Source organism: Defluviitalea phaphyphila (genome assembly GCF_001466305.1).
GTDB classification, from domain to species: Bacteria; Bacillota; Clostridia; order Lachnospirales; family Defluviitaleaceae; genus Defluviitalea_A; species Defluviitalea_A phaphyphila.
The window spans coordinates 71,344-129,014 of record NZ_JWID01000002.1; the positions used below are offsets into that span (position 1 = coordinate 71,344).

At 27.5% G+C, this 57,671-nt stretch carries 59 protein-coding genes (1 of these 59 running past the window's edge); 58 read left to right on the plus strand and 1 reads right to left on the minus strand.

Going from position 1 to position 57,671, the window contains the following annotated elements; genetic code table 11:
• The 45 genes from OM90_RS01430 to OM90_RS01650 all read left to right on the plus strand — a co-directional run.
• On the plus strand, nucleotides 1–500 hold a 500-nt coding region (locus tag OM90_RS01430; RefSeq protein ID WP_084757927.1), incomplete at its 5' end, for a GntR family transcriptional regulator.
• A gap of 30 nt (nucleotides 501–530) precedes the next feature.
• Nucleotides 531–1,364, plus strand: a complete 834-nt coding sequence (locus OM90_RS01435; RefSeq protein ID WP_058485102.1) for a sugar phosphate isomerase/epimerase family protein — start codon at nucleotides 531–533, stop codon at nucleotides 1,362–1,364.
• Between the two features lie 20 nt (nucleotides 1,365–1,384).
• The gene (locus OM90_RS01440) at nucleotides 1,385–2,212 is read left to right on the plus strand and encodes a transketolase (protein WP_058485103.1); all 828 of its coding nucleotides are present in this window, start codon (nucleotides 1,385–1,387) and stop codon (nucleotides 2,210–2,212) included.
• A complete protein-coding gene (locus tag OM90_RS01445; RefSeq protein ID WP_058485104.1) occupies nucleotides 2,212–3,153 on the plus strand; it encodes a transketolase family protein in 942 nt (313 codons plus the stop codon). Before OM90_RS01440 ends, OM90_RS01445 begins: the two co-directional genes overlap by 1 nt.
• A gap of 17 nt (nucleotides 3,154–3,170) precedes the next feature.
• On the plus strand, nucleotides 3,171–4,067 hold the full coding sequence (locus tag OM90_RS01450) for a sugar phosphate isomerase/epimerase family protein (RefSeq protein ID WP_058485105.1): 897 nt from the start codon (nucleotides 3,171–3,173) through the stop codon (nucleotides 4,065–4,067).
• Between the two features lie 47 nt (nucleotides 4,068–4,114).
• A complete protein-coding gene (locus tag OM90_RS01455) occupies nucleotides 4,115–5,074 on the plus strand; it encodes a D-2-hydroxyacid dehydrogenase (protein WP_058485106.1) in 960 nt (319 codons plus the stop codon).
• A gap of 37 nt (nucleotides 5,075–5,111) precedes the next feature.
• Nucleotides 5,112–6,254, plus strand: coding sequence for a glycerate kinase family protein (locus OM90_RS01460; protein ID WP_058485107.1), 1,143 nt, complete (start codon nucleotides 5,112–5,114; stop codon nucleotides 6,252–6,254).
• A gap of 48 nt (nucleotides 6,255–6,302) precedes the next feature.
• Nucleotides 6,303–6,752, plus strand: coding sequence for a tripartite tricarboxylate transporter TctB family protein (locus OM90_RS01465; RefSeq protein WP_058485108.1), 450 nt, complete (start codon nucleotides 6,303–6,305; stop codon nucleotides 6,750–6,752).
• Nucleotides 6,753–6,768: 16 nt separating this feature from the next.
• A complete protein-coding gene (locus OM90_RS01470) occupies nucleotides 6,769–8,277 on the plus strand; it encodes a tripartite tricarboxylate transporter permease (protein ID WP_058485109.1) in 1,509 nt (502 codons plus the stop codon).
• A gap of 64 nt (nucleotides 8,278–8,341) precedes the next feature.
• Entirely contained in the window at nucleotides 8,342–9,331 is a 990-nt protein-coding gene (locus OM90_RS01475; RefSeq protein WP_242860840.1) for a Bug family tripartite tricarboxylate transporter substrate binding protein, read from the plus strand.
• Between the two features lie 133 nt (nucleotides 9,332–9,464).
• Nucleotides 9,465–10,466 (plus strand): PdxA family dehydrogenase, encoded by a 1,002-nt coding sequence (locus OM90_RS01480; protein ID WP_058485110.1) that lies wholly within the window; start codon nucleotides 9,465–9,467, stop codon nucleotides 10,464–10,466.
• Between the two features lie 26 nt (nucleotides 10,467–10,492).
• Nucleotides 10,493–11,404 (plus strand): TIM barrel protein, encoded by a 912-nt coding sequence (locus OM90_RS01485; protein WP_058485111.1) that lies wholly within the window; start codon nucleotides 10,493–10,495, stop codon nucleotides 11,402–11,404.
• Between the two features lie 23 nt (nucleotides 11,405–11,427).
• On the plus strand, nucleotides 11,428–12,093 hold the full coding sequence (locus OM90_RS01490; RefSeq protein WP_058485112.1) for an aspartate/glutamate racemase family protein: 666 nt from the start codon (nucleotides 11,428–11,430) through the stop codon (nucleotides 12,091–12,093).
• 76 nt (nucleotides 12,094–12,169) lie between these two features.
• Entirely contained in the window at nucleotides 12,170–12,817 is a 648-nt protein-coding gene (gene fsa, locus OM90_RS01495; RefSeq protein ID WP_058485113.1) for a fructose-6-phosphate aldolase, read from the plus strand.
• A gap of 167 nt (nucleotides 12,818–12,984) precedes the next feature.
• Nucleotides 12,985–13,746, plus strand: a complete 762-nt coding sequence (locus tag OM90_RS01500) for a glycosyltransferase family 2 protein (RefSeq protein ID WP_058485114.1) — start codon at nucleotides 12,985–12,987, stop codon at nucleotides 13,744–13,746.
• Nucleotides 13,747–13,757: 11 nt separating this feature from the next.
• Complete coding sequence (locus OM90_RS01505) at nucleotides 13,758–14,120, plus strand: SMR family transporter (protein ID WP_058485115.1); 363 nt, start codon at nucleotides 13,758–13,760, stop codon at nucleotides 14,118–14,120.
• Complete coding sequence (locus OM90_RS01510; protein WP_058485116.1) at nucleotides 14,113–15,540, plus strand: ArnT family glycosyltransferase; 1,428 nt, start codon at nucleotides 14,113–14,115, stop codon at nucleotides 15,538–15,540. The genes OM90_RS01505 and OM90_RS01510 overlap by 8 nt, the downstream gene beginning before the upstream one ends.
• Nucleotides 15,541–15,662: 122 nt before the next feature.
• Entirely contained in the window at nucleotides 15,663–16,817 is a 1,155-nt protein-coding gene (locus OM90_RS01515; protein ID WP_058485117.1) for an RNA-binding domain-containing protein, read from the plus strand.
• 98 nt (nucleotides 16,818–16,915) lie between these two features.
• Nucleotides 16,916–17,287: a DRTGG domain-containing protein gene (locus OM90_RS01520; protein WP_058485118.1), complete on the plus strand. Its 372-nt coding sequence runs from the start codon at nucleotides 16,916–16,918 to the stop codon at nucleotides 17,285–17,287.
• Nucleotides 17,277–17,687 (plus strand): ATP-binding protein, encoded by a 411-nt coding sequence (locus tag OM90_RS01525; protein ID WP_058485119.1) that lies wholly within the window; start codon nucleotides 17,277–17,279, stop codon nucleotides 17,685–17,687. The genes OM90_RS01520 and OM90_RS01525 overlap by 11 nt, the downstream gene beginning before the upstream one ends.
• Nucleotides 17,688–17,704: 17 nt before the next feature.
• Nucleotides 17,705–19,018 carry a [Fe-Fe] hydrogenase large subunit C-terminal domain-containing protein gene (locus OM90_RS01530; RefSeq protein WP_058485120.1) on the plus strand — a complete coding sequence of 438 codons (1,314 nt, stop codon included), beginning with the start codon at nucleotides 17,705–17,707 and terminating at the stop codon, nucleotides 19,016–19,018.
• A gap of 14 nt (nucleotides 19,019–19,032) precedes the next feature.
• On the plus strand, nucleotides 19,033–19,368 hold the full coding sequence (locus OM90_RS01535) for a DRTGG domain-containing protein (RefSeq protein WP_058485121.1): 336 nt from the start codon (nucleotides 19,033–19,035) through the stop codon (nucleotides 19,366–19,368).
• A 10-nt stretch (nucleotides 19,369–19,378) separates the two neighbouring features.
• A complete protein-coding gene (locus tag OM90_RS01540) occupies nucleotides 19,379–20,077 on the plus strand; it encodes a PHP domain-containing protein (protein WP_058485122.1) in 699 nt (232 codons plus the stop codon).
• A gap of 164 nt (nucleotides 20,078–20,241) precedes the next feature.
• The gene (gene nuoE / locus OM90_RS01545) at nucleotides 20,242–20,733 is read left to right on the plus strand and encodes an NADH-quinone oxidoreductase subunit NuoE (RefSeq protein WP_058485123.1); all 492 of its coding nucleotides are present in this window, start codon (nucleotides 20,242–20,244) and stop codon (nucleotides 20,731–20,733) included.
• Between the two features lie 17 nt (nucleotides 20,734–20,750).
• Entirely contained in the window at nucleotides 20,751–21,149 is a 399-nt protein-coding gene (locus tag OM90_RS01550; protein ID WP_058485124.1) for a (2Fe-2S) ferredoxin domain-containing protein, read from the plus strand.
• A 21-nt stretch (nucleotides 21,150–21,170) separates the two neighbouring features.
• A complete protein-coding gene (gene nuoF / locus OM90_RS01555) occupies nucleotides 21,171–22,964 on the plus strand; it encodes an NADH-quinone oxidoreductase subunit NuoF (RefSeq protein WP_058485125.1) in 1,794 nt (597 codons plus the stop codon).
• A gap of 21 nt (nucleotides 22,965–22,985) precedes the next feature.
• Nucleotides 22,986–24,749: an NADH-dependent [FeFe] hydrogenase, group A6 gene (locus tag OM90_RS01560; RefSeq protein ID WP_058485126.1), complete on the plus strand. Its 1,764-nt coding sequence runs from the start codon at nucleotides 22,986–22,988 to the stop codon at nucleotides 24,747–24,749.
• A gap of 60 nt (nucleotides 24,750–24,809) precedes the next feature.
• Complete coding sequence (locus tag OM90_RS01565) at nucleotides 24,810–26,051, plus strand: DUF1015 domain-containing protein (protein ID WP_058485127.1); 1,242 nt, start codon at nucleotides 24,810–24,812, stop codon at nucleotides 26,049–26,051.
• 364 nt (nucleotides 26,052–26,415) lie between these two features.
• A complete protein-coding gene (locus tag OM90_RS01570) occupies nucleotides 26,416–27,345 on the plus strand; it encodes a sigma-E processing peptidase SpoIIGA (RefSeq protein WP_058485128.1) in 930 nt (309 codons plus the stop codon).
• Between the two features lie 24 nt (nucleotides 27,346–27,369).
• A complete protein-coding gene (gene sigE, locus OM90_RS01575; RefSeq protein ID WP_058485129.1) occupies nucleotides 27,370–28,107 on the plus strand; it encodes an RNA polymerase sporulation sigma factor SigE in 738 nt (245 codons plus the stop codon).
• Between the two features lie 73 nt (nucleotides 28,108–28,180).
• Entirely contained in the window at nucleotides 28,181–28,954 is a 774-nt protein-coding gene (sigG, locus tag OM90_RS01580; RefSeq protein WP_058485130.1) for an RNA polymerase sporulation sigma factor SigG, read from the plus strand.
• Between the two features lie 121 nt (nucleotides 28,955–29,075).
• Nucleotides 29,076–29,339 carry a YlmC/YmxH family sporulation protein gene (locus OM90_RS01585; RefSeq protein ID WP_058485131.1) on the plus strand — a complete coding sequence of 88 codons (264 nt, stop codon included), beginning with the start codon at nucleotides 29,076–29,078 and terminating at the stop codon, nucleotides 29,337–29,339.
• Between the two features lie 110 nt (nucleotides 29,340–29,449).
• Nucleotides 29,450–29,914, plus strand: a complete 465-nt coding sequence (gene nrdR, locus OM90_RS01590; protein ID WP_058485132.1) for a transcriptional regulator NrdR — start codon at nucleotides 29,450–29,452, stop codon at nucleotides 29,912–29,914.
• A 14-nt stretch (nucleotides 29,915–29,928) separates the two neighbouring features.
• Nucleotides 29,929–32,265: an anaerobic ribonucleoside triphosphate reductase gene (locus tag OM90_RS01595; RefSeq protein WP_058485133.1), complete on the plus strand. Its 2,337-nt coding sequence runs from the start codon at nucleotides 29,929–29,931 to the stop codon at nucleotides 32,263–32,265.
• A 259-nt stretch (nucleotides 32,266–32,524) separates the two neighbouring features.
• Nucleotides 32,525–33,256, plus strand: coding sequence for a CRISPR-associated endoribonuclease Cas6 (gene cas6, locus OM90_RS01600; RefSeq protein WP_058485134.1), 732 nt, complete (start codon nucleotides 32,525–32,527; stop codon nucleotides 33,254–33,256).
• Between the two features lie 471 nt (nucleotides 33,257–33,727).
• Nucleotides 33,728–35,512 carry a Cas10/Cmr2 second palm domain-containing protein gene (locus OM90_RS01605; RefSeq protein ID WP_058485135.1) on the plus strand — a complete coding sequence of 595 codons (1,785 nt, stop codon included), beginning with the start codon at nucleotides 33,728–33,730 and terminating at the stop codon, nucleotides 35,510–35,512.
• Nucleotides 35,509–36,045: an RAMP superfamily CRISPR-associated protein gene (locus OM90_RS01610; RefSeq protein WP_058485136.1), complete on the plus strand. Its 537-nt coding sequence runs from the start codon at nucleotides 35,509–35,511 to the stop codon at nucleotides 36,043–36,045. The genes OM90_RS01605 and OM90_RS01610 overlap by 4 nt, the downstream gene beginning before the upstream one ends.
• On the plus strand, nucleotides 36,042–37,217 hold the full coding sequence (locus OM90_RS01615) for an RAMP superfamily CRISPR-associated protein (protein ID WP_058485137.1): 1,176 nt from the start codon (nucleotides 36,042–36,044) through the stop codon (nucleotides 37,215–37,217). The genes OM90_RS01610 and OM90_RS01615 overlap by 4 nt, the downstream gene beginning before the upstream one ends.
• Nucleotides 37,210–37,572 (plus strand): hypothetical protein, encoded by a 363-nt coding sequence (locus OM90_RS01620; protein ID WP_242860841.1) that lies wholly within the window; start codon nucleotides 37,210–37,212, stop codon nucleotides 37,570–37,572. The genes OM90_RS01615 and OM90_RS01620 overlap by 8 nt, the downstream gene beginning before the upstream one ends.
• The gene (csx7, locus tag OM90_RS01625; RefSeq protein ID WP_058485138.1) at nucleotides 37,572–38,333 is read left to right on the plus strand and encodes a type III CRISPR-associated RAMP protein Csx7; all 762 of its coding nucleotides are present in this window, start codon (nucleotides 37,572–37,574) and stop codon (nucleotides 38,331–38,333) included. The genes OM90_RS01620 and csx7 (OM90_RS01625) overlap by 1 nt, the downstream gene beginning before the upstream one ends.
• Nucleotides 38,326–39,117 carry a type III CRISPR-associated RAMP protein Csx7 gene (gene csx7, locus OM90_RS01630; protein ID WP_058485139.1) on the plus strand — a complete coding sequence of 264 codons (792 nt, stop codon included), beginning with the start codon at nucleotides 38,326–38,328 and terminating at the stop codon, nucleotides 39,115–39,117. The genes csx7 (OM90_RS01625) and csx7 (OM90_RS01630) overlap by 8 nt, the downstream gene beginning before the upstream one ends.
• Nucleotides 39,101–39,958: an RAMP superfamily CRISPR-associated protein gene (locus tag OM90_RS01635; RefSeq protein ID WP_058485140.1), complete on the plus strand. Its 858-nt coding sequence runs from the start codon at nucleotides 39,101–39,103 to the stop codon at nucleotides 39,956–39,958. Before csx7 (OM90_RS01630) ends, OM90_RS01635 begins: the two co-directional genes overlap by 17 nt.
• A gap of 11 nt (nucleotides 39,959–39,969) precedes the next feature.
• Nucleotides 39,970–40,479 carry a hypothetical protein gene (locus OM90_RS01640; RefSeq protein WP_058485141.1) on the plus strand — a complete coding sequence of 170 codons (510 nt, stop codon included), beginning with the start codon at nucleotides 39,970–39,972 and terminating at the stop codon, nucleotides 40,477–40,479.
• A 27-nt stretch (nucleotides 40,480–40,506) separates the two neighbouring features.
• Complete coding sequence (gene csx2, locus OM90_RS01645) at nucleotides 40,507–41,661, plus strand: TIGR02221 family CRISPR-associated protein (protein WP_058485142.1); 1,155 nt, start codon at nucleotides 40,507–40,509, stop codon at nucleotides 41,659–41,661.
• 17 nt (nucleotides 41,662–41,678) lie between these two features.
• Nucleotides 41,679–43,178: a TIGR02710 family CRISPR-associated CARF protein gene (locus tag OM90_RS01650; protein ID WP_058485143.1), complete on the plus strand. Its 1,500-nt coding sequence runs from the start codon at nucleotides 41,679–41,681 to the stop codon at nucleotides 43,176–43,178.
• A gap of 248 nt (nucleotides 43,179–43,426) precedes the next feature.
• Here OM90_RS01650 and OM90_RS01655 read toward each other — a convergent pair whose 3' ends face one another.
• Complete coding sequence (locus OM90_RS01655) at nucleotides 43,427–44,956, minus strand: YifB family Mg chelatase-like AAA ATPase (RefSeq protein ID WP_058485144.1); 1,530 nt, start codon at nucleotides 44,954–44,956, stop codon at nucleotides 43,427–43,429.
• Nucleotides 44,957–45,213: 257 nt separating this feature from the next.
• Here OM90_RS01655 and dprA point away from each other — a divergent pair, with 257 nt between their 5' ends.
• From dprA to OM90_RS01720, 13 genes are all read left to right on the plus strand, one after another.
• A complete protein-coding gene (dprA, locus tag OM90_RS01660; RefSeq protein ID WP_058485145.1) occupies nucleotides 45,214–46,326 on the plus strand; it encodes a DNA-processing protein DprA in 1,113 nt (370 codons plus the stop codon).
• 15 nt (nucleotides 46,327–46,341) lie between these two features.
• Entirely contained in the window at nucleotides 46,342–48,405 is a 2,064-nt protein-coding gene (gene topA / locus OM90_RS01665; protein ID WP_058485146.1) for a type I DNA topoisomerase, read from the plus strand.
• Between the two features lie 287 nt (nucleotides 48,406–48,692).
• Nucleotides 48,693–49,469: a GTP-sensing pleiotropic transcriptional regulator CodY gene (gene codY / locus OM90_RS01670; RefSeq protein WP_058485147.1), complete on the plus strand. Its 777-nt coding sequence runs from the start codon at nucleotides 48,693–48,695 to the stop codon at nucleotides 49,467–49,469.
• A 406-nt stretch (nucleotides 49,470–49,875) separates the two neighbouring features.
• Nucleotides 49,876–50,250, plus strand: a complete 375-nt coding sequence (gene flgB / locus OM90_RS01675) for a flagellar basal body rod protein FlgB (protein ID WP_058485148.1) — start codon at nucleotides 49,876–49,878, stop codon at nucleotides 50,248–50,250.
• Between the two features lie 21 nt (nucleotides 50,251–50,271).
• On the plus strand, nucleotides 50,272–50,715 hold the full coding sequence (flgC, locus tag OM90_RS01680; RefSeq protein ID WP_058485149.1) for a flagellar basal body rod protein FlgC: 444 nt from the start codon (nucleotides 50,272–50,274) through the stop codon (nucleotides 50,713–50,715).
• A 13-nt stretch (nucleotides 50,716–50,728) separates the two neighbouring features.
• Nucleotides 50,729–51,031 (plus strand): flagellar hook-basal body complex protein FliE, encoded by a 303-nt coding sequence (gene fliE / locus OM90_RS01685; protein WP_058485150.1) that lies wholly within the window; start codon nucleotides 50,729–50,731, stop codon nucleotides 51,029–51,031.
• 42 nt (nucleotides 51,032–51,073) lie between these two features.
• Nucleotides 51,074–52,717, plus strand: a complete 1,644-nt coding sequence (gene fliF / locus OM90_RS01690) for a flagellar basal-body MS-ring/collar protein FliF (protein ID WP_058485151.1) — start codon at nucleotides 51,074–51,076, stop codon at nucleotides 52,715–52,717.
• 5 nt (nucleotides 52,718–52,722) lie between these two features.
• The gene (fliG, locus tag OM90_RS01695) at nucleotides 52,723–53,736 is read left to right on the plus strand and encodes a flagellar motor switch protein FliG (RefSeq protein WP_144428517.1); all 1,014 of its coding nucleotides are present in this window, start codon (nucleotides 52,723–52,725) and stop codon (nucleotides 53,734–53,736) included.
• Nucleotides 53,729–54,481: a FliH/SctL family protein gene (locus OM90_RS01700; RefSeq protein ID WP_058485153.1), complete on the plus strand. Its 753-nt coding sequence runs from the start codon at nucleotides 53,729–53,731 to the stop codon at nucleotides 54,479–54,481. Before fliG ends, OM90_RS01700 begins: the two co-directional genes overlap by 8 nt.
• A gap of 23 nt (nucleotides 54,482–54,504) precedes the next feature.
• Entirely contained in the window at nucleotides 54,505–55,818 is a 1,314-nt protein-coding gene (gene fliI / locus OM90_RS01705; RefSeq protein ID WP_058485154.1) for a flagellar protein export ATPase FliI, read from the plus strand.
• A gap of 23 nt (nucleotides 55,819–55,841) precedes the next feature.
• Nucleotides 55,842–56,318 carry a flagellar export protein FliJ gene (fliJ, locus tag OM90_RS01710; RefSeq protein ID WP_058485155.1) on the plus strand — a complete coding sequence of 159 codons (477 nt, stop codon included), beginning with the start codon at nucleotides 55,842–55,844 and terminating at the stop codon, nucleotides 56,316–56,318.
• On the plus strand, nucleotides 56,302–57,033 hold the full coding sequence (locus OM90_RS01715) for a MotE family protein (protein WP_058485156.1): 732 nt from the start codon (nucleotides 56,302–56,304) through the stop codon (nucleotides 57,031–57,033). Before fliJ ends, OM90_RS01715 begins: the two co-directional genes overlap by 17 nt.
• A gap of 22 nt (nucleotides 57,034–57,055) precedes the next feature.
• Nucleotides 57,056–57,671: the 5' portion of a flagellar hook-length control protein FliK gene (locus OM90_RS01720; protein WP_058485157.1), read on the plus strand. The gene runs 725 nt beyond the window's last position; 616 of the gene's 1,341 nt are visible here — the first part of the coding sequence; the start codon lies at nucleotides 57,056–57,058; its stop codon lies beyond the right edge, outside the window.

A 57,671-nucleotide genomic window follows, 5' to 3' on the forward strand; every position in this document is an offset into this window, starting at 1 on the left:
ATAGATTAATTGCAGAAGAATTTGTGGAAAATAGGCCGAGAAAAGGTATTTTTGCTGCAGAAATATCAAAAAAAGATCTTTATAAAATGTTAGATGTTAGAGTTGCATTAGAAACACTTGCAGTTACAGAGTGTTGTAAATTGATTACTGATGAACAAATGAATGAATTAAAACAATTATATAAAGACTATACAGAAAAATTAAATAGTGGAGAATATGCAAAAGCAAGTCAATTAGATAGTCAAATACATAAATATATAGCTATAGTTACAAATAATCAAAAATTAGTAACATACATAAGTGAAATAGAAGATATTTTTGCGTACACTAGGCCTTGCAATGTGAAATGGACAAAAACAAAGATTAATAGATCAATACGAGATCATAAAAATTTAATTGAAGCAATTTTTAATAGAGATGAAGAAAGAGCAATGGATTTAGTAAGAGAAGATATAGAAGCTATGAGAGATTTACTTAAACAAAATGAAAAAATATCTTGATAATAATTTTTAAAATGAGGAGATGAAGATATGAAATTATGTTATCAAGTTGCAACTCCAGATGTAGCAATTGCAGATTCGGTTACAGCTTATCAAGGACCTTTGGAAAAAAGTTTTTATGATTTAGCTTCCTTTGGATATGATGGAGTAGAGTTAATGACATTAAATCCATCAGAACTAAATTGGGATTTTGTAAGAAAAGAAGCAGAAAAAAATAAGTTAGATATTGTATTAGTATGTACTGGAGAAATATTTGGACAATTAGGATTAAGTTATACGAATCCAAAAGAAGAAGTAAGAAAAGAAGCAATAAGAAGAACAAAAGAAATAATAGATTTTGCTTCAGCCTTAAATGCAAATATTAATATTGGTAGAATTAGGGGTCAGTACTGTAGTGAACTTTCTAAAGAGCAAACAGAAAAATATGCAGTTGATGCATTTAAAGAAATCAGTGAATACAGTGGAAAGAAAAATGTAGAAATTGCTTTAGAAACTGTAACAATTATGCAAACTAATTTTATTAATACCTTAGAAGAAGCAGTCAATATAATTGAAGCAGTAGATAATCCATATTTTAAACTTATGATGGATGTGTTTCATTTAAATTTAGAAGAGAAAGATATTTGTGAGGCAATAAAACAATATAGTAAATACAATATACATGTTCATTTAGCAGATAATAATAGAAGATATCCAGGTCATTGTGGCCTAGATTTTGAAAAAATCATAACTACATTCAAAGAATGCGGTTATAATAGAAATTTTTGCACAGAAATTTTCCAAATTCCTAATCAAGAAGCAGCAGCTAAGGGAGCAATTAATCATCTTAGACCTATATTTGATAAAGTTTATGGGAAAAAATAAATAATAAAGGGGGAAGTATTATGACAAAAGAAAGGAAAGAAGAACTTAAAAATTTATGTTTTAAATTTAGAAATGATTTAATAGATCTTTTATATAGTATTCAAACAGGTCATCCTGGAGGGTCTTTATCTTCAACTGAAATTATTACAACATTATTTTTTGAAGAAATGAATATTGACCCTAAAAATCCTAATAAAGAAGGAAGAGATAGATTTATAATGTCAAAGGGTCATGGATGTCCCATGCTTTATTTAAATATGGCTGAAAAAGGGTATTTCCCTAAAGAAGATTTAAAAACTTTAAGACAAGTAGATAGTTATTTACAAGGTCATCCATGTGCGCATAAAACTCCAGGGATTGAGCTTTCTACAGGACCTTTAGGTATAGGACTTGGTGCAGGTCTTGGTATGGCATTAGGAGAAAAATTAAAAAATAGTACTGCTAATATTTATGTTTTATTAGGAGATGGAGAAATACAAGAAGGAGGAATTTGGGAAGCAGCAATGGCAGCTTCAAAATTTAAAGTCAATAACCTTATTGCTATATTAGATAATAATGGAGTGCAATTAGATGGTACATTAGAAGAAATTATGCCAATGGGGAATATTGGAAATAAATTTGAAGCTTTTGGGTGGAATGTTATACATTGTGATGGTCATGATGTTGAATCAATTTCAGATGCTATAAATCAAGCAAAAAAATCTAAAGATAAACCTACAATCATTATTGCAAAAACTGTAAAAGGAAAAGGAATATCCTTTATGGAAGGAAAAAATACATGGCATGGTAAGCCTATAGGTGAAGAAGAGTATAAATTGGCTAAAGCCGAACTAGAGGGGGTAGTTTAATGGTAGAAAAGATTGCAATTAGAGATGCCTATGGAAAAGCATTATTAAATTTAGGAAAGAAAAATGAAAAAGTTGTAGTTTTAGAATCAGATGTTGGAAATTCTACTAAGAGTATTTTATTTGGGAAAGAATTTCCTAAACGTTATTTTAATGTAGGAATTAGTGAATTTAATATGGTATCAATGTCTGCGGGTTTTGCTTGTGAAGGATTTATTCCTTTTATAAATACATTTGCAGTTTTTATGACTACAAGAGGAGCAGATCCTATGCAAAGTTTAATTGCATATGATAAATTGAATGTTAAAATTGCTGGTACATATGCAGGATTATCAGATTCTTATGATGGAGCAAGTCATCAAGCAATTACAGATATATCTTTTGTAAGGTCTATACCAAATATGACAGTAATATCAGTAAGTGACCCTATAGAAACAGAAAAAGCAGTTGAAGCGATTGCAGAATATGATGGTCCAGTTTACTTAAGATTAAGTCGTGCTGCTGCTCCAATTATATTTGATGAAAATTATGATTTTAAAATTGGAAAAGGCGTACAATTAAGAACTGGAAAAGATGTTGCAATTATTGCGACAGGAACAATTTTGCATAATGCATTAGAAGCTGCAGAATTATTAAAGGAGGTGGGAATTGAGGCAACAGTTATTAATATTCATACTATAAAACCTATTGATGAAGAAATAATTATAAATGCTGCAAAATTTACAGGAGCAGTTGTAACTGTAGAAGAACATAGTATACATGGAGGATTAGGTAGTGCTGTATCAGAAGTATTATCTAAATATTGCCCAACTCCAATGGAATTTGTTGGAGCTGTAGATTTTGCAGAATCAGGAGATTACAATCAGTTGTTAGAAAAATATGGCTATGGGCCAAAAGCAATAGTAGAAAAAGTAAAAATGGTTATTAATAAAAAAACTAATTAATTGAAAGGAATGATATTATGAAAGATTCAATACATAAATATTTTCAAATAGGAACAATTCAATGGATGAGTCATCCAACATATGATGTGCTTGACTCTATAAAAACAATTGCGTGTGATGATTTTTTTGATGCAATAGAAATATCAAAATTTAGCGATGATGAAACAAGAGAAAAAGCAAAAAAAATGTTAGAACAATCTCATTTAAAAGTATGTTATGGAGCACAACCTAGATTACTTGGTCCTAAATTGAATCCTAATGATATTGATGAAGAAGGAAGAAAGGCAGCAGAAGCTACTTTAATTGAGGCAATTGATGAAGCAGAATATTTAGGAGCAAAAGGAATTGCTTTTTTAGCAGGTAAATGGGAAGAAGAAACAAAAGATTTAGCATATGCTCAACTATTAAAGACAACAAGAAATGTATGTGATTATGCTGCAAAAAAAGGAATGACTGTTAACTTAGAAGTATTTGATTTTGATATGGATAAAGCGGCATTAATAGGCCCTGCACCTTATGCAGCAAAATTTGCAGCTGATATGAGAACTACTCATAATAATTTTGGACTTATGGTAGATTTATCTCATTTCCCAACAACTTATGAAACTTCTAAATTTGTTATTAGAACTTTAAGACCATATATCAATCATTTTCACATTGGAAATGCAGTTGTTAAAGAAGGTTGTGAAGCATACGGAGATCAACATCCAAGATTTGGTTTTCCAAATAGTGCAAATGACACACAAGAATTGTTAGATTTCTTTAAAGTATTAAAAGAAGAAGGTTTCTTTGATGCAGAAAATCCATATGTACTTTCTTTTGAAGTAAAACCATGGAAAGATGAGGACCCAGATATTATATTAGCTAATACCAAAAGAGTTATTAATAGAGCTTGGGCACTTTTAGAAGATTAAATTTAAAATATAAAATATAAAATTAAATTATAGAAAGGAAGATAAATATGAAAATAGTTATTTTAGATGGATATACTGAAAATCCTGGAGATTTATCTTGGGAAGGTTTTGAAAAATTAGGAGATTTAACTGTTTATGATAGAACTCCTAATGACAAGATAGTAGAAAGAATTGGAGATGCAGATATAGTATATACTAATAAAACACCAATAACAAAAGAAACTTTAGAGGCGTGTCCTAACATTAAATTTATTGGATTACTTGCTACAGGATATAATGTAGTAGATGTAAATGCTGCAAAAGAAAAAGGAATTCCTGTATCTAATATTCCAACTTATGGAACAGATGCAGTTGCCCAATTTGCTATAGCATTATTATTAGAATTATGTCATCATATTGGAGAACATTCAAATTGTGTAAAAAGGGGAGAGTGGAGTAATAATCCTGATTGGTGTTTTTGGAAATATCCTTTAGTAGAACTTGCAGGGAAAACTATGGGAATTATAGGATTTGGAAGAATTGGACAAGCTACTGCAAGAATTGCACAAGCTTTAGGAATGAAAGTGTTAGCATATGACTCATATAAAAATCCTGAGTTAGAATCAGAAACATGCAAATATGTAGAGTTAGATGAGTTGTTTGCTAATTCTGATGTAATTTCTCTACATTGTCCATTATTTCCTAATACAAAAGGCATTATTAATAAAGATACTATTTCAAAAATGAAAGATGGAGTTATGATTATAAATACTTCTAGAGGACCATTGATTGTGGAAGAAGATTTAAGGGATGCTTTAAATAGTGGAAAAGTTGGTGGGGCAGCAGTAGATGTAGTATCCGTTGAACCTATTAAAATGGATAATCCTTTATTAGAAGCAAAAAATATGATTATTACCCCACATATTGCTTGGGCTCCTAAAGAATCAAGACAAAGATTAATGGATATTGCTGTTGAGAATTTAAAAGCCTTTATTAATGGTTCACCAATTAATGTAGTTAATAAGTAATTTTTATACAAATGAGACCCATTAGGAAGTGACAATTATGAAAGTTGTAATAGCAATTGATTCACTAAAAGGAAGTTTATCATCTATAGAAGCAGGAAAAGCTATTAAAGAAGGAATTTTAAGAGCTATAAATGCAGAAGTAGTTATTAAGCCTCTAGCTGATGGAGGAGAAGGTACTACTGAAGCTTTTGTAGAAGGTTTTGGAGGAGAATATATATCTGTAGATGTAACAGGACCTTTAGGAAAACCGGTAAAGGCTACCTATGGATATCTTAAAGAAAGCAAGACAGCCATCATGGAGATGGCTGCTGCTTCAGGTATTACTTTAGTAGATCCTAGAGAAAAAAATCCAATGAAAGCAACAAGTTATGGTGTCGGGGAAATGATAAAAGACGCTATAAAAAAAGGATGCCGTCAATTTATATTAGGCATTGGAGGAAGTGCTACTAATGATGGTGGAATTGGAATGCTTGCAGCATTAGGATTTGAGTTTTTAGATTCAAAAGGTAAAGCGGTATCTTATGATGGAGAAGGCCTTGCTCATATTACATCTATTAAGACAGATAAAGTATTAAAAGAACTTAGAGAGTGTAAATTTAAAATAGCATGTGATGTGAATAATCCGTTATATGGCCCTAATGGAGCAACGTACGTTTTTGGCCCTCAAAAAGGGGTTACTAATGAGATGAAAGAAATTTTAGATAATGGCATGAAAAATTATGCAAAGGTTACTAAACTTTTTATGAAAAATGATTATGCTAAAGAGCCTGGAGCAGGAGCAGCTGGTGGACTTGGATTTGCTTGTATAAGTTATTTAAATGCTACTTTAGAACCAGGAATATCTCTTATATTAGATGCCATTAATTTAGAAAATGATCTAAAAGATGCTGATTATGTTATTACAGGAGAAGGAAGATTAGATTATCAGACATCCATGGGGAAGGCACCTATAGGGGTAGCTAAGCTTGCTAAAAAATATAATTGTAAAGTTATTGCTCTAGCAGGAAGTGTAACAAAAGATGCTATAAAGTGTAATGAAGAAGGAATAGATGCTTATTTTTCTATTTTAACTCAAGTTGTTTCATTAAAAGAAGCTATGGATAAAGAAATAGCTAGAAGTAATATAATTCAAACTACTGAGCAAATATTTAAATTGATTAAAACTATAAAAGAGAAATAATTATAGATTTTGAATTTAAGAAACGGGGAATATTAGGGGGGTGTAATAATGAGTAAAATTACAACAAAAAAAATAATACCACTTTTGTTTATAGCAGTAGGTCTAGTATTTGCAATTGTAGGTTTTACACACCTTGGCTTTTGGGATACAGTAGAAGGACCAATGCCCGGTTTTTTTCCATCAATTATGGCAATTGTTATGATTTTTTCAGGAATAATTGCATTTATTCAGTCTTTTAAAGAAGATGGGAATGTAGAATATAAAGCACCTGAATTTCTAGTAATTAGTGCGGGAATAGGAATTTTTGTTGCAACTTTTATTATTGGATTAATTCCAACTATTATAGTATATATAATTCTTTGGCTTAAATTATTTGAAAAAAGTAGTTGGAAAAATACTCTTATAATATTAGCTATAACGTTGTTTATCACAATAGGAGTTTTTGGAACGTGGTTAGGCATCCAATTCCCAAAGGGAATACTAGAAAATATATTATAGAGAGAAGGTGCAAAGAGTGGGAAATTTAGAATTATTATTAAAAGGTTTTGCAATTGTTTTAACACCTCAAAATATAGGAGCAGCACTTGTAGGTGCTATATTAGGACTTGGAGTTGGAGCAATGCCAGGAGTAGGAAGTTTAGCAGGAGTTGCATTATTACTTCCTTTGACTTATAAATTTAATCCAACGACGGCAATTATTATGTTAGGAGCTCTTTATTATTCCAATATGTATGGAGGAAGTTACAGTGCGATATTGCTTAATATCCCTGGAGATTCTCCAGCAGTTATGACTGCTTTAGATGGATATCCTATGGCCAAAAAGAGAAAAAGACCTGGACAAGCTTTACTTACTGCAAATATGAGTTCTTTTATTGGTGGTACAATTGGTATGATTATACTTACTTTTGCAGGACCAGGACTTGCAAATCTTGGATTAAAGTTCGGGCCATCTGAAATGACGGCTATATTATTAATCGCTATGACTTCTATAAGTTGGTTAGTTGGAGAAAATCCAATAAAAGGTATATTAATTACTATGGTAGGTATTTTGATGGCAAGTATAGGGATGGATACTTTATCAGGATCACCTAGATATGATTTTGGAAACATGTACTTATTAGGAGGAATTCCTTTTACTCCTTTTGTAATTGGTACAGTTGGATTCTCTCAAGTAATAAGTTTAATTAATGAAAGAAATAAAACTACTAAAAAAATGGATACAAAGTTGTCTATTCGTGGAAGTATGTTAACTAAAAGAGATTTTAAAAGATTAGTCCCTCCTGCTTTACGTTCTGGATTTTTAGGAACATTTGTAGGAGTACTTCCTGGAGCTGGAGCTACTACTGGTTCATTTATGGGATATGCAATTCAGAAAAAATTTAAAAATGAAGATGAGCTAGGGACAGGAGCAGTAGAGGGTATAGCAGCCTGTGAAGCAGCTAATAACGCAGCGGCAGCAGGAGCTTTTGCACCACTTTTAGCACTTGGTATACCTGGTTCAGGGACAGGAGCAGTACTTCTTGGTGGATTAATGATGTGGGGACTTAATCCTGGACCTTTATTATTTAAGAATGAACCTGATTTTGCATGGGGATTAATTTCTTCTCTATTTTTATCTAATATTTTAACACTTATTGTGGCTATTATGGTTATTCCATTTTTAACTAAAATATTATCAGTTCCTACAAAATACATGATACCAATTATTACAGTTGTTTGTGTGGTAGGTTCTTATAGTACTACTTATTCTATGTATGGTGTATTTATCATGTTAGCATCAGGAATATTAGGATACTTTCTACAAAAAAATGATTATCCTGTAGCACCAATGTTATTATCTTTTGTATTAGCACCATTATTAGAAACAAATATGAGAAAAGCATTTATTATTTCAGAAGGAAGCTTAAGTATCTTTTTTACAAGACCAATTACTCTTGTATTGATGATAATTTTTATTTCATTAATTACCGTACCTATTATAAGAGGTATATTAGGAAAAGTAAAAAAACAAAAAACAGCTTAAACTTATGTATATAATTTATTTAATTAAATTATATAAATATAAAAAAATTATAGGGGGTCTTAAAATGAATATTAAGAAAAAGTTAATTATCTTATTAGCAGTGTTAAGCATTTGTTCAACATCTTTAATAGGATGTCAAAACAAGGAAACTTCTAAAACATATGAACCATCTTCAACTATTAGCTGGATAGTAACAAGTAGTCCTGGAGGAGGTAGTGACATATTTACAAGAATGATTTCTGATATCATGACTACAGAAAATATAGTTGAAGGAACAATTGTAGTTACAAATAAGACAGATGGTGGCGGTGAAATTGGCCGTAATGAAGTAGCTCATTTAACAGGAGAAAAGGCTAATAATACTTTATTAACTTTTAATAGTGGAGATTTGATGCCAATGGTTCAAAATACTCAAAATCGTTCAAGCAATTTTAGAATTTTAGCTATTATGGCAGTAGATAAACAATTGATTTTTAAAAGTGAACATACAAAATATAATGATTTTAAAGAAGCAATTGAAGCAGCAAAAAATGGAGAAAGTGTTGTAATTGGCGGTTCAAAAGGAGATGATATTGCTACTTATGAAGCAATGATTGAAGAAATTGGTGTTTCTCAAGATAATATGAAATATATTACATATGATTCAACTGGGGATGCAATTACAGCGGCATTAGGAGGACATGTTGAATTTGTAATTTCTAAGCCAGCAGCAGCATCAGAATATGTAGAAGCAGGCCTTTTAATTCCTGTATTAGCACTTGCTAATGAAAGATATACTGGGAATTTAGCAGATGCTCCAACATTAAGTGAAATAGGAGATTATGAAAATGTTGAAATTCCTGTTTGGCGTGGTGTAGCAGCTCCTGCTGCTATGAGTGATGAAGCAGTAGCTTTTTGGTCAGAAGCATTAGGAAAAGTTGCAGAGACAGAACAATGGAAAAATGATTATATAGAGAAAAATAAATTAATTCCTGATTATAAAGATACAGTAGAAGCAACTGAATATGTAACACAATATGAAAAAGAATTTATGGAAGCTAATGGAATTGAATAATTTATTTAGTATCATATATTTTAACTATTAGTTTATAGTTAGTTTTTCAAGAAGTGCTATTAAAAACAATTTAAATAATAGCACTTCTTTTAAAAATTATTAATTTAATATATTTAAATTTAGGAGGTAAATAATGAATAATAAACCTATTTTAGGAATAATCATAGGAGATGCAGCAGGAGTAGGTCCTGAAATTGTAGCAAAATTAGCAGCAAATAATTTTTACTATGAATATTGCAGACCAATTGTCTTAGGGGATGCAAGAATTTTACAAATGGGAGCAAAGGCAGCAAAGGTAAATGTTCCTATGGAAATTATAGAGGATGTAGAAGATGCAAAATGGGAAAAAGGAATTCCAGTTCTTGACCAGAAAAACTTAGATCCTAATAATATTGTATATGGACAATTAAGTGTAGAAAGTGGCAAAGCTTGTGTTGATTTATTAAGGCTTGCAATTGAGTTATATAAAGAAGAAAAAATAGATGGATTTTGTTTTGCGCCTTTAAATAAATCTGCAATGATTTCAGCAGGATGTAAATTTGAGAGTGAACATCATTACATGGCACATTTATTCAATCATACAGAACCTTTTGGAGAAATAAATGTAGTTGAAAATCTATGGACAACAAGAACAACAAGTCATATTCCAATTAGTCAGGTAAGTGCTAATTTATCTGTTGAAGCTATTATGAGAGCTATTCGATTAGCAAATACTACATTAAAAAATGCGGGGATTGAAAAACCAAAACTTGGAATAGCAGCCCTTAATCCTCATTGTGGAGAAAATGGTAAATGTGGTAGAGAAGAAATAGATATTATTGCTCCAGCCATTAAAAAAGCTAATGAAATGGGAATAGATGCACAGGGCCCATTTCCTTCCGATATTCTATTTATAAAAGCGTTTAATGGTGATTTTGATGGAGTAGTAACTATGTATCACGACCAAGGACAAATAGCCTTAAAACTTAAAGGATTTGAACAAGGAATTACTATTGCAGGAGGGCTTCCAGCTCCTATTGTTACTTGTGCTCATGGTACTGCTTATGATATAGCAGGAAAAGGAATAGTAAAGACATCTGCTTTTGAAAATGCTGTAAAGATGGCTTCAAGAATGGCACAACATACTAAAAGATAGAAAGCAAGAGAAAGAAGGATAAAAACATGAATGTTTCTATGAGAAAATACATGAAAGTAGGAATTATTCTTCATATGGCATTTGATGGACTTGCTAAAGGAGAAGGACCTATACTAGAAAATCTAGAAAAAATAGTAAAAGATGATTATTTTGAAGTTGTAGAAGTAACTCAAATAAAAGATCCAATGGTTAGAAAAGCGGCAGCTGATATGATTAAATGTGGACATATGGAAGTTGCTTATGGTGGACAGCCAAGATTACTAACAACAGGAATGAATATTAATGATTTAGATGAAGAAAAAAGAAAAGCAGCTGTACAATCATTAAAAGAAGGTATAGATGAAGCATATGAGTTAAATGCAGTAGGATTTTCATATCTTGCAGGAAAATATGAAGAAGATAGGAAAGAAGAAGCTTTTCAAGCTTTAATAAAATCAAGCAAAGAATTATGTGAATATGCTAAATCAAAAGGAGATATGCCTGTTGTATTAGAAATTTTTGATTATGATATTGATAAAAAATCTTTAATAGGCCCTACGTATATGGCAAAAAGATTGGCAGAAATTATGACAGCTGAATATGATAACTTTGGTTTAATGGTTGATTCAAGCCATATTCCAATGCTTCATGAAACTTTAGAAGAAAGTTTATTTCCCATAAAAGATTATATAAAACATGCTCATATGGGTAATACGGTAATTAAAGATTCTAAATATCCAGCATATGGAGATACTCATCCTCGTTTTGGTTTTCCAAACAGTGAAAATGATGTAGAAGAATTAGCAGATTATTTAAGAATGTTAATAAAAATAGGATATCTTAGTGAAAATAAACGTTCTATTGTAAGTTTTGAAGTAAAACCTTTTGGTAATGAGGATAGTGAAATAGTAATTGCAAATGCAAAACGTACATTAAATTTAGCTTGGGAACTGGTATAAAAATAGAGATAGGTGTGATAGTTATGAAAAGTATTGCATTAATTCACACTGTAAAAAGTGTAGCAAATACCTTTGAAGATAAAATAAGGGAATATATTGATGAAGAAATAAAAGTGCATAATTTATTAGATGATTTTTTAGCAAATAACCCTAATGAAATTGGTGAATTTAGTATTATTAATTATAATCGTTTATTAAATGATGTAAAAAATGCAGAATTAACAGGAGCCGATATAATTGTAACAACTTGTTCAACATTGACTCCTATAATAGAAATGATACGACCGTTTATTAGTGTTCCTATAATTGCGATTGATGATGCCATGACTAAAAAAGCAATTACTTATGGAGAAAAATTAATGGTTTTGGCTACAGCCAATAGTACCATAGAACCTACAAAAAATAAATTATTTATGGAAGCAAATAAAGCTAGTGTTAGTATATCAGTTGATACAAAGGTTTGTAGTGCTGCATTTAAAGCTATGAAAGCATTAGATATGAAAACCCATGATAACTTGTTAAAAGAAGCGGCTTTAGATATAAAAGGATATGATTGTATAATTTTAGCACAGGCATCTATGGCTCATTTAGAGAATGATATTTCTAAAATATGTAATTGCCCTGTATTATCAAGTCCTAGATTATGTCTAGAACAGATAAAACAAACATTAAAAAATTTAAATAAATAAAATAAAGTTTTATATATCTATAACTAGATAAAGGTCGTAGATGCTAGTATTAGATGGACATTAAAGGAGTGTATATATGAAATTATTTATTGATACTGCTAACGTGGAAGAAATTCGCAAAGCAAATGATATGGGTATAATATGTGGAGTTACCACAAATCCTTCTTTAATTGCTAAAGAAGGACGAGATTTTGTAGAAGTTGTAAAAGAAATTACAAGTATAGTAGATGGTTCTATTAGTGCAGAAGTTATTAGTCTTGAGGCAGAAGGAATGATCAAAGAAGCAAGAGAATTAGCTAGAATTCATAAAAATATAGTTATAAAAATTCCTATGACTATAGAAGGATTAAAAGCTGTAAAAATACTTAATGCAGAAAATATTAAAACGAATGTTACCCTTATTTTTTCATCAGCTCAAGCTTTACTTGCTGCAAAAGCAGGAGCAACATATGTAAGCCCTTTCTTAGGAAGACTTGATGATATTGGAAATGAAGGAATGAATTTGATTAAAGAAATTGTTCAAATATTTAATGTACACAATATAAAAACAGAAATTATAGCAGCTAGTATTAGAAATCCTATTCATGTTATTCAAGCAGCTAAACTAGGAGCTAATATTGCAACTATTCCTTACAATGTTATTATTCAAATGACAAAACATCCTTTGACAAATAATGGAATAGAAAGATTTTTAAAAGATTGGGAAACTGTACCTAATAAATAATTTAAGATAAAAAAGCCATAAATTTTTAGTGTTTTGCTAAAAATTTATGGCTTTTTTTTTATGAAATAAATTAACTTTATTCTTTAGTTAAAAGTTTTCACTTTTTCATAAAAATAAAATTAAATGAACATAATATAATTAAAATATTAATTTAAAGAAGGGATAAAATGAATTCTAAAATAATTATAGGGTTGCCGGCTTATAATGAAGAAAAAGCTCTTCCACAATTATTAGAAAAAATTAAAAATGTCAAAAGGACTATTACTTATCCTTTAGAGATAATAATAATAAATGATGGAAGTACAGATAACACTAGAAAAATTTTAGAAGAGTATCAATCAAAATATAGTTATATTAAAGTTATTAATCATAATAAAAATAAAGGATTAGGAGCTGCTATAAAAACATTATTTTATACGGTTATTAAAAATTATAAAGATAGTGATTTTCTTGTTACTATGGATAGCGATAATACCCATAACCCATCTCATATAATAAAAATGATTAAAAGAATGGAAAATGAAAATTTAGACCTTATTATAGCTTCACGTTTTACAAAAGGAGGGAAAGAAATAGGGGTTCCCATTATAAGAAAACTTTATAGTAGAGGGGCAAAATATTTTTTTAAAATATTTTTTGGTATAAAAAATATAAATGATTATTCCTCAGGATTTAGAGTATATCGTATAGGATATATTCGTAAGTCTATAGATTTATATCAAGATAATTTAATCACTACTAATGGATTTGATTGTATGGCAGAAATATTAGCTCGTTTTAGTAAGATAGGAGTTAAAGCAGGGGAATATCCTCTTATGTTAGAGTATAACTTAAAAGAAGGGAAAAGCAAGATGGATATAGGAAAAACAATTTTAGGATATTTAGGATTGTTAAAAAGAGTGAAAAAGCCTGTTTTAAAAAATAGATAAAAGGTGAAGTTATGAAAAATCTAGGAATTATATTATTTTCAGTTATTTCAGGAGCAATAGGACAAATAATATTAAAAGTTGGAGCAAATAAATTAGGAGAATTGCCTTTTAATTTTAATACTATATATAAAGATATTATAAGAATTATTACGGTTCCAGAAATTATACTAGGGATAATATTTTTTTCTATAAGTTTTATTTTATGGATTAAAGTACTAACAAAAAACGAATTAAGTTATAGCTATCCTATGGTAAGTTTAAATTATGTGATAATAATTATTATGTCTTATTTTTTATTTAATGAGGAATTAAGTTTAAAAAAAATAATAGGTATAGGACTTATTGTTTTGGGGGTTTGTATTATTTATGTTTAAAATAAAAGAAAAGATAATTATTACTATTATATTCATATTTATTTTAGGTCTTAGGATACCTTATATTAATAATTCACCTTATGAAACTGGCGAAAGATGGAGACAATCAGATACGGAATCAATTGCTCGTAATTTTGTAGAATATAAATTTAATATTTTTTATCCTCAACTTAATTATGATGGACCTATGCCCAATTATGTTCAACTAGAATTTCAAATAACTACTTATATTATTGCAATATTATATAAAATATTTGGGTATAAATATTGGATTGCTAGATTAGTACCAATTAGTTTTTTCATGGGGTCTTGCTTTTTTTTATATTTAATTTCAAAAACATATTATTCCATAGAAAAAACTATGATAACTCTCATTTTTTATGGAATTTTTCCTATTAACATATTTTTTTCTAGAGCAATTATGCCTGAATCTGGGGCATTATTTTTTTATTTAGGAGCGTTTTATTATTTCATTAAATGGACTAATACTTCTAAGATAAAGTATTTATATATTTCTTCTATATTTACTGCTTTAGCAATTTCTCAAAAAATACCTATAATATTTGTTGGAATACCTATGATAGTAATAGCATTAAAAAAATATAAAACAGATATATTTAAAATTAAAGAAATCTATTATTTTGGAATAATATCTCTAGGATTTCCTTTGTTATATTTTACTTGGGCAAAAAATATTGCAGAATTTAAATTTGTAAGTAATATTGCTAGTAAGCATATCTTTTTAAGAATGTTTACAGATTTTTTAACTAAAGAAGCTTTAGAATTTTTTAAAAGTAAAATGATTCAGGGATATACTTTACAGATTTTATTATTATTTTTAATAGGAATATTTATGATTAATTGGGAAAGGGAATTTGATATAGGAATTTGGTTATTAGCTATGATTTTGGAATTTATCTTAATTGTTGCAGTTATTAGACTTTATTATTATTTAATTTTTATTAGTCCATTGATTGCTATTATAGCCTCTAAACCTTTATCTATGATATGGAAACATAAATATGGAGGAGTATGGATTAGTTTAATTATAATGTGGATTGGAATTACAACTTATAAAGGGTTAATTCCTTATTATATTGAAAAAGTAGATTTAATAAAACAAGCTGATATGGTTAAAAAATATACGAAAAAAGAAGATTTAATTGTTGTAGGAACTCAAGACCCGGCTCTTATTAATGCTAGTGAAAGAAAAGGATGGAGAGCTAATATAAAGTATTATGATTATATACCAAAAGATCTAGAAAAAGAAATAGAATATTATATAAATAATGGAGCAAAATATTTTGTCCCCATGAAAGGATGGATATATAATGATAATGGAGAGTATAAGAGATATCTTGATAACAATTTTAAAAAAATTAAAAATACAGAAGGATACTATATATATAAACTTAAATAGATTATAATAATAATTAGAAATTTTTATAAAAAATAAAAACTAAAAATATTTTGTTATTTAAATTTATGATGAATAATAAAATAATACTATTTATATGAAAATGAGATTGAGGGGGCGAAAATTTGGATATACATAAACTAGAAAGCTTACTTCGTAAACCAGAAGGGTTTAAACTAGATTTTAAAGAAAAGCTTAAGTTAAATACAGAGACAGATAAGAAAGAATTTGTAAAAGATGTTTGTGCTATTGCTAATACTAATGGAGGAAGAGGGTATATTATTTTTGGAGTAAAAGATAAAACTAAAGAAATCATTGGAGTAGAATTAAAGCCTTTTAATGAAGAAAAAATTCAACAAATTATATGTAATAGATGTGATCCTCCTGTTCCTATTCGGGTAGATATTATAAATTACAAACAAAAAAATATAGCAGTAGTTACTATATTTAAAAGTGAGCAAAGACCTCATCAAATTAGACAGACAGGAACTTTTTATATTAGAAGGGGTTCTACAACAGATGTAGCTAGAAGACACGAAATAGCAAATATGCTTCAAGAAAATGGACTTATAAGCTATGAACAAGTAATATGTAGAAAAGTTCAAATAACAGAATTGGATGAAAATTTATTAAAAGAGCATATTTTAGGTACAGGAATTATTCTTAAAGAAAAGAAAGAAATTTTATTAGAGGGATTGGGAATAATAGGAAAAGAAACTGAAAAATCTATATATCATCCAACTATGGGAGGACTTCTTTTATTTGGGAAATGTCCTCAGAATTATTTACCCCATATAGGAATAAAGATTGATTATAAAAACAAAATTTATAATATTAAAGGTAATATTTTAGAAATGTTAGATAAGTGTGAAAATTTAATATCTGATTTTTTTAAAAATACTTCTTATCCAGTAGTATCTATTTATGATGCCATTGCTAATGCAGTAGTGCATAGGGATTATTGGGATATGAGTAGAGAAATAGTGATAAGTATTAAAGATGAAAAAGTAGAAATATCAAATCCTGGTTCTATTAGTGTAGGAGGAAGTTTTAAAAAAATAACGAAGAGACAAGAATTACATAGAAGAAATCCATGGCTTTATCAACGTTTACTTTTGATGGATAAAAAAGGACGTTTCCTTAAATATGGGTTAGGAATGCAAAGAATTAAAAAACCTTTTAAAAACATTGGAAAAGTAAAAGTAATTAATCTCCCTAATAAAAATTTATTTAAAATTATACTTCCAGGAGAAATTTATTTTTCAAATAAAAAAAATTAATTTTTCTGTTATAATATTTTTATAATAAAATATTTGAAAATTATAAAATTAAAAAAATATATTGGTAATTTATTTATAAAATAAAGGGAGAGTTGTGCGTGAAATTAAGTGAGGTAAAAGAAATTTTAGATGCAGAAGTTTTAGTAGGAGAACATAATTTAGATAGGGAAGTATATTTAGCTTGTGGTTCAGATTTAATGAGTGATGTATTAGCTTTTGTAAAGGATAAAGTTTTATTACTTACGGGGTTAGTAAATCCACAAGTAATAAGAACAGCTGAAATGATGGATATTAAAGCTATTGTTTTTGTGAGAGGAAAAAAACCTAGTGAAGAAATTTTAAAATTAGCAGAAGAAAAGGATATGATTATATTAACTACAAAGTATCCATTATATATTTCTTGTGGACTTTTATATAGCAAGGGGTTAACAGGACAAGAATCTAAACAGGAGGGAGGACATGAAACTTAATTTTGAAGTAGATGGAGATGAATTTATTTTAGCTGGAGAAGCTTCAAGTCAAGTAAAAAAAATATTAAAGCAATTAGGAGTATCATCAGAAATAATAAGAAGAATTGCAATTGCTATGTATGAAGCAGAAATAAATATGGTAATTCATGCAAATGGAGGAAAAATAGAAGTCGAAATTACTCCTAAAAAGGTGTATATAGTTTTGAAAGATACAGGACCGGGAATTCCTGATATAGATTTGGCAATGCAGGAAGGATACTCAACTGCTTCTGAAGAAGTAAGAGAGTTAGGATTTGGTGCAGGTATGGGCCTACCTAATATGAAAAAATATAGTGATGATTTAAAAATAACATCAGAAGTTGGAAAGGGAACAACAGTAGAAATTACAGTATATATTTAATTTAAGAAGGTGATAAAATGTGTAAACACCTGCATTCTGTGACTCTTCAAGAAGATAAATGTAGGGGATGTACAGATTGTATAAAAAGATGTCCTACAGAAGCTATAAGAGTAAGAAATGGAAAAGCCAAAATTATAAATGAGAGATGTATAGATTGCGGTATGTGCATAAAAGTATGTAAAAATCATGCGAAAAAAGCAGTAACAGATACTTTAGATAGTTTATCAGAATATAAGTATAAAGTAGCAATGCCAGCACCTACTTTATATGCACAATTTAAGAATATATTAGATGTTAATGTAATCTTAACAGGACTTAAAAAACTAGGTTTTGATGAAATATTTGAAGTTGCTAGGGGAGCAGAAATTGTTACAGAAGCTTCAAAAAAAATGATAAAAAATTCTTCATTAAAAAAACCTATTATATCGTCAGTTTGCCCTGTTATTGTCAGATTAATTCAAATTAGGTTTCCTGAATTAATTGATAATATACTCCCCATTATGTCTCCTATGGAAGTAGCAGCTAGGATAGTAAAAACTAATTTAATAAATAAAGGATTTAAAAAAGAAGATATAGGAATATTTTTTATTAGTCCTTGTGCTGCTAAAGCAACAAATGCAAAAAATCCTATAGGGTTTGAAAAATCGTTTGTGGATAAAGTAATTTCTATAAGAGATGTATATATGAAGCTTATTCCTATTATAAAAAAGATTGATAAAGTTCAAGAGATTAGGCAAAGTACTAGAAAAGGCATTGGTTGGGCTATGAGTGGAGGAGAAGGAGAAGTTTTAGGAATTGACAATTATATAGCTGTAGATGGAATAGAAAATGTAAATAGAATTTTAGAACAAGTGGAAAATGGAAAATTAGAAGATGTGGAATTTATTGAAGGATTAGCATGTGATGGAGGATGTCTTGGAGGTCCTTTAACAGTAGAAAATAGTTTTGTTGCAAAAAATCATCTCAAAAAAGTTTTAAATTATTCTATGAATCAGGCAAAAAATATAGAAGAAGAAAATTTTAATATAGAAGGGAATTTAACATGGAATAAAGAAGTAATGTATAAACCTGTTATGACATTGGATGAAGATATGGAAAAAGCAATTAAAAAAATGGAGGAATTAGAAAGAATATATGAAAAACTTCCACATATAGATTGTGGTTCTTGTGGCACTCCAAATTGTAGAGCTTTAGCAGAAGATATAGTAAGAAATAATGCTAACATAGAAGACTGTATATTTATGTTAAGACAAAAAGTTAGAAAAATGGCTGAAGATATGGTTTGTTTGTCTCAAAAATTGCCTCCAGCCATTGGAAGAGAAAAGATGTAATAAGGAGGATATTTATGACAGTTAAAGATATGGTTGAAAAATTAGGATTATCTATCATAGCTGGAAAAGAGGGGGTAGATAAAGAAATTACTACAGGATATGTAGGAGATTTACTTAGTTGGGTAATGGCAAATGCTAAGGCAGGAGCAGTATGGATTACTATTCAAAGTCATGTAAATATTATAGCAGTTGCTTCTTTAATTAACTTATCTTGTATTATTGTGGCAGAAGGAGCTACTATAGATAAGGAAACAATTGTAAAAGCAAATGAAGAAAAAATTCCTTTATTATCAACTAATAAAAATAGTTATGAAATAATAAAAGAATTAATTGAGATAGGTATAAAGTAAGGGGATATTTATGAAATATGCTTATGATTTACATATTCACACGGCATTATCTCCCTGTGCTGATGAAGATATGACACCTAATAATATAGTTAATATGTCTATTTTAAAAGAATTAGATATTATTGCAATTACAGATCATAATTCCTGTGAAAATGCAGAGGCAGTTATGAAAGTAGCAAAGGGAACAGATTTATTGGTCATTCCAGGTATGGAAATAGAAACATCAGAGGAAATTCATATGGTTTGTTTATTTCCTAATATTGATTTTGCTAATAAAATGCAAAATATAGTATATGATAATTTGCCAAAGTTAAAAAATGATAAGAATATTTTTGGAAAACAATTAATTTTAGATGATAAAGATGACATCGTTGGGGAAAATGAAAAACTTCTTTTAACAGCAACTAAATTAAGTATTTATGATGTTGTAAAATATACAAAAGAATTAAAAGGAGTATCTTTTCCTGCTCATATAGATAGAAAATCTTATAGTATTATATCTAATTTAGGTTGGATTCCTAAAGATTTAGACATACATACTATAGAGGTTTCGAAATATTGTAATATTGATAAAATAATATCGAAATATAATGATTTTATGATTATAAAATCTTCAGATGCTCATTATTTAACAGATATATTAGAAAGAGAACAATTTATAGAAATTAAAAGCAAATCTATTGAAGAAATTATTAAGTATTTATCCTAAATTATTTAGAAAATAAAGTATGTTTATGTTATAATATTGACAATTATATAAGAAATATGATAGTTTTTTATTAGTATGTATACATTAATCTTTTTTTATGTAAATAACTTCAAATTTTTTGAAGTTTAATTATTATATTTTAACATTTAGAAAGGGGAAGGGAAATGGCTAATTGTGTAAGTTGCACAAATAAATTATCAGAGCAAGGATTTCAGAAATTAGAACAGTTTATTGATGAATTGGATGAAAAAAATGGAGCTTTAATTTCTGTATTGCATAAAGCTCAAGAAATTTTTGGATATCTTCCAAGAGAAGTGCAACAATTCGTTGCAAAAAAGTTAGAAATACCAGTATCTAAAGTATATGGTGTTGTTAGTTTTTATTCATTTTTTACCATGATTCCTAAAGGAGAACATCCTATTTCTGTCTGTATGGGAACAGCATGTTATGTTAGAGGAGCAGAAAAAGTATTAAATGAGTTTAAAAGAGAATTAAACATTGATATCGGAGAAACAACTAAAGATGGTAAATTTTCCCTTGATGCTCTTCGCTGTGTAGGAGCTTGTGGATTGGCTCCAGTTGTTTTAATTGGAGAAAAAGTATATGGGAGAGTTACGCCTGACCAAGTGAAATCAATTTTAAAAGAATTTGAATAATATGGGGAGGTAAAATAATGGCAAAGATAAAATCTTTGGAAGAATTAAAACAACTTCGAGAACAGTTTAAATCAAAAGTTGATCTAAGGGAAAAAGGCGATAAAATGGAAAAAATGATACAGATTCGTGTAGCAATGGCTACTTGTGGTATTGCAGCAGGAGCTAGAGATGTCATGAATGCTTTAGTAGATGAAGTTAGTGCTCAAAAATTAGATAATGTAGTTATATCTCAGACAGGATGTATGGGTTATTGTTATGCAGAACCAACTGTAGAAGTAACTATTCCCGGGAAAGAACCTGTAGTTTTTGGGGAAGTAGATAAAGAAAAGGTTAAAGAGATAATAGAAAAATATGTGAAAAACGGAGAGCTATTAGATGGCATTATACCTGTAACTCATAAAACAGTAGATGAGTAATTCTAAAAGGAGGATTTAGTAATGTCCAAGTATAAAATGCATGTATTAGTGTGTGGTGGAACAGGTTGTCTTTCTTCTAATTCAAGTCAGATTGTGGATAATATTAAAAAATACTTAAAAGAAAATGGAATGGAAAACGATGTTCAAGTTTTAAAAACAGGTTGTTTTGGTTTCTGTGAAAAAGGACCAATAGTAAAAATTCTTCCAGATAACACTTTTTATGTACAAGTCAAACCAGAAGATGCAGAAATTATTGTAAAAGAGCATTTAGTAAAAGGAAGAAAAGTAGAGAGATTGTTATACAAAGAACCATTGACTAATAAATCTATTGAAGATTCGAAACATATGGATTTTTATAAAAAACAAATGCGTGTAGCTCTTAGAAATTGTGGCTTTATTGATCCAGATAATATAGATGAATACATTGCAAGAGATGGTTATCAAGCTTTAGGAAAAGCATTGACTGAAATGACACCAGAAACAGTTATAGAAGAAGTTAAAAAATCTGGATTAAGAGGTCGTGGTGGTGGAGGTTTCCCCACAGGGCTTAAATGGGAATTTGCTCATAAAAACAAAGCTGATCAAAAATATGTTGTCTGTAATGCTGATGAAGGAGATCCAGGAGCATTTATGGATCGTTCAATTTTAGAAGGAGATCCTCATTCAGTAGTAGAAGCTATGGCAATATGTGGATATGCCATAGGAGCAAATAAAGGGTTAGTATATATTCGTGCGGAATATCCTTTAGCTATTCAACGTTTAAGAAATGCTATTAAATCTGCAAGAGAATATGGATTATTAGGAAAAGATATTTTAGGTACAGGTTTTGATTTTGATATTGAAATAAAATACGGTGCTGGAGCTTTTGTATGTGGTGAAGAGACAGCTCTTATTCATTCCATGGAAGGGGGAAGAGGAGAACCTACAACAAAACCTCCATTCCCAGCTGAATCAGGTTTTTGGGGAAAACCAACCAATGTAAATAATGTAGAAACATTTGCCAACATTCCTGTAATTTTATTAAAAGGAGCAGATTGGTTTAGTTCTATTGGAACAGAAAAATCTAAAGGAACTAAGGTATTTGCTTTAGCTGGTAAAATTAATAATGTGGGTCTTATTGAAGTACCTATGGGAACGACTTTAAGAGAAGTTATATTTGATATTGGTGGCGGAATTAAAAATGGTAAGAAATTTAAAGCAGTTCAAACAGGAGGACCTTCTGGAGGATGTTTAACAGAAAAAGATTTAGATACTCCTATTGATTTTGATAATTTACTTGCTAAAGGTTCAATGATGGGTTCTGGTGGAATGATTGTTATGGATGAAGATGATTGTATGCCAAGTGTAGCAAAATTCTATTTAGAATTTACAGAAGATGAATCCTGTGGTAAATGTACTCCTTGTAGGGTTGGAACTAAAAGATTATCAGAAATTTTAACTAAGATTACTGAAGGAAAAGGTACAATGGAAGACCTTCAAACCTTAAAAACTTTAAGTCAAACTATTAAAGATACAGCTTTATGTGGATTAGGACAAACAGCTCCAAATCCAGTACTATCTACTATAGAAACTTTTTGGGATGAATATGTAGCTCATGTAAAAGAACATAGATGTCCAGCAGGACAGTGTACAGCTTTATTACAATATAAAATTCTTGAAGAAAAATGTATTGGATGTACAGCTTGTTCAAGAGTTTGTCCTGTAGGTGCAATTTCAGGTAAAGTAAAATCAACTCATGTAATAGATCAAGATAAATGTATTAAATGTGGAGCTTGTTACGATAAATGTAAATTTAGTGCAATTGTAAGGCAATAAAAGAAAAGGAGTGTAAAACCAATGTCAGATATAAAAGTTACAATTGATGGAAAACAGGTTGTAGTTCCTAAAGGAAGTACAATTTTACAGGCAGCTCAAAAAGTAGGAATTCATATCCCTACATTATGTCATCTTGATTTACATGATATTAAGATGGTTAATAAAGCAGCTTCTTGTAGAATCTGTGTTGTTGAAGTAGAAGGTAGAAGAAATTTAGCACCTGCTTGTGCAACTCCTGTGTTTGATGGTATGGTTGTAAAGACCAATACAGTTAGAGTATTAAATGCAAGAAAGGTTGTTTTAGAATTACTATTATCAGACCATCCAAAGGATTGTCTAATTTGCCCAAAATCAGGTAATTGTGAATTACAAGAATTAGCAGAAACCTTTGGATTAAGAGAAGTAAGATTTAAAGATGCTAAACAATCAACTTATAGAAAAGATTATTCTACAACAATTATTCGTGATATGGATAAATGTATTATGTGTAGAAGATGTGAAACTATGTGTAATGAAGTACAAACAGTAGGAGCATTATCTGGAATAAATAGAGGCTTTAATGCTGTTGTTGCCACATCTTTTGAAGTTAACTTAGAAGATTCTGTATGTACTCATTGTGGACAATGTGTTGCAGTATGTCCTGTAGGAGCTCTTAGTGAAAAAGATTATACATGGGATGTTGTAGAAGCTTTAGCAGATCCAGATAAAGTGGTAGTTGTTCAAACAGCTCCAGCAGTTAGAGCAGCTTTAGGAGAAGAATTTGGCATGGAACCTGGAACTTTGGTTACAGGAAAAATGGTAGCAGCTCTTAGAAGATTAGGTTTTGATTATGTTTTTGATACAGATTTTGCAGCAGATTTAACTATAATGGAAGAAGGAACAGAATTATTAGATAGAATAAAAAGATTTTTAGATGGAGATAAAACTGTAAAACTTCCAATTCTTACATCTTGCTGTCCAGGATGGGTAAATTTCTTTGAAAGTCAATTTCCAGAATTATTAGATGTTCCTTCAACAGCAAAATCTCCACAACAAATGTTTGGAGCTATAGCAAAATCTTATTATGCTGAAAAATTAGGAATTCCAAGAGAAAAAATGGTGGTAGTTTCTGTTATGCCATGTTTAGCTAAAAAATATGAGGCATCTAGAGATGAATTTGCAGTAAATGGTAATCCAGATGTAGATATTTCTATTTCTACAAGGGAATTAGCACATTTAATTAAAAAAGCTAATATAGAATTTAAAGATCTTGAAGATGAGGATTTTGATAAACCTTTAGGAGAATCTACTGGTGCAGGAGTAATTTTTGGTACTACTGGAGGAGTTATAGAAGCAGCAACAAGAACAGCTTATGAATTATTTACAGGCAAACCCCTTGAAAAAGTTGAATTTGAACAATTAAGAGGGATGGAAGGAGTTCGTACTGCTACAGTTAAAATGGGCGATTTGGATCTTAATATTGGGATTGCCCATGGATTAGGAAATGCAAGAAAACTTCTTGAGGAAATAAAGAATGGTAACCCAAGGAATTTTCATGCAATAGAAATTATGGCTTGTCCTGGTGGATGCATTGGTGGAGGAGGGCAACCATATCACCATGGAAATATTGAAATTTTGAAAAAACGTGCAGAGGCGATTTATAGAGAAGATGCTAATAAGCCAATTAGAAAATCCCATGAAAATCCAGCTATTAAAGAGTTATACGATACTTATTTAGGGCATCCAATGAGTGAAAGAGCACATAAACTCCTTCATACAAAATATACCCCTAAAGAAAGAGTATAATTAATTAACAACTTCCGTCATATATATTTGGCGGAAGTTTTTTAAAAAAGGAGGACTAAAATGGCTATTTTAAGAAGTTTTAAAGCAATAAGGCCAAGAAAGGATATTGTACATAAAGTAGCTGCGTTACCATATGATGTCATGAGTAGTGAAGAAGCAAGAAATATGGTAAAGGATAATCCCTATTCATTTTTACATGTTGATAGAGCAGAAATAGATTTAGATAGTGACATTGATTTATATGATAAAAAGGTGTATGAAAAGGCAAGAGATAATTTAAATAAAATGATAGATGAAGGGATATACATAAAAGATGATAAACCTTATTTATATATTTATAAATTAGTCATGGATGATAGAGAACAAATAGGGATTGTAGGATGTACTTCTATTGATGAATATCGAGATAATATAATAAAAAAACATGAATTAACAAGAGAAGATAAAGAATTAGATAGAATAAATCATGTAGATTATTGTAATGCTCATACAGGACCAATATTTCTAACTTATCGTTCTAAACAAGAAATAAATAATGTAATAAAAGTTTGGATGAAAAATAATGAACCAGTATATAATTTTAAAACAGAAGACAACATTAAACATATTATTTGGGTAATAGATAATGATAATATTATAGAAAAAATAAAAGAATATTTTAAAGAAGTTAAATATCTATATATTGCAGATGGACATCATAGAGCAGCTTCTGCTGTAAAAGTAGGACTTAAGCGAAGAGAAAAAGGATTTTCAGGAGATGAAGAATTTAATTTCTTTTTATCCGTTTTATTTCCCCATGACCAATTACACATTATGGATTATAATAGGGTAGTAAAAGATTTAAATGGATTATCGGAAGAAGAATTTTTAAATTCTTTAAATGAAAAATTTATTGTTGAAAAATTAGAAGATAATGAACCTTGTAAACCAGTTAAAAAACATGAATTTGGGATGTATATAAACAATAAATGGTTTAAATTAACAGCTAAAAAAGGTAGTTTTAATATAAAAGATCCAGTAGAAAGACTTGATGTGTCAATTTTGCAAAATAATATTTTAGAGCCTATTCTTGGTATAAAAGACCCTAGAACTGATAAAAGGATTGATTTTGTAGGTGGAATTAGGGGATTAAAAGAATTAGAAGCAAGAGTACATAATGGAATGAAAGTAGCTTTTTCTATGTATCCAACAACTATAGAAGATTTAATGGATATTGCAGATGCTAACAAAATTATGCCTCCTAAATCTACTTGGTTTGAACCTAAATTACGCAGTGGAATATTTATTCATTCTTTATCTTAAAATAAAATTTATAAAAAATTCAATTTATTGTAACAAAAATGTAACAATTATAGTTCATATTATTGATGTAATTAAATATAGATTGTTGAATAATTATGGAATTCAATAACAGCTTATTCCCCTATTATTTTAAGCTATTTATCCTTTTTGTCATATTTTATTTTTTAATTTTAAATATTATATTTATTTATTGTTTATTCAACAATCTATTCTAATTTTTTGAGATATGGTTTACCATATCTTTTTTTTTGCAATCAGATGATTTTACAAAAAATGGATAAATATTTTTGTATAATAGTAATATGAATTTTGGATAAATAATATACATGGAATAAGTAATTATATAAATGGGGGAAGTTTAACGATGAATGGCTCTTTTCAGATAGAAATATATGCAGATGTAGTATTTGTTCTTAATTTTATAATGGATTATTTTATATTATGGATAGTAAGTAAAATTATTAAACAAGATATTACTATAAAAAGATTATTATTAGGAGCATTTTTAGGAGCTATACTTTACTGTTTAATGATATTTATACCTGTATTTAGAGCAACATATAATTTAATAGGAATTATAATATTACCTATGATTCCTTTAATAATTACTTATAAACCTAAAAGTATAAAAAAACTTGTAAAGATATTTATTTTATTTCATATTACTGCTTTTTCCTTAGGTGGAATTGGAATTGCCCTATTTTATTATTTAAATATAGGGAAATTAATTAAAAATGTTCTTGATTTTAGAATAGAAAATTTTCCTATTGTATTACTTATAGTTTCATGTATTATATCTTATTTTCTTATAAAGATTATATGGACTTGGATTAATAAATTTTTAAATAAAGAAGGGATTGTATATCCAATTAATATTTATTTCAATGAAAAAAAAATATGTACAACTGCTTTATTAGATACTGGTAATGCTTTATATGACCCATTTAGTAAAAATCCTGTCATTGTTGTTGAATTTTCTTCTATTAAATCTTTTTTACCGGATTCTATTCAAAATATATTTAATAATAATAAAGAGAATGACTTAGATTTACTTATAAAATCTATTATAAAAACTTCTATTAGTTCAAAAATAAGAATGATTCCTTTTTCAAGTTTAGGAATGCCAAATGGTATGTTATTAGGATTTAAACCAGATCAAGTTGAAGTAATAGAAAAGGATAATAATATAACTGTGTTAAAAGATGTAGTAATAGGAATATACAATCAAAGGCTTTCGCAAGATAATAAATATCAAGCATTACTTCATCCTGACATATTTCATAAAATAGCATAATTATATTAAATAAGGAGGAATAATATGCAAATATTTAAAGAAGTTAAATTTAAGATTCAACATTTTTGGAATGAGTTACTAAATACCATGGGGCTAGATAAGAGGGATACCATATATTACATAGGAGGAAGTGAAATATTACCACCACCTTTAAATAAAGAAGAGGAAAATGAACTTATAAATAAATTAGGTGGGGAAGACGACTTACATATAAAATCAGTTTTAATAGAAAGAAATCTTAGATTAGTAGTATATATAGCTAGAAAATTTGAAAATACAGGGATTGGAATAGAGGATTTAATATCTATAGGAACTATAGGACTTATTAAAGCGATTAATACTTTTAAACCTGATAAAAAAATTAAATTGGCAACTTATGCTTCTAGATGTATTGAAAATGAAATTCTTATGTATCTTAGAAGAACTAATAAATTAAAGACAGAGATTTCTATAGATGAACCCTTAAATGTAGATTGGGATGGAAATGAATTATTACTTTCAGATATATTAGGAACTGATCCAGATATTATTTATAGAAGTATTGAAGATGAAGTTGATCATGAATTGTTAAATAAGGCTATGAATAAATTATCTAATCGAGAGAAAGAAATAGTAGAACTTAGATTTGGACTTAAAGGAGAAGGAAAAGAAAAAACTCAAAAAGAAGTTGCAGATCTTTTAGGGATATCTCAATCTTATATATCAAGATTGGAGAAAAAAATAATTTATAGATTAAAAAAGGAAATAAATAGAATGAGTTAAATCAAATGTATAATTTAGTTTCCTCTGGTAATCATTTTAATAAGTGAATTATAATGATACTGGAGGGAACATCATGGCAATCAACAAAGTGGAAATATGTGGGGTAAACACCTCTAAATTACCTGTTCTTAGTAATAAAGAAAAAGAAGAATTATTTAAAAGAATTTTAGAAGGTGATCAGGAGGCAAGAGAAGCATATATTAAAGGGAATTTAAGATTGGTATTAAGTGTTATACAAAGATTTAATAACAGAGGAGAACATGTAGATGATTTATTTCAAGTAGGATGTATTGGACTTATAAAAGCTATAGATAATTTTGATATAACTCAAAATGTAAAATTTTCAACTTATGCAGTTCCAATGATTATAGGAGAAATAAGAAGATATTTAAGGGATAATAATTCCATAAGAGTAAGTAGGTCCCTTAGAGATACAGCGTATAAAGCATTACAAGTTAAAGAAAAATTAATACGTAAAAATTCTAAAGAGCCTACTATTACAGAAATAGCAAAAGAATTAGGAATGCCTAAAGAAGATGTAGTATTTGCCTTAGATGCAATACAAGAACCTATTTCTTTATTTGAACCGGTTTATCATGATAATGGAGATGCTTTATATATTATGGATCAAGTAAGTGATGATAAAAATCAAGATGAAGCATGGTTAGAAAATATTGCTATAAATGAAGCTATGAAAAAATTAAATGAAAGGGAAAAACATATATTATCATTACGATTTTTTGAAGGAAAAACTCAAATGGAGGTGGCTGAAGAAATAGGAATTTCTCAAGCACAGGTTTCAAGATTAGAAAAAACAGCCCTTAAACATATGAGAAAGTATATATAAAAAATAAATGATAAAAAATAATTATGCACTATATGAAATCCTCATATAGTGTTTATTTTATTGTGATTTTAAAAAAATTTTTGAATATAATGTAATATAATATTGAAAGAGGGGATTAATTTTGGTTAGAATTTATGATATGAAACAAAAAGAAGTAATTAGTACTTTAGATGGGTCCCGATTGGGATATATATGTGATATAGAAATAGATTTGCATGAAGGGAGAATTAAAAAAATTATTGTTCCAGGGCCTGGAAAACTTTTAGGTTTTTTTGGTAAGGATATGGAGTATCAAATTCCTTGGAATAAAATAAAAAAAATAGGAGAAGATATTATTTTAGTAGATATTACTTCCGAAGATGTATTAAAAGAGTCAGAATATTAAAACATAGTTTGTGAAATTTAGAAAATATTATAAAATGAATTGACTAACAATATTTTGTGGTTTATAATTTTAAGTACACAAAATATTGTTTTTTTATGAGGAGGAATGAAATGAAGTGCCCTTTTTGTAATGGAGAGGATACTAAGGTAGTAGATTCTAGACCTTCAGAAGAAAATAATTCTATTAGAAGAAGAAGACAATGTGAAAAATGTGGAAGACGTTTTACAACTTACGAAAAAATAGAAACTATTCCTATTATGGTTATAAAACGGGATGGAACAAGAGAAGTTTTCGACAGAAACAAAATTTTAAATGGGATTGTTAAATCTTGTAATAAAAGATCCATATCAATGCAAGAAATGGAAAGTATAGTAGATGATGTTGAAAATGTAATTTTTAACACCCTTCAAAAAGAGGTTCATAGTACTCAAATAGGAGAACTAGTTATGGAAAAATTAAAAGCAGTGGATGAAGTTGCTTATGTTAGATTTGCATCTGTATATAGGCAATTTAAAGATATAAATACATTTATGGATGAATTAACAAAGTTATTAAAAGCAAAACAAAATAAGTAGTAGGGGGATTTATTATGTTAATGAAAGTTAAAAAAAGAGATGGAAGAATTGTAGAATTTAATCAAGAAAAGATAGCAATGGCTATTTATAAAGCAGCTATGTCTGTTGGAGGACATGATTACAAAACTGCACAAAAACTTAGTAATGATGTAGTAGAATATTTAATAAATACTCTTCCTAAAGATGAGATTCCAGATGTTGAAACTATACAGGATAGTGTAGAAAAAATATTAATTGAAAGTGGGCATGCTAAAACTGCAAAATCTTATATTTTATACAGAGCAACTAGAACAAGGATAAGAGAAAGTCAAACAAGACTTATGAAAACATATCAAGGTATCACTTATGAAGAAGTAGAAAAAAATGATTTAATGAGAGAAAATGCTAATGTAGACGGTAATACAGCTATGGGGGCAATGCTTAAATACGGTTCAGAAGGAGCAAAGGAATTTTATCATTTACATGTTTTAAATCCAGAGCATTCTAAGGCTCATCAAGAAGGAAGAATTCATATACATGATTTAGACTTTTTAACTTTAACTATGACTTGTTGTCAAATAGATATTATTAAATTATTTAAAAATGGATTTTCTACAGGACATGGTTTTTTAAGAGAGCCTCAAGATATTTCAAGTTATGCAGCTCTTGCAGCAATTGCTATTCAAAGTAATCAAAATGATATGCATGGAGGACAATCCATTCCAAATTTTGATTTTGGATTAGCACCAGGAGTGGCGAAAACTTATATTAAATTATATAAATCTAATTTAGCTAAAGCTCTTGAATTTTTATTGGAAATTTCTAATGAAGAAGCAAAAGAAATTGCTTATAAAGTTGTTGATACAATAAAAGAGAATAGAGGTTTAACTCCTCAGTTAGATATGAAAGATGAATATATTAAACTAGAATCAGAAGAAATAAAAAAATATTTGAATATAGATAATACAGATTTAATAAAAAAAGCTCAAAAATTTGCAATAAAGCATTCTAAAAAAGAGGTTGATGAAAAGACCTTTCAAGCTATGGAAGCGTTTATACATAATCTTAATACAATGCATTCAAGAGCTGGAGCGCAAGTTCCTTTTAGTAGTATTAATTTTGGAACAGATACGTCTCCAGAGGGAAGAATGGTATCTAAAAATCTTTTATTAGCTACAGAAAGAGGCCTTGGTAATGGAGAAACACCTATATTCCCTATATCAATCTTTAAAGTTAAAAAAGGGATTTCTTTTGAAAAAGATGACCCAAACTATGATTTATTTAAATTAGCTTGTAGAGTAAGTGCTAAGAGACTTTTCCCTAATTTTAGTTTTTTAGATGCTCCGTTTAATAAAATTTATTATGAAAAACATGGTACAGCAGGAGAAGTAGCTTATATGGGATGTAGAACTAGAGTAGCCGCTAATAATTTTGATCCTAGTAGAGAAATTACTTATGGTAGAGGGAATTTAAGTTTTACTTCTGTTAACTTACCTTATATAGCCATTATTTCAAAAGGAAATAAGGAAGTATTTTTTGATAAATTAAATGAAACTATTGATTTAGTTATTGATCAATTATTAGAAAGATTTGAAATTCAAGCCAAGAAAAAAGCTAAAAATTTTCCATTTTTAATGGGACAAAAAATATGGATTGATTCAGATAAATTAGATAGAAATGATGAAATTAGAGAAGTTATAAAACATGGAACATTAACTATGGGATTTATAGGCCTTGCAGAAACTTTAAAAGCATTAATAGGCAAACATCATGGAGAATCTAAAGAAGCTCAAGAATTAGGACTTGAAATAGTTGGATTTATGAGAAGACGTATGGATGAAGCTAGTGAAAAATATGGACTTAATTTTTCTTTGATTGCATCTCCAGCAGAAGGATTATCCGGAAGATTTACAGCTATAGATAAAAAACGTTTTGGAATTATAGAAGGAGTAACTGATAGAGAATATTATACTAATTCTTTTCATGTACCAGTATATTATCCTATATCAGCTTTTGAAAAAATAAAAATAGAAGCTCCTTACCATGAATTATGTAATGGAGGGCATATTACTTATATAGAATTAGACGGAGATCCTGCAAAGAACTTAGAAGCCTTTGAGATGATAGTGAAATCAATGGCTGAAATGGGAGTAGGATATGGATCTATTAATCATCCAGTAGATAGAGACCCTATTTGTGGATATAATGGAATTTTAGACAATGAATGTCCTAAATGCGGTCGTCGTGACGGAGAAAATGGAGTGTATTTTGAAAGAATTAGACGTATTACAGGATATTTAGTAGGAGATTTAAGTAGATGGAATAATGGAAAAAGAGCAGAAGAAAGAGACAGGGTAAAACATGGAATATAAGAAATAATTTGTTGAATTAATTTAATAAATAATAAAGTTTAGTATGTTAAATTAAATTTAAAATAAAAGTTATTAAAATTTTGGTTATTTGTTAATAGTTAAGGTGGGATTTTTAAAATCCCACTTGTTTTAAATTTAGAATTAACAGGCCTATTTAGATTTCTTATATTTTTAAAAAGGGTTTTAATATTTATTGTAGTAATATATAATCGTACTAACTATTAATTTAAAAAAAGTATCTAAAAGAGAGGATTTTTATATGAGAATAAATATTATATTAAAAGGAAATGGTCCAATTAATTTACCTTTATCATATAATCAAACTATACAAGGATTCCTTTATAAAAATCTTTCTGATCCTTATTTACGAGATTTTATACATAATAAAGGATTTAATAAAGAAAAAAGAATATTTAAATTTTTTTCTTTTTCTAGGTTGGAAGGAAATTTTAAAATAAATAATAATAAAAAGAGAATAATATTTACGGATAAGGTCACTTTAAAGGTTACCTCCATGTTTCCGCCTTTTATTGAAAACTTAGCTAATACTTTAATTAAAGAAGATAATCTTACATTAGGGACTAATATAGTTAAAGCCAAGGAAGTTTTTTTAGAAAAACCTTCAATAGAAGAAAATATGAAAATTAAAACTTTATCTCCAATAGTGATTTATAGTACCTTGTCTAATGAAAATAAAAAATTTACTCATTATTATTCTCCACAAGAAAAACAATTTGCAACAATGATTAAAGAGAATCTTATAAGAAAAGCAAGTATATTTAATTCAAAATCTAAAAATATGGATTTTGAAATTAAAACTATAAGCTATAATAAAAATCCTAATATAATTCGTTATAAAAATTTTATCATAAAAGGATGGATGGGTACTTTTGAATTAAAAGGAGATATTGAACTTATAAAGATTGCTTATAACTATGGTCTTGGGAGTAAAAATTCTCAAGGATTTGGAATGATCGAAAAAATTAGTTGAATACAAAAAGTATATTTTTTATAAAATAAATACTGTCGATCTGTAATAGTGTAAAGTATAGAAGGTCGACAGAAAATAAAATTTATATATTTACTATAAAATAAGGATGAATAAAAAAAGATAATATTTATAATATAGAATATAAATTAAATAAAAATCAAAAATATTATACATTATGTTTATATGTTTTATAGATTACTTAGAAGGAATTGAAATATTATATTTATTTTTTATGGATATACATTTGTGGCAGTTTATATAATACTTATAAAGAAATAAAAATACAAAATAATACATTTGTGCATAAGTATAGAAATCTTATTTAAAAGATTTCTTTTTTTATGTAAATTTTTATATTAATATCTTGTTTTTTAGAAGCAAAAATTGAAAATATAAAAATTTTAAGATAATATATAATTGTGGGTTAAATTACAAATATATAAAATAATTTATATTCAAAGGAGGGATATGATGGAGAATATGATGTGTCTATATCCCAAAACTATGGATATAGCGGAATTTAATCAAGGATATAATGAAATAAAATCTCATATAAATAATGAAAAAATAGAGATTTTAGAAAAATATAAAGATTATCCTTATATATTTAAAGATAATAATGGGAAAAATGTCAAAACACAAGCTTCTATTTATGATGTAGTAAGGCTATATGTAGCTTTAGACTATATTATTTCAGGTAAAGAAAATAAAAAATTTGATAGAATAAAATCGTATAAGCAATTTTTTACAGAAGAAAAAACAAAATTAAAATCCTTTATTCATGCTTATTTAAAAGGAGAAAAAGAAGAAGATTTTAAAGAAATAGAAATAGATTTAGTAAAAGGTTCTATTTATAAAATAAAAAAGTATTTTTTGGAAAATGACAAAATTAAAGATATTCGTGGAGGAAGTGTATTAATAGATTATCTTAATATTCAAGTTACAGACAATATAATACAGAATCATTTGATTGATGAATGTAAGATATATAGTGGGGGAGGTAATATAGTTTTAATTACTCCTAAAGATAAGGGGGAACATATTTGTGAAATTTTAGAAAATAGATATTTTGAGATAGCTTTAACCGTACAAAATGCCTTTGAATTTATTCCTACCAACATAAATACATTTTTATATGATTTTAATGAAATTTCAAGAGAATTAACTATAAAACTAGAAGAACGAAAAAAATCTAAAATATATCAAATAAATCCAGATAGTGAAGTGGAAATAACTATAAATAATAAAACAATTCATTTTTCTAAAGATGAAAAGGTACAATCTAATGAAATTTGTCCTTTATGTCAAGTAAGAGATGGGAAATATATTATAAATACTGCTGAAGGGGAAATAGTAGCTTGTCCTTCTTGTTTTAGAAAAAATAAAGCAGGAAAGGATAAATCAAGATTTATGCAAGAATATCAAAATATAACTGGTGGAGAAGTAAAAAAGTCAATTAAAGTTATAGAAGATTTAAAAGATAAAAATAACAATATTGCTGTAATTTATGGAGACGGGAATAATATGGGGAATGTTGTAAAGAATATTGACACTCCATTTAAAATGGCATATTTTAGCCGAAAAACTGATGAAATAACTAAATCTTGTGTATATAATGCTATAAAAAAGAACATGCAGGGAAAAGCAAGGTTTGAGGTTATAGCTTTAGGAGGAGATGATATTTTTATTATAGTTCCAGCAGATTATAGCTTGGAAATATCAAGAGATATTGTTACAGAATTTGATAAAAAATTTAATTATGAAATAACCATGTCTGTAGGTATTTGTATAGGAAAGTTTAATACTCCTATTAGAAATATGTTTTCTATTGCACAAAAAAAATTAAAATCAGCAAAGCAATATGTAAAATCTAAAAAACTTAATAAAGGATCAATTGATATAGAAGTGCTTAAGGGTGTAGGATTAATTGATTGGAATAATAAAAGAAAAAGCTTTTTTCCTGCCAGTGCAGAAGAAGTATCAAGATTTATTTCAATTTTGAAAGAAATGAAAAATAATTCTAAAATTAAGCCTTCTCAAATATACAAATTTAGATATGCAGCTGAAAAGATGGAAAAAGAAGAATTTAAGCTCTTTTATTTATATCAGCAATCCCGTATAGGCAATGAATATTCAAAATATATGAAAAAATTGTATAACTTTAAAGATATCAATGAATTACTTGAAAATATAGATGATTTTCCTTGGAAAGATATTACGGATTTATTTGATTTAATAAGGGGGGATTTTGATTGATTAAAAAGGAATATCAAGTTGATATAGAGTTTAATTCCCCATTCCATATATCATCTGGAGTAGTAGAGAATGGTTTTATAGATGAATATATAATCAAGAAAGGTCAAAATCCATATATTCCCGGATCTACTGTAAAAGGAAAGGTAAGAAGTTATTTTAGAATGCTTTTGGAAAGTAAAATGAATAGATTAGATGCAGAAAAAATAGAAGCTTTAATATTTGGAGGAGAAGGATATAAGCCTTCAAAAATATATTTTGAAGACTTTATTTCAAATAAGCCCAAAAATACAGATATAAGATATGGAATAAGAGTTGATAGATATAAAAAGACTGCAAAAGATAAAGGATTATTTAATTATGAAATAGGAGAAAAAGGAATTTATACTGGAAAGGTGATTATTTATTTTGATGATATTACTATAAATTATAAAGAAGATTTAGAAATGGCATTTTTAATGGTTGATGCTATTGGAAAAGGTAAGAGTAAGGGACTTGGACATTGTAAAGTGTTTATTAGGGAGGTGACAAAATGAATATTAGAATGAAATTTAATTCTCCCTTATTAATAGGAGGTAAAAAGTTAACATCTAATTTTATACAAGGAATCGATTATATTCCTGGAAATGTTGTTAGAGCGGCTTTTGCTAGGCATATATTAAATCATTGTGCCGTTAATAGAGAAAATTATGTTGAAATTAATAGAGAAAAAAAATATAACTGGGTATATTTTAGAAATCTAGACGAATGCAAAAAGTGCATATATAAAAATATTTGTAAAAAATTTAGTGATATAGAATTTTCATTTTTCTATCCAGAAGATACAGAAGTAGTTCCTCTTACAGCTATGAAGTGTAAAGAAAATGATGAACATGGATATATAGATTGTTTGGTGGACGAAAGAAAATGTAAAAAATGTGAACAAAGAGTAGAATTTTCCACAGGCTTAAGAAAAAATGATAAACCATATTCTGTTATATGGAATTACTTTACTAGAACTTCCATAAATCCATACACTCAAACTTCTAAGGATGGTTCTTTATATACCTTAGTAGCAGTAGAAGGAACAACTAAGGAAAATGATAAAATTAATAGCTATTTTAAAGGGAAGATTGAAGGAATAAATGAAGAAGAATTAAAATTATTTAATGATTTACGTATTGGGAAATATATATCTTCTGGTTTTGGACAAGTTGAATTAGAAATAATATATGAAAATAAAACAGAGGATCAGTCTTTAATAATTAACAAAATGAAAAAATTCGATAAAAAATTTAAAAATTTATTAAAAAAAGAAAGAAATTTTAAAAATAACAATTTAGATAATTTTTTAGATGATAATTTAAATTATTTTGCTATTTTATTTGTTTCTGATGTTAAATTACCTCATATAGAATTAAATGGTTATAAAAAAACAGAAGAATATAAAAAAGAATGGCAAAATCTATTAGATATTAGCGAAGATTATGCCATACAAATGATTTATGGAGAAACTAATATATATAGGGGATATGATACTTCTAAAGGAACAAATGATAATCGAAAAAGTGCAGTATTACATTTACAAAAGGGCAGTGTTATTGTATTAAAGACTAATAATTCCTTTGAACAGATTTATAAAGATTTCTCTAATAAAACCTTTGGGTTAGAAACAGAAAATGGATTTGGATGGATTAAAATTTATGATGGAGGGGTAGATAATGAATAAAGAAATAAAAAATAAAATTTTAGAATACATAGATGAAATTAAAAGTAATAATATATTTTGGGAAAAAACAGGGAGTAAAAATTTAGGTAGTACAAATATTAGAAATATGGCTACAATAGCTTTAAATGCTGATTGTTATAAGGAATTGGAATTATATATAGCATATAAAATAGCAAGAGGAAACGGATGGGAAAAAAATTTTAAAGATAATAAAAAATTTGGAGAAATTATTTTAGAATATATGGATAAAATAAAAAAACTTTCTGATACAGAAGAAGAAGCCTTATCAAATATCAGTAAATTTTTTGGCTATTTATACTGGTTTAGAAAAAGTATTGAGAAAGGAGGAAAATAATGTTATTTAATAAATTTCAAAATAAGTATATTATAAAGGGAACATTATATGCCTTAACTCCTCTTCATATTGGTTCAGGACAAGAAAATTTTGACCCTGTATTAGCAGATAATACTGTTATAAGAGATCATAAAGGAATTCCTTATATTCCAGGAAGTTCATTAAAAGGGACTATTAGATCATATATTGAAAGGATTCTTTATAGTGGAGTATATAAAGGATTAAATTCCTGTTTAATTGTTAATGAACCTTGTGTTTCAGATGACGATATTAAAAAAATAAAAAAAGAGATAAAAGATAAAAACTTAAATGATAAAAAAGAAGCAGAAGAAATATACAGTAAGCTTTGTAGTGTTTGTAAATTATTTGGTTCTAATTATTTTGCTTCTAAGATACATATTAGAGATGCCAACTTAAAATCAGGAGAAAAGGTATATATTGATATGAGAGATGGAGTGGCTATAGATAGGGATACAGGAACAGAAAATAATAAATACGATTTTGAGTGTGTAAGTTCAGGAAGTAAATTTGATTTTTATATGACCGTTGATAACATTGAAGATGAACTTTTAGAAATATTAAAGTTAATTATAAGCATATTAAAAAATGGAGATTTTCGCATAGGAGGAAAGACTTCTGCAGGATTAGGAAGTATCCAATTACAAGAAGTAAAAATTTATAAAATTACTATGGATAATCTAAAAACTTATTTAGAAAAAGGATTAGAAGCTTTAGAAGAAATGGAGTGGGAAAATGTTTAAAAAATTACATAATGAAGCCTTTATTTCATATAAATTAAAAACAGTTAGTCCACTTTATATTGGAAGTCATAATGAAGATAGTTTAAATCCTAATGCAGTGGATAATTCATTTTTAACTGTATATCGTGATGGTAACCCTGTTCCTGTTTTACCTGGGACAAGTTTAAAGGGAGTTTTACGTTCTAATAGCGAAAAAATTTTAGAGGGTAGTTGCGACCCTTTAAGAAATAATTGTGGGAAAAAAGTAGATAGGAAAAAAGATGATGGAACGGCAAGGTATAAAAAAAGTTGCCCAGTATGCAAACTATTTGGTTCAACTGCATTAAAAAGTAGAATTCTTTTTGGAGATGCTTATCCTGAAGGAGAATATAAAATAGGGGCAAGAAAATCTGTGGCTATTGATAGAATTACTGGAGCTGCAAAAGGAAGTGCTTTATTCGATTTTGAATATGTAGAAGATGCTTTATTTAAAGGAAATATACAGATTCAAAATTTTTTTAAATGGCATATAAAATTACTAATAGATTTATTTGAAAGGATTAATGAGGGTTATATTGTTTTTGGAGGTTTTACTTCTAAGGGATTTGGAAGAATGAAATTAGAAGAATTTAACATTGTATTAAGATACTATGATAAATCAAAATGTAGTAATGAATATATAGATAAAGGATTTTACATGGAGAAAAAAATAGAAACATTTGAAGATATAAAGAATTTATTACAGAATATATTATTAACTAAAAATGAAACAGATAGGTGTGAATACAATGAAAAAGCCATATAGTTTTATACCTTTTTTACCTATGAAAGAATATAAGAAAACTGGGAACGAAGAAGGGAAAATTGATATAAAATTAGAAGTCTTAACACCAGTACATATTTCATCGGGACATTTACAAGAACATAATAATTTATTATATAAACAATTTGTTAAATTCAATAATAGACCTATTATTCCTGGTACTAGTTTAAAAGGATGTATTCGTTCCATTGCAGAGGCAATATCTTATAGTTGTTACCCTAAATCAAAAAATGTAGATTATAAAAAATTTTCTAAAAACAAACTAGATGAAAGTAATAACTGTATTATATGCAATATGTTTGGGGCTATGGGAAAGAAAAGCAAAATTAGATTTGAAGATTTACAGCTTAGAGAAGAAGATATAAAAAATAAAATGATTATATTAAATATTCCACAATTTTATCCTCCTAGACCTGAAAATAATTTATATTTAGAAAATAATAAGTATAAAGGTTATAAATTTTATCATCATGGGGATAAAAAAATTTTAGAAAAAGGGAAATTTCCTTATGAATTTGTAAATATAGGAGGAATATTTGAAGGAAGTATAAGATTTGAAAATATGACAGAGGAACAAGTTAATTTACTTTGTTTTTCTTTAGGACTTAATGGAAGAATTCAGCCTAAAATCGGATATGGAAAACCTGCTTATTATGGAAGTGTTAAAATAACTACTAATGAACAAAAATGGATAGAAAAAGCAAATAAATATGAAAATCAATCTTCGGAAGAAGTTAAAGGAAATATTAAAAAGTTAATAAATATATTAAATTATGATAGATCCAAAAGAAATATAAGTGAATGGGAAAATGGCATGTATTAGGAGAGATGTTTATGGAAAACAAAGGACTACTTTTAGAAGCATCAGAAAGAGCTGCAGAATTTATTAATAAAAATCACTATTCAAATTTTATCTCAAAAATTTTAGAATTATTACACGTAGCAAAATATTCTAGTGATGATGAATATGAACAAAAACAAAAATTTTTTAGATTATTATATCAACTTAAAAATTCAGCTAAAATAGAAATTATAGGTGGAGGAAAAGAATTAAAAAATGGATTTAAAGAATTTGTAGATAAATATATTAAATTAAAGAAAAAAGAAGGATTTATTTTAGAAAATGAAGATTTTAAAGATTGTACTTTAGAAGAAATAGAATATATTTTAGGATGGACAAGAAGATTAATTAAGGAAGATAAGAATAAAAATACAAAAAATAAAAACTTTAACAAAAAAGTTAAATATAAAAGAAATTATAGAGGTAGTAAAAATATGTCTAATAATAGTATTGGTAGTTCAGTAATGCAAAATGCATTTAAAGGGTTGGATATTAAATTTTAAGAAGTATTTTTAAAGGAGCGAGTAACTTTGGAAAAAGTTTTAATATCTGTTATAGGGAAAAATACATATCCGGAAACTGAATATATTTTTAAAGGAAAAAGCATAAGAAGTAATTTAGTAATGGATGTCTTGTACAATGAAATTAAACTGGATCAAATTTATGTTTTAGGAACAGAAACATCTTTGTGGGAAAATATAGATAAGACAAATATTCCTTATAAAAAGATAATTATTCCTTATGGCGAACAAAATGAAGATTATATTAAAATTTTTAAAACTATATCTACAATAGAAGTAAAAGATAAAGAAATATATATAGATGTAACCCATGGATTTCGTTCCATTCCTTTTTATTTATTTTCAGCTCTTAATTATTTTAGTATTATACAAAATGCAAAAATTAAAGGATGTTACTATGGGATGTATCGTGGAGAAGGAGAACAAGCACCCATAGTAGATATGCAATCATTAATGGAATTACAAAAGTGGATTGGGGCTTATCATGTTTTTAATTCCAGTGGAATTTCAACTGAAATTGCTGATCTTTTAGATGAAAAACAAAATGATTTTTATTTAAATAAAGAAGTAGATAAAAGTAAAGGCCCTAAAAATTTAAAAAAAGTTTCTAAAGCATTAAAAGATTTATCTTATGCTATAGGATTAAATTATACAAAAGAAGTAAAAGATACTGCACATATATTACTTGATTTATTGCAAGATAAATCTGTTGAAGAGGAAATAGAATATTTTGTAAAACAATTTTCAATAATTGTCCCTATGCTTAAAGAAGATTTGAAAAATATTGTGGAACATGAATATCACTGGCAAATACAATTATTTTTAGCAGAATTATATTATCGTTATAACAGATATACAAATTGCCTTACGACTCTTAGAGAGTTAATTATTACATATTTAATAGAAATGGTAGAAAATAAACCGGAATATATTTATAACCGTAAATATAGAGAAAGTATATCCAATAAATTGCATGAAAAAGACCATAAGAATGAAGATATAAAAAAAATAAAACAATTATATAAAGATATTTCAGATATGAGAAATGTCTCAGGACATGGAGGAATGAGGGAAGAAGGACGAATGCGCTTGGGTGCTGCAAAAGAAAAAATTAAAGATAAGATTGATTTATTAAAGTCAATTTTATTAAAAATTAGTAGGTAGATAATCGGAGGATTATAATGAATACAAGAGAAATACAGCAAAAAACATCTATCTGGATGTCTATGGAAAGAGCTACAAAAGAACAAAGGGATAGAGCGGAAAAATATTATGAAAAAGAATTAATGCCTTTAATTATAGAAAGCTTTATTAACAGGGGAAAGAATATTATTAATAAACCAGAATATATGATTTTATCTGTAGGAACTTCCTATGAACCTTTGGTACTTTCTTTAAAATTATTAAATCCTAACAAAGTATTATTTTTATATACTGAAAAAACAGAAGAAAAAATCGATAAAATATTGGAATTTGTAAATTTAAAAGCAAGCCAATTTAATAAAGAAAAAGTTGAAGAAACAAATTCTTTAATAATATATCAAAAAATTAAAAAAGTTTATTTAGAATGGGGAAAGCCTGAAAAAATATATGTTGATTTTACAGGAGGAACAAAGGCCATGTCAGCAGCTACTGCCATGGCCGGAGCTATGTTAGGAGCTCAATTAATTTATATAGGAAATAAGGAATATTTAAAGGATTTTAGAAAACCATATCCTGGCACAGAATTTTTAGAAAAAGTACAAAATCCTTACAATGTTTTTGGAGATATAGAAGAGGAAAGAGCTAATGATTTATTAAATCAACATGATTATGTAGGAGCAAGAAAGATATTTGAATCTTTAGTTGATAAAGTGCCAGATCCTAATAAAAAAGAGTATTTTTATGTACTATATTTAATTACTTCAGCATATGAATACTGGGATTCCTTAGAGTTTAATAAAGCTTTATTAAATATGAATAAGGCAATAGAAGAAATAGAAAAATATTCTTTATTAAATTCTAAGTTTATAATGTTAGATAAATTAGAATTATTAAGAAAACAAAGTGAATTTTTAGAGATAATGACTAATAATACTAAAAAAATTAGGAAAAATAATCCTATGGCAATACTTTTGAAAATAGAAGAAATACTTCCTCTTATGTTTACAGTATATCATAATGCTAAAAGAAGAAGTGAACAGGAAAAATATGATATGGCATCTTTATTATTATATAGACTTTTAGAGATGATAATGCAAAGAAGATTAGTTACTTATGAAATAGATGTTTCAAGACCCATATATAATAAGATTTTTAAAAATAGAAATGAGTTAAATATTTTTAAAAATAAAGTAATTGAATATAGAAAAAAAGTTTATGGGAAAAATATAAACATAAATCTTCCTAATAATATTACTTTAATGGAAGGATATATTCAGTTAGCAGCTCTTAAAGATAAATTAATCTATGAAACTGATAAAATTAAATTTTTAAAAAGTATTTTTAACAAAATAAAAATACGCAATTATAATATATTTGCTCATGGATTTTACTCTTTAACTCAAGAAGAATATAAGGATTTTGAGAATTTTGTGCTAAATATTTTTGAACATTTTTGTAAAATAGAAGGAGTCGATAAGAAGAAATATGAATATTATATGAAATTTATTCATCCAAAAGAATCAAAATATTATCAGTAGAATTTTTTAAAATTAATAATCTGATAAAAATTGATTTTAGGATATTTAGTTTTTTACTAAATATTATATTATAAAATATATTAACTTTAGAATAAATATCAAATACAATGGATGAAAACATATAAATATTTTATTTATATTTGTATATTTTGTAAAAAAATAATGTAATAATATTTTAAAAGCTTCAGTATTGTAATTCTACATTTTATAAAAATATAAAAGTAGTAAATACTGAAGCTTAATTTATGTTAAGCCCAATATTTTCTATCTAAACTTCTATACTGTATAGCTTCACTTAGATGTTGAAGTCCAATTTTTTCTTCTCCTTCTAAATCTGCAATAGTTCTTGATACTTTAAGGATTCTATGATATGCTCTAGCACTTAAATTAAGTTTTTCAAAAGCATTTTTAAGTAAGTCTCTTTCTTCTTTTCCTAAAACACAATATTTATCAATTTGAGAAGCACTAAGTTGTGCGTTAAAGTAAATAGATTCATTTTTATATCGTTCTTGTTGTATTTTTTGTGCCTGCAAAACCCTTTTTTTAATACTAGCAGAAGATTCACTTTTTTCTTTAACATCTAAATCATCATATTTAACAGGGGAAGCTTCTACATGAATATCTAATCTATCTAATAAGGGACCAGATATTTTTGATAAATATTTTTTAACTTGTTCAGGTTGACAATGGCATTTTTCATCATCTCCTAAATAACCACAGGGGCATGGATTCATAGAACAAACAAGCATAAAACTAGCAGGATATGTTAGGGTAGCATTTACTCTAGATATGGTGACTTCTCTATCTTCTAAAGGTTGTCTTAAAACTTCTAGAACATTTTTATTAAATTCTGGTAATTCATCTAAAAATAGCACTCCATAATGGGATAAACTTACTTCGCCAGGTTTAGGAATTCGTCCTCCTCCAATTAAAGCACTATTAGATACTGTATGGTGAGGTGCTCTAAAGGGTCTTGAGGTTATTAATGATTTTTTATTAGGAAGGAGGCCTGTGACACTATATATTTTTGTTATTTCAATACTTTCTTCAAAAGATAGGTCAGGAAGAATAGTAGGAAGTCTTCTAGCCATCATAGTTTTTCCAGAGCCAGGAGGGCCAATCATAAGTACATTATGAGATCCAGCAGCAGAAATTTCTAAGGCTCTTTTAACATGTTCTTGTCCTTTAACATCTGCAAAGTCTAAAGTATTGTTAGTATTGTTTTTCATAAGGGAGTTTATATCTATAATAGTTCTAGGAATAATTTCTTCTTTTTTTAAATGATTTATAGCTTCTTTTAATGTATGTACTCCTATTACTTCTATGTCTTCTACAATAGCTCCTTCTTCCGCATTTTCAAAAGGAACTATACATTGTTTAATTCCTTTTTTTAGAGCTGAATATACCATAGGTAAAATACCATTAACAGGTCTTACTTTTCCATCTAAGGAGAGTTCTCCTATTATCATAGTTGAATCTAAAATTTCTTTATCTATAGGGTCGTTACAGCTAATAATGCCAATGGCAATAGGAAGGTCAAAAGCAGAGCCTTCTTTTTTAGTGTCTGCAGGAGCTAGATTAACAGTAATTCGTTTTATTGGAAATAGAAATTCTGAATTTTTTATAGCAGCTCTCACTCTTTCTTTAGATTCTCTAATAGATGAATCAGGAAGCCCTACAAGATCAAACCCAGGTAGTCCTTCACTTAAATCTACTTCTACATCTACAAGATAACCATTAATTCCGTAAAGAGCACAACTTTTTATTTTACTAATCATTTTTTTCTCCTTTAACTTTAAATGTATTTTAATTAATAAAAAATTTATAATATTTTTATTATGGTTTAAAATTATTAATTAATATCAATTATATTATTCCACATTTTTACAACACGTATAACTAAATTTTAAAATTATATTGATATTTAAATAAAAAATAGTAAAATATATAATATTATATCTTATAGAAAAATATGGTTTAAAATATAGATTATACAAATAAAGAGTATTAATAATAATAAAAGGTGGATGATAATATGAATAATGATAGAGATGGTTATTTATATTGGATTTGGATAACTACTATAAAGGGAATAAGAAAAAATATTATAAAAAAACTTTTAAATTATTTTAAAACTCCAGAAAATATATGGGAACAAAATTTAGAAGAATTAAAGTTTAGATTTAAATTATCAGATAAAGAAATTAGTATTTTTGAAAAGTCAAAAGATCTTACATTAATAGAAAAATGGATAAAAAAATTAGAACAAAAAAATATTTCTTATTATCCTATAAATCATCCTAATTATCCAGATATTTTAAAAAACATTCCTAATCCTCCTTTAGGTATTTATGTTAAAGGAAATACAATACCTTTTAAAAAAAGATATCTTGGCATAGTAGGAACAAGAAATTGTTCTGAATATGGACGAAGAGTAGCAAGTAAATTGTCAAAAGAACTTTCTTCTAAAGGAATAGGAATTATTAGTGGTTTAGCAAAAGGAATTGATACGGTTGCTCATAAAAGTACTTTAGAAGTAGATGGATTTACAATTGCTGTTTTAGCTAATGGAGTTGATATATGTTATCCAAAATGTAATATGGAATTAATGAAAAAAATAGAAGAAAAAGGTACTATAATTTCTGAGTTTCCTCCTGGTACAAGACCTATTCCAGGATTTTTCCCTTTAAGAAATAGGATAATTAGTGGACTTAGTCAGGGAGTTATTGTTATTGAGGCAGGAGAAAAAAGTGGAGCTCTTATTACAGCAGATTTAGCCTTAGAACAGGGGAAAGAAGTATTTGCAGTTCCTGGGAATATCTTTAATAAATCTAGTATAGGAACTAATAAACTTATTCAGCAAGGAGCAAAATTAGTAATGAATATAGATGATATTTTAAGTGAAATTATGGATAATTTTTATATAAACCAGTATAATAAAGAATTACAATATAAAGAAAAAATAATTAATAGACTTGCAAAGGAAGAAAATATGGTATATGATTGTATAAGTTTTGAGCCTTCCCATATTGATATTTTATCTAGTAAAACTCAATATCCTATGAATAAACTTCAAAGTATACTTACATTGTTAGAGCTAAAAGGATTAATAAAGCAATTACCGGGTAAGAGATTTATACGAAGTTAATAATGGAGGGGTATTATGGCAAAATATTTAGTTATCGTAGAGTCTCCAGCTAAAGCAAAAACAATTAAAAAATTTTTGGGGAGATCTTTTAAAGTGGAAGCGTCCATGGGACATGTTAGAGATTTGCCTAAAAGTCAATTAGGAGTAGATATAGAAAAAGATTTTGAACCTAAATATATAACTATTAGAGGAAAAGGTGAATTATTAAAAAAATTAAGAAAGGAAGCTAAAGCCGTAGATAAAGTTTATTTAGCAACTGACCCAGATAGAGAAGGGGAAGCTATATCTTGGCATTTATATCATGCCCTTGGATTAGAAGAAGAAAAAACTAGTAGAATTACGTTTAATGAAATAACTAAAAATACAGTTAAAAATTCTATTAAAGAAGCAAGAAAAATTAATATGAATCTTGTAGATGCTCAACAAGCAAGAAGAGTTTTAGATAGAATAGTAGGATATAAAATAAGTCCACTTCTTTGGAGAAAGGTTAGAAAAGGGCTTAGTGCAGGAAGAGTTCAATCAGTAGCTTTAAGATTAATTTGTGACAGAGAAGAAGAAATTAGAAATTTTATTCCAGAAGAATATTGGACTATAGAAGCGAATTTTATGACTTCTGAAAATAAAAATTTTAGTGCAAAGTTCTATGGTTTAAAAGATAAAAAAATAATAATTCATTCAAAAGAAGAAGTTGATGATATTCTTAAGGAAATAAAAGATAAAAAATATATAGTAGAAGAAGTTAAAAAAGGAGAGAGGATAAAAAATCCAGTTGAACCTTTTACAACCAGTACTCTTCAACAAGAAGCTTCTAAATATCTAGGATTTTCCACTCAGAAAACCATGAGAATTGCACAACAATTATATGAAGGAATTGATTTAAAAGATGAAGGGACAGTAGGTCTTATTACCTATATTCGTACGGATTCTGTAAGAATTTCTAAAGAAGCTCAAGAACAGTGTAGAGAATATATTGAAAATGTTTTTGGGGAAAAATATATAAATTCAAAAAAATCATTATATAAAAGTAAAGAGAATGCTCAAGACGCTCATGAAGCTATTAGACCTTCTTATGTGAATAAAAATCCAAAAGAAATAAAAGACTCATTGTCAAAAGACCAATATAAACTTTATGAATTAATATGGAGAAGATTTGTAGCTAGCCAAATGGCTCCAGCTAAGTATGATACTTTTTCTATTAAAGTAAGTGCAGGGAAGTATTTTTTTACTACTTCAGGATCTTCTCTTAAATTTGATGGTTTTCTTTCAGTTTATAATAGAGAGGAAGAAAAAGAAACAAAAGTAGGATTTGATATAAAAGAAAACGAAGAGTTAAAATTAATAAATTTAAAAGAAAAGCAACATTTTACCCAACCTCCAGCAAGATATACAGAAGCATCTTTAGTAAAAACTTTAGAAGAAAATGGTGTAGGAAGACCAAGTACTTATGCTCCTACCATCACTACTATTTTAGCTAGAGGATATGTAGTAAAAGAAAACAAAGCTATTTGTCCAACTGAATTAGGAGAAATAGTGAATGATATTTTAAAAAAATATTTTGAAAAAATTGTAGATGTTGATTTTACAGCGCATATGGAAGAACAATTAGATGAAGTGGAAAATGGGGATGTACCGTGGAAAAAAATTATTAGAGAATTTTATCCTGACTTTGAAGAAACTTTAAAAATTGCTGAAAAGGAAATAGGAAATATAAATTTAGAAGAAGTAACAGATATTATTTGCGAAAATTGTGGAAGAAATATGGTTGTTAAATATGGAAGATATGGAAAGTTTCTAGCTTGTCCTGGATTTCCAGAATGTAAAAATACAAAGCCTTTATATGAAGAAGCAGGTGTTAATTGTCCTGTTTGCGGAGGAAAAGTTATAATAAGAAAAACAAAAAAGGGGAAAAAATACTATAGTTGTGAAAATAGTCCTAAATGTAATTTTATGTCTTGGGATAAACCTACTGGTGAAAAATGTCCAGAATGTGGTAGTTTTTTAGTGGAAAAAGGAAAAAAACAGGTTAATATATTTTGTAGTAATAAAGAATGTTCTTATAAAAGAACAAGTAAAAAATAAAATATATTCTTGATTTTATATATAAAAAAAGTAAAGTTTTTAAATAAATTTATTGTATAACTTGTTTTTTTGTATAATTAATGATAAGATATATTTGAAAGAAAAGAGTAACTATTTAGAAAAATTTTACAATAAAGTTGACTAAGTCAGCTTTATTTTTTTGAAAACTAAATTGAGATAGAGGTGAAAATATAAAAAAATATATTTGCAATTGTATAAAGTAAGAATTTTTAGAACAGAATATTAGACAGATAGAAATAAAAAATACTTTTAGAGGAGGAAATAATATGTCAGTAGAACTATTAGAGAAAACAAGAAAGGTAAATAGATTATTACAGCACTCAGGATCGGACCCAGTTATATTTAATGATATATGTAAAGTACTTAGTGAAGTTTTATCTTCTAATTCACTTATTATAAGTAAAAAAGGTAAAATTTTAGGAATACATTATATTGATTCTTCTAGTGTTTTATTAAATGCTGAAGAAGATAAATTAGGAAGTTTTATTGAATCTCAGTTTAATGATAAATTATTAAATATTATTGAAACTAAAGAAAATATATTATTATCTGAATTTAATTTACAAGGGTATCAAAATGACATAAGTAAATATAATAGTACTATTATTCCTATTAGTGCAGGAGGAGAAAGATTAGGAACTCTTTTATTGTATAAAGAAGAAGGAGAATATATTACAGAGGATTTAATTTTAGGAGAATATGGGGCAACTGTAGTAGGATTAGAAATACTTCGTTCTCAAAGTGAAGAAACAGCTGAAGAAATTAGAAAGACAACTATTGTAAAATCTGCCATAGGAACTTTATCCTATTCAGAGTTAGAAGCAATACTTCATATATTTGAAGAATTAAATGGGTCAGAAGGATTATTGGTAGCTAGTAAAATTGCAGATAGAGTTGGAATTACAAGATCTGTTATTGTTAATGCTCTTAGAAAATTTGAAAGTGCTGGAGTAATTGAATCCCGTTCTTTAGGGATGAAAGGAACCTATATAAAGGTTTTAAATGATGTTCTTTTAGATGAATTAAATAAACTTAGAAGATAAAACAGTAAAATAATAAAAATTGTAAAAAAGCAGCAAAAGCTGCTTTTTTTTTATAAATTTTTATTTTAATTTATATTTTATAAATTTTATGCAATAAATTTTTACTATGAATTTTTTTGAAATAGGTCGAATTTATCAATGAAATATAGTTGCCCTTTTGTTATGTGCTGTGTATAATGTAAACAAAAGTATTTTTAAATAAAGATTTGGAGAATTTTTTCTAAAAATGTCAAACATAATATAAAAATAAATTAAAATGCCGAGTAAGATTTTGCAATAAAATTACTTATAATAATTTTATTAAATTCTTAAAAATTTTATTTAATTTATATAATAAATTAAAATATATTTTATAAAAAATTAGCGATTTAGTAAAATATCATAGTTAAATAAAAGGAGGGATTTAATGTTATTTAATAATTTATATTCTAATGTAAATATTTTAGAGAAAGCATTAGATGCTTCATGGCTTAGAAATGAGGCAATTGCTAGTAATATTGCCAATGCAGATACTCCAGGATATAAAAGAAAGGATGTGGAATTTGAGAAATATTTAAATGAAGCTATAAAATTTAATAAATCTATACATGAAATAGATACAGACAAAATTAATCCTAAAATAATTACAGAATATAGTAATCTAAAAAATCGAATGGATGAAAACAATGTAGATATTGACGTAGAAATGACTGAAATGGCAAAAAATAGTATAAAATACAATACTTTAATTTCTCAAGTATCAAATCAATTTAAAAGAATTAGTATTGTATTAGGAAAATAGATTAAGAAAGGAGTCACTTAAATGTCTTTTTTTAACGCAATGAATATAAGTGCTAGTGGTCTTACAGCCCAAAGACTTAGAATGGATGTTATCTCTCAAAATATAGCAAATGTTAATACGACAAGAACTGAAAGTGGAGAGCCATATAGAAGAAAAACAGTATTATTTGAAGAAAAAAAAGATTATGTATCTTTTGATTCTATTTTAAAAAATCAGATAAATAGTTTTAATGGGTCAGGAGTTAGAGTAACAGATATTGTAGAGGATGATTCAGATTTTCAGTTAGTTTATGATCCAGAGCATCCAGATGCCGATGAAAATGGATATGTAAGAATGCCAAATGTTAATATTATTGAGGAAATGGTAAATATGATATCTGCAAATAGATCTTACGAAGCTAATGTAACAGCTATGAATACAAATAAAAGTATGGCACTTAAAGCATTAGAAATAGGAAATTATTAGTAGGGGGATACATATGGAAATAACAAAAATAAATCCATTTAATTTGTCAGAATATACAAATAATTCTAAACAAGTAAAATCTAATGAAGCAACTTTTGAAGATTTTTATAAAGCAGCTTTAGGATTAATTGATAAAACTAATCAATTACAAAAGGAAGCAGATCAGATCGGATTAGATTTTATGATGGGTAAAACTGATAATATTCATAATGTAATGATTGCTCAGGAGAAAGCTAATATAGCACTTCAATTTACTGTGCAAGTTCAAAGTAAAGTATTAGAAGCTTATCAAGAAATTATGAGAATTACATTATAATACATTATAATACATTATATTGCACAGGAATGAGGTGAATAAATGCAAGAAACGTTATCTAAGATATCCCAACAAATTACGGAATATTGGAATCGTTTTGATAAAAGTCAAAAAATAAGAATAGGAATTATAAGTTTTATAGGGTTACTTACTTTAGGAATTATTATTTTTATGGTTACAAGACCGCAAATGGTGAATTTATTTAATGAAGAGTTAACAAATTCTCAAGCTGCAGAAATTAAAGAAGTATTAGATAGAGCTTCTATATATAATAGGACAAATGAAGATGGAACGGCTATAAAAGTTAAGAAGGAAGATTATGCTAGGGCTAAAATGGCTTTAGCCAAAGAGGAAATTCCAGACCAGGGATTCACTTTTGAAGATGCATTAAAAAATAATATGGGTACTACTGAAACTGAAAAAAAAGCAAAGTTAAGAGAAGCTAAACAACAGGAATTAGCAGAGGATATAAGTAATATTGAAGGAGTAAATAAGGCAGAAGTTCATTTAGTTATTCCTGATGAAGATAATTTTTTTCTAGCATCCACTCAAGAAGCAAGGGCTAGTGTAAAACTTGATTTAATAAAAGATTTAACTAATAAGCAAATTGTAGGAATTGCTCATTATGTAGCCGGGAGTGTAGAAAATTTAGATGTTAAAAATGTAAGAATTATAGATAATACGGGAAATATTCTTTATTTAGGGGATGAAGATAACATCGTTGCAGACATGGATGAGCAACAAAACATAAAATTAGCAGCAGAAAAACAAGTTGAATTAAAAGTATTATCTATATTAGGTCCACTTTTTGATGATGTAAGAGTAACTCCTAATTTAGTTTTGGATTTTGATCAATATAAAGAAAGACAAGAAAAAGTTAGTTCTCCTATTGAAGGAGAAGACAAAGGAATAATTTCTTATGAAAATAAGGCAAGTAGGAAAGTTTCAGGAGGAAGTGAAGGAGAAGAACCAGGTCTTGCTGCAAATGCAGGAGAAATTACTCAATATCAAATGGGTGACGAAAATGTTTATGAAGCTCAAGAAAGTCAAAGTGAAATTAAATATGAACTAGATAAGCAATATATAGAACTTGAAAAAAGTATTGGTGATATTATACCAGATAAATCTAATATATCTGTAGTTGTATTAAGAGATAAGATTTATGATCAGGCTACAAAAGAACAAGAAGAAAAAACAGGAGCAGAAGATGAACTTCAAGAAGGAGAAACTTGGGAAGAATATAAGTATAGAATAAAATCAAATCCTTCAATAATTGATATTGATAATGAATATCCTGAATTAAATAGACTAGTTGCTAATGCGGCAGGAATAGATGTTGATAATGTAGAAATTGTTGGATATGAAATTCCTGTATTTATAGATAAAGAAATTAAACCTAGGTCATATATTGAATATATAATATTAGGAGGGTTATTTTTATTAATCGCTTCATTAGCATTTATAATAGTTAAAAGGTTAAAACCTAGTGAAGAAGAAATAGAAACAGAACCTGAATTATCGGTTGAAGAAATGTTAGAAAGCACTCAAGAAAAGCAAGAAGAAGTAGAGCCTATTGAATATGGTGAAGAATCAGAGATAAGAAAGCAAATAGATAAATTTGTTGATGAAAAACCTGAAGCAGTAGCAAGTTTGCTACGTAACTGGCTTAATGAAGAATGGGAGTGAACAAGATGGCAGTTGTAAAAGAAGAATATACGGGAAAAGAAAAAGCTGCTATGTTGCTTATTACTTTAGGGCCTGAAAAAGCCGCCAAAATTTTCAAACATTTAAAAGAAGAGGAAATAGAACAACTTACTTTAGAAATTGCTAATATTCGCACTGTATCACCAAAAGATAAAGAAAAAATATTAGAAGAATTTTATCAACTTTGTCTAGCTCAAGAATATATTGCTGAGGGTGGAATTAATTATGCTAGACAAATTCTAGAAAAGGCATTAGGTAGTGAAAAAGCAATAGAAGTTATAAATAAACTTACTGTTTCATTACAAGTTAGACCTTTTGATTTTATTAGAAAAACGGATGCTTCACAATTACTTAATTTTATCCAAAATGAACATCCTCAAGCTATAGCATTGATACTTTCATATTTAAAGCCAAGTCAAGCAGCATTAGTATTAGCAGCTCTTCCACAGGAAAAACAAGCTGATGTAGCAAGAAGAATTGCTTTAATGGATAGAACCTCTCCTGATATTATAAAAGAAGTAGAAAAAGTATTAGAGAAAAAATTATCATCTTTAGTGACGGAAGATTATACTGCAGTTGGTGGTGTTGATGCAATTGTAGATATTATTAATTCTGTTGATAGAGGAACAGAAAAACATATTATGGAAACTTTAGAAGTAGAAGATACAGAATTAGCAGAAGAAATTAAGAAGAAGATGTTTGTATTTGAAGATATTATTACTTTAGATAATAGGTCAATTCAAAGAATCCTTAGAGAAATTGATAACAATGATTTAGCTATAGCTTTAAAAGGAGCGGGAGAAGAAGTCAAAAATGTCATTTTCTCAAATCTTTCCAAGAGACTTGCTACAATGATTCAAGAAGATATGGAATATATGGGACCTGTTAGATTAAGAGATGTGGAAGAAGCACAGCAAAAGATAGTAAATGTAATAAGGAAATTAGAAGATATAGGAGAAATTGTTATTTCTAGAGGGGGAGGCGATGAAATAATTGTCTAATATTATTAAAAATTTAGCAGTAAATTTAAATCAGGGAGAAGCTGTTTATATAGATATTCAAAATAATAATATTCAAAAGACATTAGAAGATGATAAAACTGTAGATAATCTTGAAAAAAATATAAGAGAAGATATTATCTTAAAGGCTAAGGAAGATGCTAAGGAAATCATTTTGGAAGCAGAAAAAAAGGCAGCATTAATTTTAGATAATGCAAAAAAAGAAGCAGAAAATATAAAGATTAACATAGAAAATATGAAAAAAGAGGCTAAGAAAAAAGGTTATGAAGAGGGTTTTAAAAGAGGAGCAGAAGAAAGTGAAAAATTATGTAAGCAAGCTAAGTTAGAATTAGATAATGCGATTAAAGAAAAAGAAAGAATTATAAAAGATATTGAACCTAAGATGGTAGAGTTGATTTTAGATATTTGTGAAAAAATTTTAGGACAAACTATTAGTATAAATAAAAAATCTATATTTTATTTAATAAGAAAAGGTTTTGTAGAAATTCAAGGCAAAGGAGAAAAGATAACAATTAAGGTTTCAAATGACGATTATAAAAACATATTAGAATTTAAGGAAGAGTTTATGGATGAAATAGGTTTTAAAGGTGAGTTTAACATAATAAAAGATCCATCTTTGAAATCAGGAGATTGTATTATAGAAAGTGATTTTGGAAATATTGATTGTAGTTTAGGAACTCAATTTCAAGGATTGAAACAAGAATTACTTTTCCTCTTAGGCTCTTAATTATATATAGGATGGGTGAGATTTTGAGTAAAATTAATATAGATAAATATCGTAAAGTATTAGATAAAAACTATATAAAGTATCAAGGAAGAGTCTCTCAAGTGGTTGGATTAACAATTGAATCCATAGGCCCCATTTCTAATGTAGGAGATATATGCTTTATTAAATCTCAAAATCAGAAAAATTCTATAATGGCAGAAGTAGTAGGATTTAGAAATAATAAGATATTATTAATGCCTTTAGGGGAAATGTTAGGGATAGGACAAGGAAGTATTGTTGAAACTTCAAAAGATACTTTAAATGTTGCCGTAGGACATCAATTGTTAGGGAGAGTTTTAGATGGTTTAGGACATCCTATAGATGATGGTGAAATACTTAATTTAGATAATAAATATCCCGTTCAAAACAGTCCTCCTCACGTTCTTAAAAGAAATAGAATAAAAGAGATATTACCCTTGGGAATTAAAGCAATAGATGGTCTTTTGACAGTGGGAAAAGGACAAAGAGTAGGAATTTTTGCTGGTAGTGGGGTAGGAAAAAGTACATTATTAGGAATGATTGCAAGAAATGCAGAAGCCGACCTTAATGTAATAGCATTGATTGGAGAAAGAGGAAGAGAAGTAAGAGAATTTATTGAAAAAGATTTAAAAAAAGAGGGTTTAAAAAAATCGGTTATAGTTGTAGCAACTTCAGACCAGCCAGCTTTAATTAGATTAAAGGCTGCTCAAACAGCTACGGCAATAGCTGAATATTTTAGAGATCAAGGTAAAAATGTACTTCTTTTAATGGATTCCCTCACTCGTTTTGCTATGGCTCAAAGGGAAGTAGGGTTAGCTATAGGAGAACCGCCGGTAACAAGAGGATATACTCCATCTGTTTTTGCAGTTATGCCAAAGCTTTTAGAAAGAGCTGGTAATTCAGATAAAGGGTCTATCACAGGATTATATACCGTATTAGTAGATGGAGATGATATGACAGAACCTGTTACAGATACGGTTAGGGGAATATTAGATGGACATATAGTATTATCAAGAAAAATAGCCAACAGAAATCAGTATCCTGCTATAGATATATTACAAAGTATATCTAGGGTAATGAATGATATTATTTCTGATAAACATAAAGAAATGGCTTTTAATATAAAAAAATTATTAGCAGTATATAAAGAGGCAGAAGATTTAATAAATATAGGAGCTTATGTTAAAGGAAGTAATGAAGAAATAGATGAAGCAGTATCTAAATATAAAGATATTTATTCATTTTTAACTCAAAAAGTCGAAGAAAAATATGAATTTAATAAAACTTTAGAAGAAATGCAAAAAATTGTCTTTAGCTAAAATTCCAAATAAAGGTGAATTTAATGAAACGTTTTATTTTTACAATGGATAATGTTCTAAATATAAGAGAGAAATTAGAAGAAAAGAAAAAACAAGAATATGGGAAAGCGTTAAATAAACTTCAAAATGAAATAGAGAAAAAGGAAAATTTAATTAAAGAAACAAATACCTTTTTACAAATTTTAAGTAATAAAATTGAAGAAAAAATTCATTCTAATGAAGTGATTTTATGTAATCAATATATAAATTATTTAAAAGAAAAAATAGATGATCAAGAAAAAATAGTTCAAGATGCTGAACAATATGCACAAAAGAAACAAGAAGAACTATTAGAAGCAGTAAAAAAGAAAAAAATGCTCGAAACTTTAAAAGAAAAGAGATTAATAGAATTTTTACAAGAAATGAATAGAAAAGAACAAATTATAAATGATGAAATAGTTAATTTTAAATATCAAGCACACCTTAAAGATGGGGGGGATGAAGATGGCAAAATCGGTTAAATCACCTAAAGACACAAAAATAGAACAAAGTAAAGAAACAAAAAAAAATAAAAAAAGTAAAAAACCATTAATAATTATTGGTATCATTTTACTATTATTTTTAGCTGGAGTTATTATTTATTTTAATATAGGTAATTTAACTGAAAAATATTTAAAACCCTCTTTAGAAAAAATTCCTATTTTAAGCAATTTGATCGTTAAAACTGAGGAAGATGAATATTCTGATTTATCAAGAGAAGAACTTATATCAAAAATAGAAGAATTACAAAATTTATTAAATAAAAAGGAAGAATTAATAGATATTAGTGAAGACACTATTGAAAAATTAGAAAGTGAAATTCAAAGATTAAAAGAAATAGAAGAAAATCAAATTCAATATAAAGAAGATAAACAAAAATTTGATGAAATGGTAGCTTCACAGGATCCAGAAGAATTTATGAGTTTTTATGAAGAAATATATCCAGATACAGCAGCAGAAATATATGAAAAGTTATTAAGTGAAAAAGAACAGACAGAAGATATAAAAAATTATTCAGAAACCTTTGAAAGTATGGATCCTTCAGATGCTGCAGAAGTTTTTGAAGAAATGATAGAAACTGATATGGATTTGGTTGTTCTTATTCTTAAAAATATAGATAATGAACAACAGGCTGCTATAATAGGAGAAATGAATCCTGAAGAAGCAGCAAAAGTAGTTAAGGCTATGGCACCATAATATAAAAGAAAGGAGGGGAAGAATGAATTTAACAACATTAAATTTTTCTTCTATACAGACAAATTTATCAATTCAATCTGCTGATAAAGAAATATATTCTAATAAAAGTAATAGCAATAATCAATTTGAAGAAACATTGCAAAAAGTACAAAATCAATCGCAAAAATACGAAAATAAAAATGATATAAAATCAAATCAAATTTCACAGAAAAATGAAGATATAAAAACAAATTTAATAAAAAAAGATAGCAATAATTTAGAAGAAGAAAAAACAGAAATAGAAGAACAATCAAAAATTCCAAGTGAAGAAGAAATAATCTTATTACTTGAACAAAAAACAGATTTATCTATGGAAAATATAGAAGAAACATTAAATGAATTAGGATTTACAGTATATGATTTATTTTCAGTTCAAAATTTACAACAATTTATGAAAAAAATCCAAGGAGTAGACAATGTAATAGATTTACTTTCTATTCCTGAAGCTGTTGAAACATACAAAAATATAATGAATATTTTAAATGAAATAAAAGAAGAAATTCCTAATATTGAAAATATCATTTCTAAAAATAATTTATCTAATACCACAGATATTGTTAAAGATATTAATTCTAATAAAGATACTTTGATAAATAATT

Coding starts and splice junctions, on each gene's coding strand:
- OM90_RS01570 (WP_058485128.1), top strand. CDS start 26,416: ATGAATGGCTCTTTTCAGATAGAAATATATGCAGATGTAGTATTTGTT.
- OM90_RS01615 (WP_058485137.1), top strand. CDS start 36,042: ATGAATATTAGAATGAAATTTAATTCTCCCTTATTAATAGGAGGTAAA.
- OM90_RS01525 (WP_058485119.1), top strand. CDS start 17,277: ATGAAACTTAATTTTGAAGTAGATGGAGATGAATTTATTTTAGCTGGA.
- csx7 (WP_058485139.1), top strand. CDS start 38,326: ATGTTTAAAAAATTACATAATGAAGCCTTTATTTCATATAAATTAAAA.
- OM90_RS01450 (WP_058485105.1), top strand. CDS start 3,171: ATGAAAGATTCAATACATAAATATTTTCAAATAGGAACAATTCAATGG.
- OM90_RS01455 (WP_058485106.1), top strand. CDS start 4,115: ATGAAAATAGTTATTTTAGATGGATATACTGAAAATCCTGGAGATTTA.
- OM90_RS01715 (WP_058485156.1), top strand. CDS start 56,302: ATGGCAAAATCGGTTAAATCACCTAAAGACACAAAAATAGAACAAAGT.
- OM90_RS01465 (WP_058485108.1), top strand. CDS start 6,303: ATGAGTAAAATTACAACAAAAAAAATAATACCACTTTTGTTTATAGCA.
- flgC (WP_058485149.1), top strand. CDS start 50,272: ATGTCTTTTTTTAACGCAATGAATATAAGTGCTAGTGGTCTTACAGCC.
- OM90_RS01510 (WP_058485116.1), top strand. CDS start 14,113: ATGTTTAAAATAAAAGAAAAGATAATTATTACTATTATATTCATATTT.
- OM90_RS01605 (WP_058485135.1), top strand. CDS start 33,728: ATGGAGAATATGATGTGTCTATATCCCAAAACTATGGATATAGCGGAA.
- OM90_RS01620 (WP_242860841.1), top strand. CDS start 37,210: ATGAATAAAGAAATAAAAAATAAAATTTTAGAATACATAGATGAAATT.
- sigE (WP_058485129.1), top strand. CDS start 27,370: ATGCAAATATTTAAAGAAGTTAAATTTAAGATTCAACATTTTTGGAAT.
- OM90_RS01460 (WP_058485107.1), top strand. CDS start 5,112: ATGAAAGTTGTAATAGCAATTGATTCACTAAAAGGAAGTTTATCATCT.
- OM90_RS01640 (WP_058485141.1), top strand. CDS start 39,970: ATGGAAAACAAAGGACTACTTTTAGAAGCATCAGAAAGAGCTGCAGAA.
- OM90_RS01595 (WP_058485133.1), top strand. CDS start 29,929: ATGTTAATGAAAGTTAAAAAAAGAGATGGAAGAATTGTAGAATTTAAT.
- OM90_RS01445 (WP_058485104.1), top strand. CDS start 2,212: ATGGTAGAAAAGATTGCAATTAGAGATGCCTATGGAAAAGCATTATTA.
- csx7 (WP_058485138.1), top strand. CDS start 37,572: ATGTTATTTAATAAATTTCAAAATAAGTATATTATAAAGGGAACATTA.
- fsa (WP_058485113.1), top strand. CDS start 12,170: ATGAAATTATTTATTGATACTGCTAACGTGGAAGAAATTCGCAAAGCA.
- nuoF (WP_058485125.1), top strand. CDS start 21,171: ATGTCCAAGTATAAAATGCATGTATTAGTGTGTGGTGGAACAGGTTGT.
- dprA (WP_058485145.1), top strand. CDS start 45,214: ATGAATAATGATAGAGATGGTTATTTATATTGGATTTGGATAACTACT.
- OM90_RS01560 (WP_058485126.1), top strand. CDS start 22,986: ATGTCAGATATAAAAGTTACAATTGATGGAAAACAGGTTGTAGTTCCT.
- OM90_RS01565 (WP_058485127.1), top strand. CDS start 24,810: ATGGCTATTTTAAGAAGTTTTAAAGCAATAAGGCCAAGAAAGGATATT.
- OM90_RS01635 (WP_058485140.1), top strand. CDS start 39,101: ATGAAAAAGCCATATAGTTTTATACCTTTTTTACCTATGAAAGAATAT.
- OM90_RS01480 (WP_058485110.1), top strand. CDS start 9,465: ATGAATAATAAACCTATTTTAGGAATAATCATAGGAGATGCAGCAGGA.
- codY (WP_058485147.1), top strand. CDS start 48,693: ATGTCAGTAGAACTATTAGAGAAAACAAGAAAGGTAAATAGATTATTA.
- OM90_RS01530 (WP_058485120.1), top strand. CDS start 17,705: ATGTGTAAACACCTGCATTCTGTGACTCTTCAAGAAGATAAATGTAGG.
- OM90_RS01535 (WP_058485121.1), top strand. CDS start 19,033: ATGACAGTTAAAGATATGGTTGAAAAATTAGGATTATCTATCATAGCT.
- OM90_RS01500 (WP_058485114.1), top strand. CDS start 12,985: ATGAATTCTAAAATAATTATAGGGTTGCCGGCTTATAATGAAGAAAAA.
- fliF (WP_058485151.1), top strand. CDS start 51,074: ATGCAAGAAACGTTATCTAAGATATCCCAACAAATTACGGAATATTGG.
- OM90_RS01550 (WP_058485124.1), top strand. CDS start 20,751: ATGGCAAAGATAAAATCTTTGGAAGAATTAAAACAACTTCGAGAACAG.
- OM90_RS01505 (WP_058485115.1), top strand. CDS start 13,758: ATGAAAAATCTAGGAATTATATTATTTTCAGTTATTTCAGGAGCAATA.
- OM90_RS01540 (WP_058485122.1), top strand. CDS start 19,379: ATGAAATATGCTTATGATTTACATATTCACACGGCATTATCTCCCTGT.
- fliE (WP_058485150.1), top strand. CDS start 50,729: ATGGAAATAACAAAAATAAATCCATTTAATTTGTCAGAATATACAAAT.
- OM90_RS01490 (WP_058485112.1), top strand. CDS start 11,428: ATGAAAAGTATTGCATTAATTCACACTGTAAAAAGTGTAGCAAATACC.
- nuoE (WP_058485123.1), top strand. CDS start 20,242: ATGGCTAATTGTGTAAGTTGCACAAATAAATTATCAGAGCAAGGATTT.
- fliG (WP_144428517.1), top strand. CDS start 52,723: ATGGCAGTTGTAAAAGAAGAATATACGGGAAAAGAAAAAGCTGCTATG.
- OM90_RS01655 (WP_058485144.1), bottom strand. CDS start 44,956: ATGATTAGTAAAATAAAAAGTTGTGCTCTTTACGGAATTAATGGTTAT.
- OM90_RS01435 (WP_058485102.1), top strand. CDS start 531: ATGAAATTATGTTATCAAGTTGCAACTCCAGATGTAGCAATTGCAGAT.
- flgB (WP_058485148.1), top strand. CDS start 49,876: ATGTTATTTAATAATTTATATTCTAATGTAAATATTTTAGAGAAAGCA.
- topA (WP_058485146.1), top strand. CDS start 46,342: ATGGCAAAATATTTAGTTATCGTAGAGTCTCCAGCTAAAGCAAAAACA.
- OM90_RS01485 (WP_058485111.1), top strand. CDS start 10,493: ATGAATGTTTCTATGAGAAAATACATGAAAGTAGGAATTATTCTTCAT.
- cas6 (WP_058485134.1), top strand. CDS start 32,525: ATGAGAATAAATATTATATTAAAAGGAAATGGTCCAATTAATTTACCT.
- OM90_RS01475 (WP_242860840.1), top strand. CDS start 8,342: ATGAATATTAAGAAAAAGTTAATTATCTTATTAGCAGTGTTAAGCATT.
- fliJ (WP_058485155.1), top strand. CDS start 55,842: ATGAAACGTTTTATTTTTACAATGGATAATGTTCTAAATATAAGAGAG.
- OM90_RS01650 (WP_058485143.1), top strand. CDS start 41,679: ATGAATACAAGAGAAATACAGCAAAAAACATCTATCTGGATGTCTATG.
- nrdR (WP_058485132.1), top strand. CDS start 29,450: ATGAAGTGCCCTTTTTGTAATGGAGAGGATACTAAGGTAGTAGATTCT.
- OM90_RS01440 (WP_058485103.1), top strand. CDS start 1,385: ATGACAAAAGAAAGGAAAGAAGAACTTAAAAATTTATGTTTTAAATTT.
- sigG (WP_058485130.1), top strand. CDS start 28,181: ATGGCAATCAACAAAGTGGAAATATGTGGGGTAAACACCTCTAAATTA.